Source organism: Streptomyces sp. NPDC004610 (assembly GCF_040609715.1).
In the GTDB taxonomy this organism is placed as follows: domain Bacteria; phylum Actinomycetota; class Actinomycetes; order Streptomycetales; family Streptomycetaceae; genus Streptomyces.
In genome coordinates, this window is sequence record NZ_JBEXLA010000008.1 from 208692 (window position 1) to 259097 (window position 50406).

The window sequence follows — 50406 nt, forward strand, 5'->3', positions numbered from 1 at the left end:
CATGGCATCGCCCGCCTCCTGGTCGGCGGGGTAGTAGTCCTTGCCGCCCAGGATGTAGTCGTAGATCCGCGCGGAGTGCGCGTGCTCGGTGTCGATACGGTCGGCCGGCCATCCGTTGTCAGGCAACGCGGGGGCTTCCTTTCGGGTCGGATGAGGTGACGGGTGATGAGAGGTGGGTGATGGGTGATAGTCCAGCGATTAGCGATAACAGCAGGGGAACCGGCGGTTCGCCCGGGGAACCCGCGGGTTCACAGCAGAAAGTCGGCGTCACCCGCCTTCACGGCCCATAGGAATCGGGACATCTCCCTCGGAGTGAACACCAGGGCCGGGCCGTCCGGGTCGGTCGACTGGCGTACGGCGACGCGTCCGTCGGCCAGCTTCATCACCTCGACGCAGGCGCCGCCCGCGTCGTCGCTCCAGGGCTTGGCCCAGCCGGCGGCGTCCAGCTCGCGGGCGGGCATGCCGTTGTGGACCCGGGTCCGGGGGCGGGTGAGGGGAGGTGGCTGGGGTTCTTGGCGGGGGGTCTCGCGGGGGCCGCGGTGGGGCACGTGTGACTCCTTAGAACTCCTTGCGGATCAGAACTCCTGGTGGATCAGAACTCCTGGTGGATCAGAACTCCTTGCGGATCAGTACTCCTTGCGGATCGCTCCGAGATGGGACTCGGTCCTGCTGACGGGCGCCGCCTGGGCGCCCAGCCGGTCCAGGGCCTCGCGGTACACCACGACGTCGTCCCTCTTGTCCAGATACACGGCACCCACGAGGCCGTTGAGGTAAACGATGTCGGGCAGCTCGGGGGCTTGGAACCGGAAGATGTGGTATGCGCCCGCCCGCATCGCCGGGTGCGGGCCGTTGGCGAACCGCATGACCTGGAGCGTCACATGCGGCAGCCGGTTCATCTCGATCAGATGGTCGATCTGCGCGCGCATCACCTCCGCGCCGCCGACCGGCCAGCGCAGCACGGTCTCGTCCATCACCACCCACAGCCGCGGCGGCACCGGCCGGGTCAGCAGTTCCTGGCGGCGCATCCGCAGGGCCACCCGGCGCTCGGTGGCCTCCGGGGCGGCGTGCGGGTTCCCGGCGCCGAGCAGGGCACGGGCGTAGTCCCTGGTCTGGAGAAGTCCGTGCACGAACTGGTTCTCGTAGGCGCGGATCTGGAGGGCGGCCTGTTCCAGGCTGAGATACGCGGCGAACCAGTCCGGCATGACATCGCGGTAGGTGTGCCACCAGCCGCGCTTGTTGGCCTCGCGCACCGACTTCAGAAAGGTGTCGATCTCCTGCGGGTCCGTGACCCCGTAGATCTGGAGCAGCTTCTCGGCGTCCGCGAGGCGCAGCCGGGCCACCTTGGCGGCCTCCATCCGGCGGATCGTGGAGTGGCTGACCCCGATCGCCTCACCGGCCTGCTCAAACGTCAGACCGGCCCGGACCCGCAGTTCCTCCAGCTGCCGTCCCAGGATCATGCGCAGGACGGAGGGAGCGCCGCCCCAGTCGGTCTCCGCGGTCACGCCTTACCCCCTTGAGCCTTCCGGGTTCCAGGGCCAACCGTCTCACGCGATCACCGCCACCCGTGGGGTCGATCACGTTCTGCCGTCCTCCGCCCTCAGCATGCACGTGCCCATTTGCAATTTTCAACTTGCAGGTTGCGAAAGGTCGTTGCCGGATGACACATTGGTCCTACTGTCCCGACGCGCTCAATCGGCTAGGACCACAGCTCAGTTGAGCCGGGCGGGGAAGTGACCCACTGTCGTCGGATGCGGCTGACCACCGCACCCGCGCGTGGCCGGGCCCATGGTGCGACTCCGGTAAGGCCCCGGGCACATGGCAGACGAAAGGCGTGCGGCGATGGCTTCGCCCTACCTCCCCCACCCGCCGGCACAACTGCCCCTGTCCGGCTTGCTGAGAGCGGTGCCCGCGAGCAGGCGCCCGCATGACGACGCGCACGGCGGCGCGCGTGAGCACACGCGTGCTCCAGAACCACCCGGAGGCGAGTTCGCCGGTCAACTCCCTGGGGACCCGTGCCCCGACCGCCTCGCCTCCGGGGATCACCCCTCCCCCGCGTCCCACCCCGCCGGGGAGACCGCGGCACGCTTATCGGACGCGTTCACCCTCCCGGCCGTCCCGGCGTCCGTCGGCGCGGCCCGTCGCCGTGTCCGGGCCCAGCTGGACGCCTGGCACATAGCCGACGAGATCCAGGACGACGCGATCGTCGTCACCTCGGAACTGGTGACCAACGCGGTGACCCACTCGGCGAGCGAGTACGTGGTGTACCGGCTGCGCCGGACCGCGACGACGCTGCGGATCGAGGTGGAGGACCAGAACCGCTGTGCCGCCCTGCCCACGCCCCGCTGCTCGGCGCCCGACGACCAGAGCGGACGCGGTCTGCTGCTGGTCGCCGCGGTGAGCGCGGAGTGGGGCATCGGGACCACGGCGGACGGTGGTGGTCTGATCGTGTGGGCGGAGTTGGCGACGGGCGTCGGGGTGGTCCGGGCGACCCCGGAGAGCCCCGTTCAGGTGGTCCGGACGACCCCGGAGAGGCCGGCGAGCCCGGTCCCGGCGGTCCCCGTTCCGGCGATGCCCGTTCCGGTGGTCCCGGACTCAGCCGCCCCGGCGATCCCGGCCCCGGCGGCTCCGGCGGCCCCGGTCCCCGTCCATGCGGCCCCAGTCACCCCGGTCCATGCGGCCCCGGCGATCCCCATCCCGGCGGGCCCGGCGATCCCATCGGGCCCGGCGGCTCCGACCACCCCGGTTCCAGCCGCCCCCGCCGCAGCGCCGGAGCGAATCCGGGGCACCGCCCCCGCGTCGACGACCGCCCCCGCGACCATGACCACCCCCGCATCGACGGCCCTCCCCCACGACCGCGCACCGGCCGGCAACCCCCGCGACACCGTGCGGCCCACCCCGGCCGGGGTCCCCGCGCGCAGTGCGCCGCACTCAGCGGTGCCGGACCACCTTGAGACCGCCACCGGCCCATCCCCCACCAGGCCGAAGGATGAACACCATGCTCCGACCCCAGGGCACTGAGCCCCGCCCCCACTCCGCAGTCCACTCCGCAGTCCACCGGGCAGCCCACCCCGCCGTCCACCGGGCCGACCCGTCCTGGACCCCGACCCGCCCCAGGCCGGAAGCCCGCGTGGGCCCCGGCAGCCTCGCGCACCCCCTGCACCCCGGAGCACCGGCCGACGACCGGAGCTGAGCGAGCGGGCCGGACCCCTGAAACGAACCCGGCCCGCCCGACGGCCCCCTACCTCACCTGTCCCCGGCCAGATCGAGGCCGCCCCGGGTCCCCGTACCAGGCGTACCCGGCGTCCCCGGCGTCTCCGGATCCGCACCGGCGTCCGTCGCCGTGCCCCCGGTCCCCGCCGGGGATCCGGCCCGCTCCCGCCAGGGCCGGTCGATGCGCGCGGACACCGCGCGCCACCAGCGCTCGGTGGGCAGCGCGCCCTCCGGTTCAAAAGGCCGGCCGGGCTGCGGGAACGCGGCCCGCTGACCCGCGGCCTCGGTCGCGTCGGCGGTCCACTCGGCGGGCTCCGCCCAGGGGTGCCCGGCGAGGTTGAAGGTGCCCCAGTGGATGGGCAGCAGAACACCGCCGGGGCTGCCGCCCTGGAGGTCGAGATGGGCCCGCAGTGCCTCCTCGGGCGTCATATGGATGTCGGGCCAGAACTCGCTGTAGGCACCCAGCTGGATCATCGTGGCGTCGAACGGGCCGTGGGCCGCGCCGATGTCCCGGAAGCCCTCGAAGTAGCCGGTGTCACCGCTGTGGAATATGCGGTGCCGGTCACCGGCGACGGACCAGGACGCCCAGAGGGTGTGCTGGGTGTTGCGCAGCCCGCGTCCGCAGAAGTGGCGGGCCGGAGTGGCGGTGAGGGTGAGACCGGCGATCCCGGTCGACTCGTGCCAGTCCAGCTCGCGCAGCCGGTCCGGGGCGATGCCCCAGCGTTCGAGGTGGGCGCCGACGCCGAGCGGGACGGCGAACACGGTGTCCGTGCCCGCCAGCGTCTTGATCGTGGGCAGGTCCAGATGGTCGTAGTGGTCGTGGGAGATGACGATCACATCGACCGGGCCGAGCGCGGTGAGCGGGAGCGGGGCCGGGTGCAGCCGTCTGGGTCCGGCGAACGGGAAGGGGGAGCAGCGCTCGCCCCAGACCGGGTCGAAGAGCACCCGGGCGCCGTCGATCTCGGCGAGCACGCTGGAGTGGCCCATCCAGGTCAGCCGGAGGCCGGAGGCGGGGGGCCGGGCGAGGTCGGCGAGGGTGGTGGCGTGCACCGGGATGGGGGCGGACGGGGAGCGGCGGCGCCGGGCGTCCCCGTCGAAGTACTGCTTCGCGAAGCCGAGCAGGGACGACGGGCTGGTGCGGGCCACACCGCCCGGGTTCTGGAAGACACCGTCCCTGAAGTGGGGCGATCTACGGATGCGCGCCAGACGCTCGCCGCTCGGGTCCGCGCCGAACGCCTCGGGCCGCAGTGCGCGGAGCCCCGGGTCCGGGGAACGGAAGCCGGCCACATTACCTCCAGGTGGAGTCGCTGAGACCTCCATTATGGTCGCCCCCTGTGACAACGCCGATTGACGCTGCCCGCCCCTCGCTTCGATACTGACCAGTCATTCAGTACGTCATTCAGGACGTCATTCAGTTCAACAGTTCAGTACGACAGTACGGCGGCACGGCAGCGCGCCACCGCCGAGCAGCACCGTGCGGCACACCTCGAAGGAGAGCACCCCCATGTCAGCCCCCCACGCCGGCCCTCTGCTCTCGCTCACCTGGTCCGACCATGTCACCGGCCGGGCGGGCTATCTGGTGGTCGACCGGCTGGTGCGGGGGGTGTCCAGCGGCGGGCTGCGGATGCGCGAGGGCTGCACCCTGGACGAGGTGACCGGCCTCGCCCGTGGCATGACCATGAAAGAGGCGCTGCACTACGACCCCGGGGCGCGCTATGTGCCGCTCGGCGGCGCCAAGGGCGGTATCGACTGCGATCCCCGCTCCCCGGACGCCTATGGGGTGCTGGTGCGCTATCTGCGGGCGATGCGGCCGTACATCGAGAGCTTCTGGACCACCGGGGAGGATCTGGGGCTGACCCAGGACCTGGTGGACCGGGCGGTGGCGGAGGCGGGGCTGGAGTCCTCGGTGCAGGCGGTGCACCCACTGCTGGACGACGGGCCCGCCGCGCGCCGCCGACTCTCGGACGCCTTCGCCGTGGAGGTGGACGGCATCGGGCTGGACGAGCTGGTCGGCGGCTGCGGGGTCGCCGAGGCCGCCCTCGCGGCACTGGACCGCGCCGGGGTGCCGTACGCCGGTACCCGGGTGGCGGTGCAGGGGCTCGGCACGATGGGCGGGGCCACCGCGCGGTTCCTGGCCCGCGCGGGGCTGGCCGTGACCGCCGTCGCCGATGTGTTGGGCACGGTCGCCCATCCGGCCGGGCTGGACGTGGAGGCGTTGCTCGCGGCCCGGGACGGGTACGGCACGGTGGACCGGGCGGCGCTGCGCCCCGGCGACCTTGAGCTGCCCGGGGACGCCTGGCTGGCCGCCGATGTGGACGTCCTGGTCCCCGCCGCCGTGTCCTACGCGATCGACACCACGAACCAGCACCGGATCACCGCCCGCTGGATCGTGGAGGCGGCCAACATGCCGGTGACGGCGGCGGCCGAGGAACTGCTCGCCGCGCGGGGCATCACCGTACTGCCCGATGTCGTGGTGAACTCCGGTACCAACGCCTGGTGGTGGTGGACCCTGTTCGGGGACATCGGCCCGGACGCCGAGGGGGCGCTGCGGCACACCCGGCGCTCCCTGCGCGCGCTGGTCGAGCTGATGCTGACCCGCGCGGAGCGGGACGGCACGACCCCGCGCGCCGCCGCCCACGCGATCGTCGCGGAACGGCTGCCGGTGATCGCGGAGCGGTACGGCTGGTACCGCTGACGGTTCCGGCGGGGCGGCGGCGACGGGGCCGCGCGGCCGTCGGGGCGACGGTGGCGGGCGATAGGGTGGGCCGCCATGGCGAGAGTGCGGTTGAGCGTGGCGGAGCGGCGTGAGGAGATGTTGCGGGCCGCCGTCGGACAGATCGAGGAACGCGGGGTCGCGGCGGTACGGATCGCCGATGTGGCCTCGGCGCTCGGGGTGAGCAACGCGCTCGTGCTGTACCACTTCTCCACCAAGGAGAAGCTGGTCGCCGCCGCCTTCACCCATGCCGCGCAGGACGACCTCGCCCAGCTGCGCAAGCTGCTCGGCCGCCGGACCAGCGCCCTGCGCCGGCTGCGGTCGGCGGTGCGCTGGTACGCCCCCACCGGACCGGCCAAGGGCTGGCGGCTGTGGATCGAGGGCTGGGCGGTGGCGCTGCGCGAACCGGCGCTGGCGGAGGTCACCCGTGAGCTGGACCGCCAGTGGAAGGCGGCGCTCGCCGAGGTGATCGCGGAGGGGGTGGCCGCCGGGGAGTTCCGCTGCGCCGACCCCATGTCCGCCGCGCTGCGGCTGACGGCGCTGCTCGACGGTCTCGCCGTCCAGCTCACGTCGTACGCGGGCGCGGTCCCCCGCGCCCGCGCCCAGCGGTGGGTCGACGAGGCCCTCGCCCGCGAGCTGGACCTGCCGAACCCGTAGGACCCACCCGACCTGTAGGACGGTCAGGCCACCGACGCGATGCGCGTTCTGATGTCGTCCGGGGACAGCGCGCCCTTGGCGGTGACATGGTCGCCGGAGGACTCGCCGCGCAGTCGGCGGCCGATCCAGGGCACCAGGTACTCACGGGCCCAGTGGACATCGTCGCGGCGGACGTCCAGGGTGCCGCGCGGTGGTCGCGGGGGCCAGGGCTGTTCGGGGTCGGCCGGGATGTCCACGCCGAGGGTCTGACCGGCCCGCAGGGCCACGCGGGTGTGGCCCTCGGGCGAGAGGTGCAGTCGGTCGTCGTCCCAGGCCCGGCGGTCCTGGACGGACTTCAGGGACCACAGGTCGAGCACCGGGCAGCCGTACCGGTCGGCCACCGCCCGGACATGTCCGTTGTAGGTCGCTATCTTGCCGCGCAGATGCTTGAGCAGCGGCACCCCGCGGGTGTCGAAGCCGGTGGTCACGAGGACGGTACCGGCCACCTCGGTGAGGACGGCGACCGCGCGCTCGAAACGCTCGGCCACGTCGTCCGGGTCGCTGCCCGGCCGGAGGATGTCGTTGCCGCCCGCGCAGAAGGAGATCAGGTCGGGCGCGAGAGCCGCGGCTCTCGGCACCTGGTCCGTCACGATCCGGTCGAGCAGCCTGCCCCGCACCGCGAGGTTGGTGTAGTCGAAGTCGCCTTCCGGGCGCCGGTCCGCGAGGAGTACCGCGAACCGGTCGGCCCAGCCGACGAACGCCCCGTCGGGGCCGGGATCGCCCACGCCCTCGGTGAAGCTGTCCCCCACCGCCACGTACGACCCGATCACTGATCTGGTGTCATTCTTCGAATCGTCTGCCACATCGCCCCATGATTCCCCTTCGAATGTGAGCTACGCGACCGTAATAAGGGGTTGACGGGCGGTGACAAAAGCCACGGACCAAACCTTGGTCAATTGCGGAATACCTCGATGTCCGATGGATCGTCAGATGTCGGTTCCGGGGTGGTGCCGGACACGCCGAAGGCCGGACCCGGGGGTGGGGGGTCCGGCCTTCGGAGCGGTGCGCGCGGCGGCGGGTGCCTCAGCCGAGGGAGAGGCCCTTGCCCCGCAGATAGGCGATGGGGTCGACATCGGAGCCGTAGCCCGGCCCGGTGCGGATCTCGAAGTGCAGATGCGGGCCGGTGACGTTGCCGGTCGCGCCGGAGAGGCCGATCTGCTGTCCGGCGCTCACCGACTGGCCCTGCGAGACGGACAGCGAGGAGAGGTGGGCGTACTGGGCGTAGTAGCCGTCGGCGAGCCGGATGACGACCTCGTTGCCGTACGCGCCGCCCCAGCCCGCCGAGACGACCGTGCCGGCGCCGACGGCCTTGAGCGAGGTGCCGGTCGGGACGGAGAAGTCGACACCGGTGTGGTAGCCGCTGGACCACATGCTGCCGGACTGGCGGTACGCGGTGCCCACGCCGCCGCTCGCGACCGGGAGGCTGGCGCCCGAGGACGACGCCGGGGCCTGGGCGGCGGTGTCCGAGGCCCCGGAGGACGAGGACCGGGTGCCGGTCTCGTCCGAGGCGTCCGAGGAGGAGCCGGACGGTTCCGTCGCGGGGGTCTCGTCGGTCTTCTCGGTCCGCTCGGTCTTCGCCGGCTGCTCGGTGGAGCCGCCGGACGCCTTGCCGCCGAGGGTCAGCTTGAGGCCGGGGTGGATGAGCGACGGGTCGCCGCCCACGGCCTCGCGGTTGTCGGCGTAGAGGGTCTGCCAGCCGCCGCTGACGTCCTGCTCGTCGGCGATCTTCGAGAGATAGTCGCCGACCTTGACGGAGTAGGTCCGGGTGCTGGTCTGCGGGGCCGCGGACTTCTGGTCGGCGATCCGGGTGACGGTCTGCTGCGGCACCGCGTTGGGCGCCGCGGTGACGGCTTCCACCGGCTTCTGGGGAACGGACTGGCCGGGGGCCGCGTGGGCGCCGGCGGCACCCATCAGCGGGAGGGCGAGTGCGGCGCCGCCGGTTCCGGCGACGGCGAGGGAGCGCGTAAAACGCAGGCTCCGGGGACGGCGGTGCTTACCCTTCGCGGGCATGGTGAATTCCTCTCCGGCGCCTGCGAGGTGAGCTGTCGGGTGCGAGCTGGAGATGCCCGGCCGCGTGGGGGAACGCGACTAAACCCCTAGCCGTTCCGGAGACCGGAACAGGCGTTGAGTCCTGTGGGTCCCCCGCTCCTGCCGTACACGGGTGGGTTGGGTGCGTGGTCCGGACAGCGGCAGGATTCGGCGTTCCATCCGGATGCGGTGGCGAACGTAAGCGACCAAGACGCGCAGGGACAAGCAAGGGGTTCCACCCGAAGGCCCTCTTCTTGATCCATGGTGGTATTTGCCGGTCACCCTCCGTCGCATTTCCACCTGTCGAATCACTCAAGGGCCCATGAAAACGGGACTGATTACGTGAGCATGACGGGCGACAGACGGTCACGGATATGACGCTGCTCACGTGACACCGCTCCAGCTTCCTTTATTCCCTTACGAGTTGGATTCAAGGTAATGAAGAATGTCAATTCGGACAGAAATCCCAGATACGGCACAGAAGGAGAAGTGGTGCATCGGGCGGTGAGGGGGAGGCGAGGGGGCGGACCGCCTTCTTTGCCCGCCTTTAGGCCGTTTCGTCATGTCGTATCGTCGAAGGGCAGCTGCCACCCGGCGACGGAGCCGGGCAGGCGAGCCGACTGGGAGGAGCCCCCGTGACGCAGCAGGTCCCGTCGACCGAGCCCGAACTGGCCGGAATCCGCAATTTCCGCGATGTCGGCGGACTGCCGACCGTGGACGGCCGCCGGGTGCGGTACGGGGTGCTGTTCCGCAGCGGCCATCTCGCGCACGCCACCGCCGAGGACGCCGCTTTTCTGAGCGGTCTCGGACTGCACACCATCTTCGACTTCCGCAACCTCGCCGACCGGGGCCTGGAGGGCCGGGATGTCGAGCTGCCCGGCGTGCGCAATGTGAACATGCCGCTGAGCGACCCGGCGGAGGGGGCGGAGTTCTGGGCGATGGTCCGGGACGGCGAGGTGGAGCAGCTCCGGGAGATCCTCTCCGAGGGCCGGGCGGCGGGCCGGATGATCGACTCGTACCGCAGGATCGTCGTCGAGCGCACGGGTGAGCACTCCCGGGTGCTGCACGCGCTCGCCGAGGACAGTGTCCCGGCCCTGATGCACTGCGCGGCGGGCAAGGACCGCGCGGGGCTGTCGATCGCGGTGACCCTGCTGGCGGTGGGGGTGGAGCGGGAGGCGGTCTTCGCGGACTATCTGAAGTCCAACGCCAAGCACCGCCGCTACAAGGTGCGCCGCGGCGGCGACGCCGCGACCGCCTACACCCCCGAGATCATGGAGCTGCTCAGTCCGCTCTTCGACGCGCGCGCCGAGTATCTGACGGCGGCCTTCGAGACCATCGAGGAGACCTGGGGCGGTGTCGAACCGTATCTGGAGCGGGGGCTGAAGCTCACCCCGGAGACCCGTGAGCGGCTCCGGGAGCGGTTGGTGGGCTGACACCGCCGGACGGGCAGGCGTGCGGACGGGCGGCTGAGCAGCGCCCGGCCGCCGCGGGTCCCGTCTACTTCGCGCCGACCTCGAACAGCAGATAGAGGAACGCGGCGAAGACATGCCCGACCGCGACATAGATGAACAGTCGGATCCAGATGCCGGGGTAGCTCTTCTCCTTGACCTTGGCGGGCTTGACGGGCTGGACGGGCCCGGCGGCCGGGACGGCGGGGGCGCCGGTGGCCTCACTGACTCCGCTGGTCCCACTGGTCCCGCTGATCTCGCTGGTTCCGCTGATCTCGCTCATCGCGTTTCTCCCGTGATCGGGCCGAGGCACAGCGCGGCCGTGGGGCTCTGCAAGAGGGTGTGGACGAACAGCAGCTCGACCCCCTCCGGATCGCGGGCGGCGATCCGGTGCGGGGTGAGCGAGTCGAAGTGGGCGCTGTCCCCGGGACCGAGCTGGTGCCCGGCGTCCCCGAGGCGCAGCCGCAGCCGCCCCTTGAGGACGTAGAGCCACTCCTCGCCGGGGTGCACGCGAACGATGTCGCCCTGGGAGCCATGGGGCACCCTGACCCGCAGCGCCTGCATGGCACGGCCGGGGGCGCCGGTCTGCCAGTAGGTCCAGCCGCCGGCCTCGGTCGGGTCCATATGGCCGCCGCGGACCACGGCGTCCCGGTCGGGGACCGTCTCGCCGAGCACCTCGGAGACCGTCGTACCGTAGACACGGGCCAGGGCGAGCAGCATGGGCAGGGAGGGCTGGCGTCCGCCGGTCTCCAGGCGGGAGAGATGGGCGGGGGACAGTCCGGCGGCCCGCGCCGCGGCCTCCAGGGTGAGCGAGGCCCGGCGGCGCAGGGCGCGCAGCTGCGGGGCGACGGCCGGGAGCGGCTCGGCGGTACCGGGTTCGGTACCGGGCTCCATATCGGGCTCCGGCTCGCGGTCGGTCCCGTGCTCCGGGTCGGTCTCTGGAGGGGTCATGCCCTCCATTCAGCCCGAGAATTACCTCCGAGGCAAATTGCTTGCCTCAGAGACAAGAAGCGCGACGGATGGATGCGGGGGTGCCGGGGGGGGTGATACCGGCCGTCACCGGTTGGCCACCGCCTGCTTCACCAGGGTGCGGCCGAAGTCCCAGATGAGTCCGCCGCCGTTGTGGGCGTCGTCCATGACGTCCGTGAAGGCGGCGACGAACCGGTCCACCTCCCGCTCCCCGATGGTCAGCGGCGGGATCAGCTTGATCACCTCCAGATGGTCGCCGGAGACCTGGGTGAGGATCCGGTGGCGCTGGAGCAGCGGGACCACCACCATCTGCGCGAAGAGCCCCTTGCGGGCCGCCTGGAGCATCGTCCAGCGGCTGCGCAGCCCCAGCGAGGTGGGCCGCCCGAATTCGATGCCGACCATCAGCCCCCGCCCCCGCACATCGGCGAGCAGCTCGTATCTGTCCACCAGGGCCGCGAGCCGGGTGCGCAGCAGATCGCCGGTGGCCCGCGCGTTCGCCACGATCTGCTCGTGCTCCATCACCGACAGCACGGCGAGGCCCGCCGCCATGGCCTGGGCGTTGCCGCCGAAGCTCGCCGAGTGCACCAGCACCCGATCGATGGAGGAGTAGACCTTCTTGAAGATCCAGTCCCGGCCCAGGGTCGCCCCGACCGGCACATAGCCGCCGGACAGCGCCTTGGCGACACAGACCAGGTCCGGCTCGACGCCGTCCTCGTGCTGGTGGGCGTAGAAGTCGCCGGTGCGGCCGAGGCCGGTCTGCACCTCGTCGGCGATCAGCAGCGCCTTGTGCCGGTGCAGCAGGTCCTGGGCGGCACGCAGATAGCCGGGCGGGGCCGCGTGCACGCCCTTGCCCTGGATCGGTTCGACGATCAGGGCGGCCACATCGCCCTTCCTCAGCTCGCGCGCCAGCGCGTCGAGATCGCCGAGCGGTACGGCGGTGTCGGGCAGCAGCGGGGCGAAGCCGTCCCGGAAGCCGTCCTCGCCGTTGACGGAGAGGGAGCCGGTGGTCAGCCCGTGGAAGGCGTGGTCGCAGTACAGGATCCGGCGCCGGCCGGTGGCCCGGCGGGCGAACTTCAGCGCGGTCTCCACCGCCTCGGTGCCGCTGTTGCCGAAGAAGACCCGGTCCAGGTGCGGGCTGTGCGCCAGCAGCCGTTCGGCGAGCAGTCCGGGCAGCGGGGGGCAGTCGAAGCGGGTGAGGTCGGCGAGATCGGCGTCCAGGACGGCGTGCAGCGCCTTGCGGATCACCGGGTGGTGGCGGCCGAGGCCCATCACCCCGAACCCGGCGAGCATGTCGAGGTAGTCGGCGCCCTCGGTGTCGTAGAAGTAGGCGCCCTCGGCGCGCTCGTAGACCTTGTCGAAGCCGATGGTGTGCAGCATGCGCGGGAGCTGGTGGTTGAGGTACCGGGTGTGCAGCTCGTAGCGCTCGGCCCCGCGCTCGGCCAGCAGCGCGGCGAGGTCGAACTCCCCGGCGCCGGGGGCGCGTCCGGCGGTGGTCATCGGGGGGTCTCCTCGGCGGGGGTGTTCGTACGGGTTCGGGTATGGGTGGGGGTACGGGGGGTGCCGTTCTGGGGGGTCTTCGGGGTGCGGGCGCTGTCCTCCTGCGGGGTCGGCGGGGTCGGCGCGGTCGTCGGCTTCCGGGAGCCGTCCCGCGCGGCCATTGCGGTCATCGCGGTCCCCGGCGTTCCCGGTGCGCCGGGCGTGCCCTGCGTGGCCTGCGTGCCCTGCGTGCCCTGCGTGGCCCGCGTGCCCTGCGTGGCCAGGCTCGCGCCGATTCGGACGGCGATCTCGACCGGCGTCAGACCGATGTCGGCCAGCACCTCGCCGCGTTTGGCGTGGGCGAGGAACTGCTCGGGGATGCCGAAGCGTCGGACGGGGACGTCCACGTCGGCGTCGCCGAGCGCGAGGGCGACCGCGGAGCCGACCCCGGCGGCGCGGCTGTTGTCCTCGACGACCGCGACCAGCCGGTGCCGGGCGGCGAGCGGCGCCAGCTCGGGATCGACGGGTTTGACCCAGCGCGGGTCGACCACCGTGCAGCCGATACCGCGCGCTTCGAGCAACTCGGCGGCCCGGAGGCAGACGGGGGCCATCACCCCGACCGCCACGAGCAGCACCTCGGGCCGGTCGGCGCGGTGCAGGACGTCCAGTCCGCCGATCCGGTCGACGGCCGGGACGGAGGGGCCGACGGACTCCTTGGGGAAGCGGACCAGGGTGGGCGCGTCGTCCACCTCGACCGCCTCGCGGAGCTGGGCGCGGAGCTGGTCGGCGTCGCGGGGCGCGGCGATCCGCAGACCGGGCACGACCTGGAGCACGGACAGGTCCCACATACCGTTGTGGGAGGCGCCGTCGGCGCCGGTGACCCCGGCCCGGTCCAGGACGAAGGTGACCCCGCAGCGGTGCAGGGCGACATCCATCAGCAATTGGTCGAAGGCCCGGTTGAGGAAGGTCGCGTACACGGCGACGACCGGGTGCAGTCCGCCGGTGGCCAGCCCGGCCGCGGAGACCGCCGCATGCTGCTCGGCGATCCCGACGTCCCAGACGCGGTCCGGGAAGCGTTCGGCGAACCCGGCGAGGCCGACCGGGTGGAGCATGGCCGCGGTGATCGCGACGATGTCCTCGCGCTCCTCGCCGATCGCCACGATCTCGTCGCCGAAGACGGAGGTCCAGGAGGGGCCGCCGGACGGGGTGAGGGGCTCGCAGGTGAGCGGGTCCATCGCGCCGACGGTGTGGAAGTGGTCCTCCTCGTGGGCCAGCGCCGGTTCGTAGCCGCGGCCCTTCTCGGTGATGCAGTGCACCAGGACGGGGCCGTGGAAGCGTTTCGCGCGGCGCAGCGCGGACTCGACGGCACGGATGTCATGGCCGTCGACGGGGCCGACGTACTTGAGGCCGAGGTCCTCGAACATGCCCTGCGGGGCGAAGGCGTCCTTGAAGCCCTTCTTGGCGCCGTGCAGGGCCTCGTAGACGGGGGTGCCGATGACGGGGGTGTGCTGGAGGGCGTGTTTGCCCCAGGCGAGGACGCGTTCGTAGCCGTCGGTGGTGCGCAGGGTGGCCAGATGGTCGGCGAGGCCGCCGATGGTGGGGGCGTAGGAGCGTTCGTTGTCGTTGACGACGATGATCAGGGGGCGGTCGCGGGCCGCCGCGATGTTGTTGAGCGCCTCCCAGGCCATGCCGCCGGTGAGGGCGCCGTCGCCGATGACCGCGACGACCTGGCCGGTGCCGCCCCGCACCTGGCGGGCCTTGGCGAGGCCGTCGGCCCAGCCCAGCGAGGTGGAGGCGTGGCTGTTCTCGACGATGTCGTGCTCGGACTCCTCGCGTGCGGGGTAGCCGGACAGACCGCCCTTGCCGCGCAGCTTGGAGAAGTCCTGGCGGCCGGTGAGCAGTTTGTGCACATAGCTCTGGTGGCCGGTGTCCCAGACGATCCGGTCGAGCGGTGACTCGAAGACCCGGTGCAGGGCGACGGTCAGTTCGACCACGCCCAGATTGGGCCCGAGATGCCCGCCGGTCCTGGCGACCGCCTGCACCAGGAACTCCCTGATCTCTTCCGAGAGTTGGACGAGCTGTGCCTCGGTCAGCGCCTTCAGGTCGCGTGGTCCCCGGATGCTCTCCAGAAGCGTCACGCTCGGCCCCCTTCGGTCCGTGCCGTTCCGCCTTGCTGTTCGGCTGTGCTGTCTCAGGTCACGGTGACGACCGGCCCGCCCGGCGCGGCGCCGTCCTGCTCCATCCGCTCGGCGATCTGCTGGAGCGTGGCGCCGATGTCCGAGGTGTGGGTCGTCGTCATGGACTGCGCCGACACCGGGGCCCCGCCGCCGACCGCCACCGGCCCGACCTGGATCCGCCGCGACACACGCCGCGCGGCGATCGGGCGGGCCGGTACCTCGGGGATGCCCAAGGAGATGGCGGTCATGGTGTCAGTCCCGATTCCCGCCGACCGTCTCGCGCATGGCCCGCAGCGACTCCTTGAGGGAGCCCATGGTGGCCAGGACGGCGGTGGGCTCGTAGCCGCAGTGCGCCATGCAGTTGGCGCAGCGCGGGTCCTTGCCCCGGCCGTACTTGTCCCAGTCGGTCTTCTCGATGAGTTCGCGGTACGTCGGGACGTAGCCGTCGCTCATCAGATAGCAGGGGCGCTGCCAGCCGAAGAGGGAGTAGTTGGGGATGGCCCAGGCGGTGCAGGGGAAGTCGACCTTGCCCTCCAGGAAGTCCAGGAAGAGCGGGGAGTGGTTGAGCCGCCACTTGCGCCGGTTGCCGCCGGAGAACGCCTTCTTGAACAGCTCCCGGGTCTGCTCGACGCCCAGGAAGTGCTCCTGGTCGGGCGCCTTCTCGTAGGCGTAGGCGGGGGAGATCATCATCTCGTCGACCTGGAGGTCGTCGTTGAGGAAGTTCAGCACCTCGACGATGGTCTGCGGGGTGTCGGTGTTGAAGAACGTCGAGTTGGTGGTGACCCGGAAGCCGCGCTGCTTGGCCTCCTTGATGGCGGCCACCGCCTCGTCGAAGACACCCTCCTTGGCCACCGACTCGTCGTGCCGTTCGCGCAGACCGTCGATGTGGACGGCGAACGCGAAGTAGGGCGACGGGGTGAACTTGTCCATCTTCTTGCGCAGCAGCATGGCGTTGGTGCACAGGAAGACGTACTTCCGCTTGGCCACGAGCTGACGGACGATCTCGTCGATCTGGGGGTGCATCAGCGGTTCGCCACCGGCGATGGACACCATCGGGGCGCCCGATTCGAGCACCGCGCCCACGGCCTGCGCGACCGGCATGCGCTGCTTGAGCACTCCGGCCGGGTGCTGGATCTTGCCGCAGCCCTCGCACTTCAGATTGCAGGCGAAGAGCGGCTCAAGCTCCACGATCAGCGGAAACTTGTCCCGTCGGCGCAGCTTCTGTTCGGCCAAGTATGTAGCGACCTTGATGGACTGGCGCAGCGGCATGGCCATCTGGCTCACCTCCTGGGGAGCAGCACATTACGGTGCCATTCGAAGAAAGTCGGTAGTACGGAACGCAGCACGCGGAAAGCTGATATTCCACCGCGCACCGTGCCGATCCGGACGAGTTCATGTTCTGGAGCGTCCACGACCACCCGGACGGCCGCAACCGGGCGCTCACCCGCCCGTACGGCGCTCAGAAGCGTGGCGGCGGACTCCATGTCGACCGCGATGGCGCCGGTGGCCCGCAGGGCGGACCGCTCCGGACCCCGGACCACATGGTCGGAGCCGGTCAGCGGGCCGGTGTGGACCCGGCGGCCGGGCAGTGCGCGGGTGAGTTCCCTGACGAGTGCCTCGGTGCCCGCGCAGCCGACCGTGCCGCGCGGGTCGCGGGTCTCCTCGGCGACCACCAGGTCACCGGGGTGCATGCCGGGGGCGAGTCCGGCGCAGAAGCCGGTGGCGAGGACGGCGGCGCCGGTCAGGGCCGGGTCGGCGAGGATCTGGCCGAGGGAGCGTTCGGCGGCCCTGGGCCCCATGCCGGTGCGCACCACGGTGACGGGGCCGCTCGCTCCGCCGCGGTCACCCAGACGCAGGGCGAGATGCTCGATGCCGAGCGCGCAGGCGATCAGCAGCGGGGGCCCTCCGGGCGGGTCGGCGGTGACGGCGGCGGCCCGGCCGGATCGGTGGCCCTGCCCGCCGGGCCCTTGGCCGGTCCGGCCGGGTCGGTGACTTCGTGTGCCGGGGTCGTCGTGTGATCCGCCGGGCCGGGGGGTTCCGGTGCCGTCGGCACCTGTGCCCGGCCTGCCGGACCGGCGACCGCCGATGTCGGCACCTTCACCCGACCCGCCGGGCCGGCTGTCTGCGACTCCAGCACCTTCACCCGACCCGCCGGCTCGGCGACCGCCGCTGCCGACGCCTTCACCCGACCCACCCGACCGGCGGCCTCCCGCACCGGCCCCTTCGCCCTGACCGCCGGACCCGGCGCCCGTCGCGTCGGGGCGGTGGGCAGGGCGGTGGGCAGGGCTGCGGGAGGGGTCGGCGGCACCGGAGGTGTCGGAGGGGCCGGGTGCGCCGGGGAGGCCAGACGCGCCGGAGCTGTCGGAGGGGCCGAACGCGCCGGACGCGCCAGACGCGCCGGAGGGACCGGCCCGTACGACGAGCGGCTCACCATGCCGCTCACCCGTCACCGCACCGGACCCATCGCCCCGCGCCGCGCCATGCCCCTCACCCGTCGCCGCACCCGACCCATCGCCCCTCGCCGCACCGCGCCCCTCACCCGTCACCGCACCAGCCCCGCCACCCCCCGCCCCACCGGCCCCGCCACCCCCCACCCCACCCGCCCCGTCACCCCGTTCGTCGGGCCCCTGGCCCATTCCGTCGAGGTGTGTCATCAGCCCTCCCCGGCCCCGGTGAGCTGGCCTTTCTCCACGCCGGGGGCCGTGAGCGGGGCGGGGCGCGCGGGGGTGGAGCGGGTGGCGGGGGGACGGCGGACGAGGGTGTCGAACGGGTCGCCGTGGACGTAGCGGCCCAGCGCGGTGAGCGGGAAGACCTGGCGGTAGAGGTGGTAGTTGATGGAGAAGTCCCAGGGGAAGCCGGTGCCGGTGAAGTACGGCTCGTCCCAGGAGCCGTCCTCCTTCTGGGTCTCGGCCAGCCAGCGCACCCCGGACCCGACGGCGTCGGACTCCCGCTCCCCCGCCGCGAGCAGCGCCATCAGGGCCCAGGCGGTCTGCGAGGCGGTGGAGGCGCCTTTGCCGCTCCAGCTCTTGGTGTCGCTGTAGGAGCGCAGATCCTCGCCCCAGCCGCCGTCCTCGTTCTGCGCCACCTCCAGCCAGCGCACGGCCCGGCGGATCGCGGGGTGGGTGCCGGGGATGCCGGCGGCGGTGAGGGCGGGCACCACGGAGCCGGTGCCGTAGATGTAGTTGACGCCCCAGCGGCCGAACCAGGAGCCGTCCGCCTCCTGTTCGGCGAGGAGCCAGGCGATGCCGCGCCGGGTGCGCGGATCGTGGGTGAGCCCCTCCGCGGCGAGCATCTCCACGACATGCGCGGTGACATCCGCCGAGGGGGGGTCGATGACCTCGCCGAAGTCGCAGAACGGCAGCTTGTTGGGGAACGGGCTGGTGTTGTCGACGTCGAAGGCGCCCCAGGCACCGTCCTTGGACTGCATGCCGAGCTGCCAGCGCACCCCGCGCGCGACGGCCTTGTCCACCCGCTCGGGGTCGGGGTGGCGGACCCGGCGCAGGGCGAGGACCACCTCGGCGCTGTCGTCGATGTCGGGGTAGTTGTCGTTGTGGAACTCGAACGCCCAGCCGCCGGGCGGCAGTCCGGGGCGGCGCACCGACCAGTCGCCGGGGCGGACGATCTGCTCGCTGAGCATCCAGTCGGCGGCCTTGACCAGTTGCGGATGGTCGGCGGGGACCCCGGCGTCGGCGAGCGCGATGGTGGCGAGGCAGGTGTCCCAGACCGGGGACTGGCACGCCTCGATCATCCGGGCGCCGTCCTCGCGCCACACGGCGTAGCGGTCCAGGGACTCAAGGCCCGCCCGCATCACCGGGTGTTCGAGGTCGTAGCCCAGCAGATGCAGGGCCATGATCGAGTAGACGGCGGGGGGCTGGATGCCGCCCCAGGCGCCGTCGTTCTCCTGGCGCTCGATGATCCAGCGGGCGGCGGTGTTCATGGCGGCCCGGCGCACCGCGCGCGGGGCGACCTTGCGGTAGACGTGCAGGGCCTTGTCGAGGCGCTGGAAGAAGCCGTCCCAGCTGGCCGCCGGGGCGGGGGGCCGGAGCGGGTTGGGGCGGGTGGGGTCGGTGTGCAGTTCGTCCAGCGGGAACGGCGCGGGGCGCACCGGGCGCTGGGCGCCGACGATGGTGAGGGGGACGATCGTCTGCCGGGCCCAGCAGCCGAAGTCGTAGATGTTGAGCGGGACCCACTTCGGGAAGTAGATGATCTCCGGGGGGAGTTCGGGGAGGTCGTCCCATCTCCACCAACCGAACAGGGCGAGCCAGATCCGGGTGAAGACGCGAGCCCCGGCGATGCCGCCCCGGTCGCGGATCCAGGCGGACGCCCTGGCCATGTGCGGGTCGTCGGGCCGGTCCCCGGCCAGCCGCAGGGCGACGTACGCCTCGATGGTGGTGGAGAGTTCGCCGGGTCCGCCGAGGAAGGTGGCCCAGGTGCCGTCCTCGCGCTGCTCGCCGCGGATGAAGAGGGCGGCGGCGCGGGTGGTGGCCTCGTCACGGATGCCGAGGAACTGGCGCAGCAGCAGATCCTCGGCGTCCATCGACACATTGGTCTCCAGATCGCCCTTCCACCAGCCGTTGGTGTCCTGGAGCGAGAGGAGGAAATCGGTGGCGCGCAGGGTCGCGCGCCGGGCGGCGTCCTCTACCCCGGTCGCCGCGGGGGTGGTGCTTTCGCTGGCCGCGGCAGCGCGGGGCGGCAGGGCCCCGGTGCTTCCGTCGGTCGTCGCTGTCATGGCTTCCCCTTCGTGCAGTGTGCAGTCGGTGCGTCTGCTGGGTCCGCCGTCGGCCGGTACGCTCACTCTGCTCGCTGTACCGGCCGGCGACTACGCGAGGATGGTTCGACCGATAGTGATCATCTCTTCCGTACGACGACGAAGTCGGCGAGCGCCGTGAACCGCGCCCGCACCGGGTCGGGCATGTCGATGGCGTCGAGGGCTTCGATGGCGGTGAGGTGTTGACGGCGGGCCTCTTCGGCGGTCCACTCGCGACCGCCGGCCTCTTCGATCAGGGCGGCTCGGGCGGCGAACTCCGCCTCGGAGAAGTTCTCGAAGTCGCTGCTCTTGGCGTCCGCGGCGAGGATCTCGCCGAGTCGCTCGGAGGCGGTGCCGCCGGCGGCGAGCGCGGCGACGACGGGCAGGGACTTCTTGCGCTGGCGCAGATCGCTCCACGCCTGCTTGCCGGTGGCGCCCGGGTCGCCCCAGATGCCGAGGAGGTCGTCCACGGCCTGGAACGCGAGGCCGAGGTGGTGGCCGTACTTCTCCAGGGTGTCGGCGGTGCGGTCGTCCGCGCCGCCGAGCACGGCGCCGATGGAGCTGGCGCAGGCCAGCAGGGCGCCGGTCTTGTTGCCCTCCATCTCCAGGCACTCCTCGACACTGACCCGGTCACGGTGCTCGTAGGAGATGTCCTGGGCCTGCCCGTCGATCAGGGCACGGGTGGCGGTGGTCAGCCGGCGGGTGGCGCGGCCGGCCTCGACGGTGCCGAGTTCCAGCAGTACGTCGTTGGCCAGGGCGAACAGGGCGTCGCCGACCAGGATCGCCTGGGCGGGGCCGTGCACCTTCCAGACGGTGTCGCGGTGGCGGCGCTGTTCGTCGCCGTCCATGAGGTCGTCGTGCAGCAGGGAGAAGTTGTGCACGAGTTCCACGGCGACCGCGCCGGGCACGCCGGTCTCCGGGGCGGCCCCGGTGACCTCGGCGGAGAGCACCGCGAGGGCGGGGCGCACGGCCTTGCCGCCGTCGCCGTCCGCGGGGCGGCCCTGGGCGTCGATCCAGCCGAAGTGGTAGGCGGCGACGGTGTCCATGGGCGGGGCCAGGCGGTCCACGGCCGCCCGCAGCACCGGGGTGGCCAGGGTCCGGCCGCGCTCCAGCAGCGCGGTCACGTCCACCGCTGCCGGGCGGGCGGCCGGAGCGGCCGGGGGCACAGTGGGCACAGTCTCTCCTCTTGTTGCGGTGCCGGAGGTACGGGGGCCTGCCGCGCGCGGTTCGGGGCTCATGCGGCCTCCTCGACGTCGAAGAGGTGGGCGGGGCGGGGCCGTCCCAGGGCGCGCAGCGCGGCGTCCGCCGCGGCGATGCCGCTGCGGACCGCACTCTCCATGGTCGCGGGCCACCCGGTGGCGGTCCACGCTCCGGCCAGGTACAGGCCGGGGGCTTCGGTGCGGGCGCCGGGCCTGAGCGGGCCGGTGCCGGGGGCGGGGGCGAAGGTGGCGGTGCGTTCGCGGGTGACGAAGAAGTCCCGCACCCCGGCGCCGCGGGTGTGCGGCAGCAGCCGTTCCAGTTCGGGCAGATAGCGGGCGCGCAGCTCGGCCACCGGCCGGTCGATGTCGTCCTGCGCGGCCGACTGGGACAGCGCCAGATACTGGCCGCCGTCCGTCAGCCCGGACGCGGCGGTGCGGTCGAAGACCCACTGCACGGGGCTGCCGAGGGCGGCGAAGAAGGGGGCGTCGAGGACCTTGCGGTCGTAGACCACATGGATGTTGAGGATCGGCGCGGTGCCGAGGGCGAGCAGCCGCTCGGGGTGCTCCAGCGCCCCGTCCGGGAGCAGTTCGTGCGCCTCGTGCTGGGGCACGGCGAGCACGACCGCGTCGGCTTCGACGCGCTCGCCGGGAACCTGGACGCTCCACCGGCCGTTGGCGAGGGTGGAGACGGAGGTGACGCGTGAACGGACCTCGGTACGGACGCCCGCGGAGTCGAGCGCCTTGCGGGCCAGCCGATCGTGCAGTTCTCCCAGGGGTACGTGTGCCCAGCCGATGTCGGCGGCTCCCGGGTCGGACAGCAGACCGGTCTTGAACACCATCGCGGCGAGCGACAGTGAGGCGTCGCCCGCGACCGCGTTGAGGGTGGCGACCCCGACCAGGTCCCACAGGGCCTCGATGGCGCGCGCCGACTGGCCGTGCTCGGCCAGCCAGCTGCCGAAGTCCTGCCGGTCCAGGGTCGGATCGGCGAGGTCGAGTCCCTTCAGCGCGAGTGCGGCCCGCCCGACGCGGGCCCGCTCGGCGAGCGAGAGATGCGGGTAGCTCGCGAGGCTGCGCCCCAGATGCAGGGGTACGGGCAGCGCGTCGCGCCGGATCCTGCCCAGCCGCCGTCCCTCGGGGCGGTCGGCGTCGACGACGGGTACGTCGAGGCGGTTCTGGAGCGGGGCGAGGGCGGCGCCGTCGATCCGGTCGAGGAACCAGCGGTAGGCGGTGCAGCAGCGCAGATACACATGCTGGCCGTTGTCGATGGTCAGCTCGCCGCGCTGGAAGGAGAAGGCGAGGCCGCCGAGGCGGGGCCGGCCTTCCAGGAGGGTGACCTGTACGCCGGCGTCGGCGAGGGCGAGCGCGGTGGTGACGCCCGCGAGGCCGCCGCCGACGATCACCGCGTGGCGGGCGGGCTGTGACGTGCCGTCAGGCATGACGCGCCCTCCGTGTGGGGTGGTGATGTGGTGTCGGGCGGGTGCGGGTGCGTGGCGGCCGGTCGGGCCCATGCGGCGGAGCCGTACATCGATGCGGCTCGCGCCCCCGAGTGGCCTTGCCGGACCGCCGCCGACATCGTGCGGGTCGCTCAGTCAGGGACGCGTGCCTTCGCTGCGGGGTTGCCCCGGGTTCGGCTCCCGCCATCAGGTACGCCTCCTGACGGTCCTGCGGGAGTCGAGGCCGGAGAGGCCGCGGACGGCGACGTACGCCTTCTCTCGGCCCGGCAGGGAGACCCGGCCGCGCAGTACGGCCTCGGGGTCGCGTTCGATGCGGTCGAGGAGCCTGCGGTAGATCCCGGCCATCGCGGCGACACAGGCGCCGCTGCGCCGGTCGAGCATGGGCAGCAGCCGGTAGCCCTCGGCGAACAGGGCACGGGCGCGGCGTACTTCGAAGTGCACCAGACCGGCGAAGTCGGAGCCCTCGGGCGGCAGCGGCCCGGCGAACCCGGCCGAGCAGCCGAACTTGGCGAGGTCGTCGGCCGGGAGGTAGGTACGGCCGCCCTCGGCGTCCTCGCGGACGTCCCGCAGGATGTTGGTGAGCTGGAGGGCGAGGCCGAGGGTGTCGGCGTACTCGGGGGCCCGCTCGGCGCCGCGCGCCCCCGGTTCGGTGCCGAACACGCCGAGCGAGATCCGGCCGATGGCGCCGGCCACACAGCGGCAGTAGACCTTGAGGTCGTCCCAGGTCTCATAGGTCTGCCCGCGTACGTCCATCTGGACGCCGTCGATCAGTTCGTCCAGGCCGTCGAGCGGGATGGGGAACTGCCGGGCGGCATGGGCGAGGGCGACGGCGACCGGGTCGGTGTCGTCCTCGTCGACGCCGCCGTCCCGGACCCGGGCGAGCAGGGCCCGGGTGTCGTCGAGCCGCTCGGCCTTGACCTCGTCGGCCAGCTCGCCGTCGCCGATGTCGTCGACACGGCGGGAGAACGCGTACAGCGCCGACATCGCCCGCCGCTTGGGCGTGGGCAGCAGCCGGATGCCATAGGCGAAGTTCCTGGCCTGCTGGCCGGTGACGGTCTCGCAGTAGCCGTAGGCGGCGAGTACCGGCGCGGACGGCTGTGCGGTGTGCTCCACGGTCCGGATCACCCCTCTTCTCGCAGAGTGACGCCCACCTGGCGCAGCAGCCGGAGCTTGCCGGGCTTGGGCGGGCCGGGAAGTACGTCGTATTCGGCGGCGGTGATCGCGTCGATCGCCGCCCTTCCCCCCGCCACGAACCCGGCGAGCAGCAGCCTCAGCCTGCCGTGGACGCTCCCCACCAGGGGGGCGCCCTCATCCAGCAGAACGCGGGCGCGTTGCGCTTCGTAGGCGACCAGGGCGCGCACCGAGGCGCTCGCGGTCTTCGCGGCGAGGTCGGTTTCCTGGACGTGGAAGCGTTTCATGTCCTCGGCGGGTAGGTAGACGCGGTCGCGGCCGAGGTCCTCGGCCACGTCCTGGAGGTGTTCGACGATCTGGAGGGCGGTGCAGACGGCGTCGGAGCGGCGGACGCGCTCGGGGGTCGAGGTGCCGGTGACACCGAGGACGAGACGGCCGACGGGGTTGGCGGACAGCTCGCAGTAGGCGAGCAGATCGTCGTAGGTCTCGTAGCGGGTGACGAGCTGGTCCTGGCGGTTGGCGGCGATCAGGCCGAGGAACGGCTCGGGGGGCAGCGCGCGGCGGTGCACGGTGGGGGCGAGGCGGCGCAGCAGGGGGTGGCGGGGTTCGCCGGCGTAGACCCGGCGCAGATCGGCCTCGAAGGCGTCCAGCAGGTGGAGGCGGTCATCGGCCCGGTCGGGGGTGACGCCGAGGAGGCGGGCGTCGGCGCCGCCGGGGGCGAGGTCGCCGTCGCCGATGTCGTCCACCAGACGGGCGAAGCCGTAGACCGCCATCAGGTCGGCGCGCCAGTCGCGGGGCAGGAAGAAGGGGGCGACGGGGAAGTTCTCGTCGGCCGCCTTGTCGAGTGTGTCGCGCTCGGGGTCGCGGGTGCCCGCCGCGTCCGTTGCCGTCATCGTTTGCTGCCCGGGGCGAGGACGGCACATGCTGCGAAGAGCCGGGGAGTTTCCGTAGCCATTGCCGTCACATCTCCCGTTCTACACTGCCTACCCAATACACACTATTTCGGACACGCCGCCCAATGCTCCCCGCGATGGCCCGGGGGCCGGGCGCGCGCATTATCGCCGCACTTGCCGCGATTGGGCACCCCTACAGCTTACGTTGTACAGCGCGGGACGGATCGAGCGGGTGTCCCGCGCATCACAACAACACACCGATCGGCGCCAAGATTCCTCCGGCGGGGCGGAGTTGGCATTTACTTTGCAAACGCGGGGCCCCGCCGGAAGGGTTCCGGCGGGGCCCGTGCCGAACCGGCTACCGGCCGGTGAATTTCTCGTACTCCTTGAGCACCTCGTCGGTGGGGCCGTCCATCCGCAGTTCACCGCGTTCCAGCCAGAGGACCCGGTCGCAGGTGTCCCGGATCGACTTGTTGTTGTGACTGACCAGAAAGACCGTACCGGCTTCCTTGCGGAGTTCCCGGATGCGTTCCTCGGAGCGCTTCTGGAACTTGCGGTCGCCGGTCGCCAGCGCTTCGTCGATCATCAGCACATCATGGTCCTTCGCGGCGGCGATGGAGAAACGCAGCCGCGCGGCCATGCCGGACGAATATGTCCGCATGGGCAGGGTGATGAAATCGCCCTTCTCATTGATACCGGAGAAGTCGACGATTCCCTGGTAACGCTCTCTGATCTGCTCTTGGGTCATGCCCATCGCCAGACCGCCGAGGATGACATTGCGCTCGCCGGTCAGGTCGTTCATCAGCGCCGCGTTCACCCCGAGCAGCGAAGGCTGCCCATCGGTGTAGACCTTGCCGCTCTCCGCCGGGAGCAGTCCGGCGATGGCCCGCAGCAGGGTGGACTTGCCCGAGCCGTTGGAGCCGATCAGGCCGACGGCCTCGCCCCGGTAGGAGGTGAAGGACACCCCCCGCACGGCGTGCACCTTGCGCACCCCGCGCTGCTCGCCGCCGCGCTTGAGTATCCGGCTGAGGGCGGCGGTGGCGCTGCCCTTGCCGGTCTTGGCGCCGTTGACCCGGTAGACGATGTGCAGATCGTCCGCGATGACGGTGGGGATCCGTGCCCCGGTGAACTGCTCAGCCACGGCCGTACTTCTCCTCCGCCTTCCAGAAGTACACAAAACCGCCGGCCGCGAAGAGGACCGCCCAGCCGGCCGCGATGGCCCAGACGTGCTGGGGCAGGTTCTCCGAACCGTAGCCGTCGATCAGCGCGAAGCGGATCAGGTCCATATAGACCGCGGCGGGGTTCCACTGGAGGATGTTCGCGATCCAGCTCGGCTTGTTGGCCAGCATGATCGGGATCGAGTACATCACACCGGACGCGTACATCCAGGTACGCATCACGAACGGCATCAGCTGGGCCAGGTCCGGGGTGGCCGAACCGGCCCGCGCCATGATCAGGGCGAGCCCGGTGTTGAAGAGGAACTGCAGCGCCAGCGCGGGCAGGATCAGCAGCCAGGACATCGCCGGGTAGCTGCCGAAGGCGATGGTCACCGCGAACAGCACGATCATCGAGAACAGCAGCTGCTGGAGCTGCTGGAGCGCGAACGAGATCGGCAGCGAGGCCCGCGGGAAGTGCAGCGCCCGCACCAGCCCCAGGTTCCCGGAGATGGCCCGCACCCCCGCCATCACCGAACTCTGGGTGAAGGTGAACACGAACACACCGGTGACCAGGAACGGGATGTAGACGTCCCGGCTCATCCCGCGGTCGGCCTGGAGGATCACACCGAAGATGAAGAAGTACACGGCCGCGTTGAGCAGCGGGGTGACCACCTGCCACAGCTGGCCCAGCTTGGCCTGGCTGTACTGGGCGGTGAGCTTGGCCCGGGAGAACGCCAGGATGAAATGGCGGCGGTCCCACAGCCGGCGGACGTACTCGACGAGGGAGGGCCGGGCCCCGCTGACGGCCAGGCCGTACTTCGCGGCCAGCTGGCCCGCGCTCAGCGCCTCGTCGGGCGACACGGGCGCGCTCACCGCGACCGTGGCGTCGTGCGTTGTCTCACTCACAAGGGGAAACTTTCGTCTTCGATGTGCGCGGCCCACCACGGGCCCGGCACGGTCCGGCGGCCCCCGGGCCATCGCCCCGGAAACCCGTCAGGGACGAGCTTGTCAGATCACCGGGGGACGGCCCAGTCGGGTCAGCCGCCACACCGTACGCCACTTCATCGGGCGGCGCGGGCCGCACGGGCTGGTCCAGCCCTCGCGGAAGCCGCCGAACCAGGCGCGCAGCGCCGAGCGGGAGGGGCGGCGGGCCAGGGTCAGCAGCAGCCAGACGCCGAGATAGACGGGGACCAGGGGCGCGGGCAGATTGCGCCGGGCCAGCCAGACCCGGTTGCGGGCCACCATGCGGTGGTAGACCGCGTGCCGGGAGGGCGCCGTCGTCGGGTGGTGCAGCAGCATGTCGGAGCGGTAGTCGATCATCCAGCCGGCGTCCAGCGCCCGCCAGGCGAGGTCGGTCTCCTCATGGGCGTAGAAGAAGGCGTCGGGCAGCGCGCCGACCTCGGCGAGCACCTGGGTGCGCACCGCGTTGGCGCCGCCGAGGAAGGTGGTGACCCGGGAGGAGCGCATCGGGTCGGAGGCGCGCAGCCGGGGGACGTGGCGGCGCTGGGTCCGCCCGGTGTCGGGGTCGGCTATGCGGAAGCTGATGATGCCCAGGCGCGGGTCGCCGGCGAAGGCGGTGCGGCACAGCTCGGCGGTGTCGTGATGGGCGAGCAGTCCGTCGTCGTCGAGGAAGAGCAGGACGTCGACGTCCCGGCCGCTGGGGCCGAACGCCTCGATGCCGACATTGCGGCCACCGGGTATGCCGAGGTTCTCCGGCAGCTCGATGGTGCGCACCCCGGCGGGGACGTCGGGGACGGGCGAGCCGTTGCCGACCACGACCACCTCGACCCGGTCGCCGTCCTGCTTGGCTATCGAGTCCAGCAGGGCGCGCAGTTCCTCGGGGCGGTTGCCCATGGTGATGACGACGGCGCCGACGCTGACCGATCCCGTGGGCAGAGCGCCGGACTCGCCCCGGGGGGCGGGTATCCGGGGGGCGGAGCCGGCGTCGTCCCCGCCGCCCGGTGCCGTCTCGGCGCGGTCCGCGCCGCCGGGCCCGCTCATCGGAGCCTGCTCGACACCAGGATGGACACCAGGTGCAGCAGCGTCTGGAGCAGCGCGATCCCGGCCAGTACGGCGACGCCCAGGCGGGTGAAGAACAGATCGCCGCGGCTCGCGTCGAGGATCGCGAGGAGCAGGATCAGCAGGGACGCCTCGATGCCCAGGATGAGCCGGTGGAACTTCAGGGCGGCGGCGGCCCTGCGGGCCAGGGCCATGCCGGAGGAGCGGGGCTCGGCGGCGGACTCCTGCACCGGGGGCAGCCCGCCCTGGTGCCGGGCGACGCCGACGAGGTCGGTCTCGGCCTTGATCAGGATGGCGCCGAGGGCGGCGAGGGTGCCCAGGAAGGCCCACAGCCAGTCGATCCGGCCCTCGCCCCAGACATCGGCGGCGCGCAGTCCGAGGCCGACCAGGACGGCCGCGTCGGTGAGATAGGCGCCGACCCGGTCCAGATAGACGCCGCCCAGCGAGTACTGCTTCTTCCAGCGGGCGATCTCGCCGTCGACGCAGTCCAGCAGCAGATACAGCTGGACCATGACGACGCCGAGCACCGCGCCGGTGATGCCGGGCACCAGCAGGGCCGGGAGCGCGAGCACCCCGCACACCGTCATCAGATACGTGAGCTGGTTGGGCGTGACCCTGGTGTTCACCAGATAGCGGTCGATGCGCAGGGACACCTCGCGCATGTAGAGGCGTCCCGCCCAGTGCTCACCGCTGCGCCGGTCCTTGACCCCGGCGGGGTGGACGACGGGCCTGAGTTCAGCTACCGATGGCCTTGACATAGTCGGCGTAGATGTCCTTGATCTGGTGGGTGTTCAGGTCGAGGTGTTCGAGGATCGTGTAGCGGCCGGGGCGGGTCCGCGGGGCGAACTCCACGACCCGGACGAATTCCTCCTCCGTGAAGCCGATCTCCTGGGGCAGCACCGGCAGTCCGTGCCGGCGCAGCACCGCGGCCATGTAGACGGCCTCCTCATGGGCGCCGCGCAGATACATCGCGAAGGCCGCGCCGAGTCCGCACTGCTCGCCATGGGCGGCGGCCCGCCTCGGGTGGAGCAGGTCGAAGGCGTGGTTGATCTCGTGGCAGGCGCCGGAGGAGGGCCGGGAGTCGCCGGAGACGGACATGGCGATCCCGCTGAGCACCAGGGCCTCGGCGAGCACCTGGAGGAAGGCGTTGTCGCCGACGCCGCCGGGGTGGCGCAGCACGGCCTCACCGGCCTGGCGGGCCATGGCGGCGGCGAGGCCGTCGATCTTCTCGCCCTTGACCCGGTGGGCCAGCTCCCAGTCCCGGATCGCGGAGATGTTGGAGACGGCGTCGCCGATGCCGGCCCGGACGAAGCGGACCGGGGCCTCGCGGATCACATCGAGGTCGATGAGCACCGCGATGGGGTTGGGCACTCCGTAGGAGCCGCGTCCGGCGTCGTTGTCGAGGGTGGCGACGGGCGAGCACAGTCCGTCGTGGGCGAGATTGGTCGGTACGGCGACCAGGGGCAGCCCGACCCGGGCGGCGGCGAACTTGGCGCAGTCGATGATCTTGCCGCCGCCGAGGCCGACGAGGGCGTCGAAGTGCCCGGCCCGTATCTCGGCGGCGAGGCGCACGGCGTCGTCCAGGGTGCCGCCGCCGACCTCGAACCAGGTGGCGCCGGGCAGCGAGGGCGCGACCCGCTCGCGCAGCCGGGCACCGGAGCCGCCGCTGACGGCGACGGCCAGCTTGCCGGAGTGGGATATCCGCTCGTCGGCGAGGACGGCGCCCAGGTCGTCCAGGGCGCCCGGCCGGATGTCGACGACGACCGGGGAGGGGATGAGCCTGGTCAGTACCGGCACGCGATCTCCCGCCCCCGGGCCAGATCGTCGTGGTTGTCGATCTCGACCCAGTCGACGTCGCCGATGGGCGCCACGTCGATGCGGAAGCCGCGGTTCACCAGCTCCTGGTAGCCGTGCTCGTAGAACTGCTGGGGGTCGGTCTCCCAGACCGTGCGCAGCGCGTCGCCGAGTTCGGGGGCCGCGTCGCCCTCGATGAGGGTCACGCCTATGTACTCGCCGGTGGCCTCGGCCGGGTCCATCAGCTTCGTGATCCGCGTCATGCCGCCGTCCGGGCCGACGACGACCTTCATCTCCTCCTCGGCGAGGGACTTGACGGTGTCCAGCGCCAGGATGATCTTCCTGCCGTCGCCGCGCGCGGCCAGCAGGGTCCGCTCGACGGAGACCGGGTGGACGGTGTCGCCGTTGGCGAGGATCACCCCGTCCTTGAGCGCGTCCCGGCCGCACCACAGGGAGTAGGCGTTGTTCCAGTCCTCGGCCCGGTCGTTGTCGATCAGCGTGAGCTTCAGGCCGTACGTCCGCTCCAGGGCGGCCCTGCGGGCGTAGACGGCCTCCTTGCGGTAGCCGACGATGACGGCGGCCTCGGTGAGGCCGATCTCGGCGAAGTTGCCGAGGGTGAGGTCCAGCACGGTCGGTTCGCCCTCGACGCCCTCGGGCCCGACCGGCACCAGCGCCTTGGGCAGGGTGTCGGTGTAGGGGCGCAGACGCCGGCCGGCGCCGGCCGCCAGCACGAGGCCGATCATGCGGGTTCTCCTTCGTCGTGTACGGCGGGCGCTCCGGCCCGGTGCGAGGCCACCCAGAAACGGACGCTCTCGGCGACCACGAGCAGGGCCAGCGCCACCGCGAGGACGGTGAGCGCGAGGGCGAACGCCTCCCCGGTGAGCAGGGCGGCCAGCACGGCGACGAGCAGGACGCGTCCTTCCTGCCCCCCCGCGGCCCGCACCAGCCAGACCGGCGGCGCCCCGGCGTTCCCGCGGATGCGGTACACCGTGTCGTAGTGATGGTAGGCGACGGCCGCAACCAGCCCGAAAGCCGCTGGAAGGGCTCCGTTCACCTCCGCGTGGGCGGCGAGGACCAGTACGGTGCCGTACTCGGCGACCCGGAACAGCGGCGGGACGAGCCAGTCCAGGGCGCCCTTGAGCGGCCGGGCGAGGGCCTGACCGGCGGTGATGGCATAGACCAGGGCACCGGCGACCGGGGCCCAGGTGATGCCGGAGAACAGCGAGACGGCGAGGACGGCGGTGCCGGCGGCGGCGATCAGGGGCGGGGCGCCGGGGCGGAGGCGGGTGACGCGTGCCACGGCCTGGGCGAGGGGCCCGTTGTCGGCGAGGTCGGCGAGTGCCTGGGCGGCCCGGTCGGTGCGGTGGGCCTTGCGGGTCAGGGAGCGCAGGACCCGCCCGGCGGTGGTGTAGGTGGCGGCGAGGGCGCAGCCGACGAGCAGGGCGTAGAAGGTGACGCGCGGGGTGGTGAGGGCGGTGAGCACGGCGATCATGGCCCAGCGCTCGCCGATCGGCAGCACGATCATCCGGCGCAGCCAGACCGTCCAGCCGACGCTGTCGAGGCGGTCGGAGAGGGCGGCGGTGGGGCTGGTGTTGGCGGTGGCGTCGTGGTTGGCCTCGTTGAAGGAGAAGTCCACGACATGGCGGCCGGTCTGGAGGACCATCGCGGCCAGCGCCAGCGCCCATACGTCGTCGCCGCCGCGGGCCGCGCCGAGGGCGAGTCCGGCGTAGTAGGCGTACTCCTTGGCGCGGTCGAAGGTGGCGTCGAGCCAGGCGCCGAGGGTGGAGTACTGGAGCGAGTAGCGGGCGAGCTGGCCGTCGGTGCAGTCCAGGACGAAGGACGCGATCAGCAGCACCCCGGCGGCGACGAAGCCGCCCCGGGTGCCGGTGGCCGCGCAGCCGGCCGCGATCAGCGCGGTGAGCAGGGAGGCGGTGGTGACCTGGTTGGGGGTCAGTCCGCGCCGGGCGCACCAGCGGGCGAGATAGCGGGAGTAGGGGCTGATGCAGAAGGTGGTGAAGAAGCCGTCCCGGGCCTTCACCGCGGACTTCAGGCGGACGGCCTCGTCGTCGACGGCGGCGACGGCCTGGCGGGCCTCGTTGCGGGCCTGGGGGTCGGCGGGGACCTCGGCGACCAGGGTGCCCAGCTCGGGGCGGTGCGGGGCGGCGCCGTCGGCGGTGAGGGCGGCGGTCACCCGGTCCGGGAGGCTGTCGAGCAGGACGGCGCCCTCGGAGGAGCGCTCCCGGGCCAGCGCCCGGGTCAGTTCCTGGCGTCCGTCGGCCTGGGCGGTGACGGCGCCGGGGACGGCGGCGAGCGGGAAGCGCGGGTCGGTCAGTCCGAGGCGCAGTGCGTGCGGGTGGCCGACGAAACGGGCGTCGACCAGGGCGACCCGGTCGGCGCCGGGGACCTGGGCGAGCAGTGTCTCGGCGTCGGCGGTGCCGGAGGCGATGCACACCTCGAAGCCGAGCGACCGCAGATCGCCCTCGATGGACGATCCCGGGACCGGCTGGCCGGTGAGGATGGCGGTCGGCAACCGAACTCACTCCCTGGGTGCCGACGCGTCCGCGCCGGTCATGTGCATGGTGGGGGCGCCCTCTTGGCGCCTGTGGGGGCACCGGACGGACGGCATCCGGCAGAGGCTATCGGATGATCGGAAGACCGCGTTCACCGGCCGTTCACGGTCCGGACGGCGCGGTTTGCCCTGCCTGTGCTGTCGATCATCATGAAGGATGCCTGGCCCCCCGTACAAAATCGCACGGCAGAGCGGGCCATCGCGGGGCATTGGGGCCAACCCGCCGGTAACCGGGTCCATAGGGACCCGCTTAAGGTGGGCGACCATGACGTGGCTGATCACCGGCGGTGCCGGTTACATCGGGGCCCATGTGGTGCGTGCCATGACCGGGGCCGGGGAACGGGTGGTCGTCCTGGACGATCTCTCGTCCGGGATACGGCGGCGGCTCCCGGCCGGGGTGCCGCTGGTCGGCGGGTCGTATCTGGACGGGCCGCTGGTGCGGCGGCTCCTCGCCGAGCACGGGGTGAGCGGGGTGGTGCACCTCGCGGCCCGCAAGCGCGTCCCGGAGTCCCTGGAGCGGCCCACGGAGTACTACCGGGACAACGTCGGCGGGCTCGCCACCCTGCTGGAGGCGGTGGCCGACGCCGGGGTGGGACGGTTCCTGTTCTCCTCCTCCGCGGCCGTCTACGGCGCCCCCGACGCCGAGCTGATCACCGAGGACACCCCGTGCGCCCCGCTGAACCCGTACGGCGAGACCAAGCTGGCCGGTGAGTGGCTGGTCCGGGCGGCGGGGTCGGCCCACGGCATCGCGACGGCGTGTCTGCGGTACTTCAACGTGGCGGGCGCCGCCGCCCCCGAGCTGGCCGACACCGGGGTCTTCAATGTCGTCCCGATGGTCTTCGACCGCCTCACCCGCGACGAGGCCCCGCGTATCTTCGGCGACCGCCACCCGACCCCGGACGGCACCTGTGTACGGGACTACATCCATGTCGCCGATCTGGCCGAGGCGCATCTCGCGGCGGCCCGGCGGCTGTCGGCCGGGGGCGCGGGCGGCGATCTGACCGTGAACATCGGGCGCGGCGAGGGCGTCTCGGTGCGGGAGCTGGTGACGCTGATCGGCGAGGTGACGGGCGATCGCCGGCCGGCGCTGGTCGAGGGCCCGCGCGCGGGTGACCCGCCCAGGGCGGTCGCCTCGGCCTCCCTGGCCGCGAAGGAACTGGGCTGGACGGCCCGGCACGGGCTCGGCGAGATGGTGGGGTCGGCGTGGCGCGGCTGGCTGCTCCAGCACCCCGGATGATCACCCACCTGGTCTGACCTGCGGTTCATTTCCGCAGGTCAGGGCACATGACAACGGTGTTCAGTGCCGCGTTGCCCGATACCCCCCACCCGTAGTTCACTGTGAGCGCGGACCGATCACAGGAGGCGGTTTTTCATGGGCGCTGGGCACGATCACGGGCATTCCCACGGCCCGCCGGCGGGCAGCGGCACGGCGGCTGCCGCGTACCGGGGCCGGCTGCGGATCGCGCTGGGCATCACCCTCAGCGTGATGGTCGTGGAGATCATCGGCGGGGTGATGGCCGACTCGCTCGCCCTGATCGCCGACTCGGCGCACATGGCGACCGACGCCGTGGGGCTCGGCATGGCGCTGCTCGCGATCCACTTCGCGAACCGCCCGGCCAGCGGGCGGCGCACCTTCGGGCTGGCCCGCGCCGAGATCCTCGCCGCCCTGGCCAACTGTCTGCTGCTGCTCGGCGTCGGCGGCTATGTGCTCGTCGAGGCGGTCCAGCGGTTCATCACCCCGGCGGAGACGGCGGGCGGCACGACCATCGTGTTCGGTCTGATCGGCCTGGTCGCCAACATCGTCTCGCTGTCGCTGCTGATGCGCGGCCAGAAGGAGAGCCTGAACGTCCGTGGCGCCTTCCTGGAGGTGCTGGCGGACGCGCTGGGCTCGCTCGCGGTGATCGTCGCGGCGGTGCTGATCCTGACCACCGGCTGGCAGGCCGCCGACCCCGTGGCCTCGCTGGTGATCGGCCTGATGATCGTGCCGCGCACCCTCAGGCTGCTGCGCGAGACGCTGGACGTGCTGCTGGAGTCGGCCCCCAAGGGCGTCGACATGACGGAGGTGCGGTCGCACATCCTGGCCCTGGAGGGCGTGCAGGACGTGCACGATCTGCACGCCTGGACCATCACCTCGGGCATGCCGGTGCTCTCCGCGCATGTGGTGGTGCGCCCGGACGTCCTGAGCGCCATAGGGAACGAGAAGATGCTGCACGAGTTGCAGGGCTGCCTGGGGGACCACTTCGACGTGGAGCACTGCACCTTCCAGCTGGAGCCGAGCGGGCACGCGGAGCACGAGGCGGGGCTGTGCCACTGAGGGGGTAGGGCGGGGGCCCACCGTGCCCCCCGGCGGGAGGCGCGAAGGCACGGAGGCACGGAGGCGAGGGCGCGCGGCTGCGTGGGCGCGGGCGCGCAGGGGGTGGGGGCGCAGGCGCCGGAGTGCGCCCCCTGGGCCGTCGTTCACGCCCCCACCTCGGGCGATTCCCCTCCCGGCGGGCCGGGCACGATCACCTTCCGTGCCCGAGAAGGGCGCCCGCGCCGGGCGGGGGACATGCCGGGTGTGCCCGGGAAGTGCCGGGCGCCGCCCGATTCGTGCGGCAGACTGGGGCGAGGACCGAGGCGAAGGATGGGTATGCCGATCACACCTGCCACCGCGACGCAGAGCTCGTCGGACGGCACCGCGGAAGCGATCATGCTCGAACTGGTCGACGAGAGCGGTGTGACCATCGGCACCGCGGAGAAGCTCGCCGCGCATCAGCCGCCCGGACAGCTGCACCGGGCGTTCTCGGTGTTCCTGTTCGACGAACGCGGACGGCTGCTGCTCCAGCAGCGGTCACTCGGCAAGTACCACTCCCCCGGCGTCTGGTCGAACACCTGCTGCGGCCACCCCTACCCCGGTGAGGCGCCCTTCGCGGCGGCGGCCCGGCGCACCTTCGAGGAGCTGGGGGTGTCGCCGTCGCTGATGGCCGAGGCGGGCACGGTCCGCTACAACCACCCGGACCCGAAGTCGGGCCTGGTGGAGCAGGAGTACAACCACCTCTTCGTCGGCATGGTCCAGTCGCCGCCGCGGCCCGATCCGGAGGAGGTCGGCGAGACCGCGTTCGTGACGCCCGCGGAGCTGGCCGAGCGGCACGCGCAGGACCCGTTCTCGTCCTGGTTCATGACCGTGCTGGACGCCGCCCGGCCCGCCATCCGGGAGCTGACCGACCCGTCGACGGGCTGGTGACGGAGTCGGCGCAGCGACCGTGCGCGGGCCCGCCGGAACGTTTCCGGCGGGCCTTCGCGCGGGAAGTCCAGGAGGTCAGAGGCCCGGCTTGAGCGGGAGGGCCGACCAGATCACCTTGCCGCCGCTCGCCGTGTGCTCCACATCGCACACCCCGCCCGCCTCCCGGGTGATCTCGCTCACCAGCAGCAGCCCCCGGCCACCGGTACGGCCGTGGTCGGTCTCCAGCGCGGTCGGCCGGTAGGGATGGTTGTCCTCCACGGACACCCGGACCCACTCCGTGCCCACCGCCACCTCCACGGCCAGCACCGGCGACAGCAGCGCCGCGTGCCGCACCGCGTTCGTGACCAGCTCCGAGACGATCAGCAGCAGCCCGTGGCCCACGTCCTCGGCGATCGGCACCCCCTGACGCAGCAGCAGGTCCCGCACCGCGTGCCGGGCCTGCGGGACCGAGGCGTCCACCGCGGGGGCGGTGAACCGCCAGACCCCCTCGTAGGGCAGCGGCGGCGGGGCGCTCGTCTGCTGCGGGGCACCGGTCTTCAGGGGTCTGTGCGCGTCGCCCTCAGGGCGCGGACCGGGGCCGGCACCTAGGTCGTCCATCGTCCGGTCGCCACCCTTGCGCTCGATTGTCACCACACGTCGAGTGTTGAGAACCCACCGCACCGGCCCGCCGGGCTGAACTGAAGTCAGCGACTATCGAACGCTTCTGATCGTTGGCGTATGACGCGGTCGGCTCAGGGACTGCTCCTGACACCTCATGCCGACTTCGGGAACTCTTCGGGTTGTACGGGTAGGGCCCCGGCGCCGTCCGCTCACTCCCTGGGGCCGTCGCCGGAGCGGCGCCCGGACACCCCGCCGGTGATCCGCGGGAAGCCGAAACCGGAGGCGATCAGGGCGAGGCCGTCGAGGAGCAGCGCGAGCGAGAGGAATGTACCGATCGCGTAGCGGCTGTCGCTCGGCCAGGAGCCCAGCACCAGGACGCCGAGCAGCAGGTCGAGGGCGCCCAGCAGCAGGGTCCAGCCGAACAGCGGGCCGCGCACCACCAAGGCGCCCACCAGCCGGTACAGCCCGGCGGACAGGAACAGCAGCGCGGCGAAGAGGGTGAGCGCGGCGGCGGAGGCGTCCGGATCGCGCAGGAGCACCACCCCGGCGGCCAGGTCCAGCGCCGCGACGGTCACCCCGGGCCAGAAGAAGCCGGTGCCGCGCGCCTGCACCGAGTGCAGCAGCCCGGCCAGCCCGCCGATCAGCAGCAGCCAGCCGAACAGCAGCATCGAGGTGAGGGTGACGAACGCGGCACAGCCGAGACCGGTCAGCCCGGCCACGAGCAGCAGCACGCCCAGCATCCCGAGCCGCCCGACGCCGCGGTGCGGCTCCGCCCGCTCGCCCCTCGCCGCTGCGGCCATCGGACCTCCGTGGCCGGCGGGACCGCCGCCGGCCCATGACAGGGCCCCGTACAGGGCTCCATGTCGAGCGTACGTTCGCGTGGGACGGTCGGCATCCGGCGCGCGTCCGTCCCGCCGGGTCGGCAACCGGCGTGGGGCGGCGAGCGGCGTGGGTCCGCGCCCGCGCGGATAGCATCCGGCCCATGGAGCCGCAGCTGCTGCACACCGTCGCCGACTCGGTCGCCACCGTCGTCGTCCACCATCCGGCCCGGCGCAACGCCATGACCGCGGCGATGTGGCGGGCGCTGCCGCCGCTGCTGGAGCGGCTCGCCGCCGATCCCGGGGTGCGGGTGCTGGTGCTGACCGGGGAGGGCGGGACCTTCTGCGCCGGGGCCGACATCACCGGGCTGCTGGACGCGCCCGACGAGGCGCGGGAACTGGCGGTGGCCGCGGAGGAGGCGCTCGCCGCGTTCCCCAAGCCGACGCTGGCCGCGATCCGCGGGTACTGCGTCGGCGGCGGGGCGCAGCTCGCCGCGGCCTGCGATCTGCGGTTCGCGGCGGAGGGCGCGCTGTTCGGGGTGACCCCGGCGAAGCTGGGGATCGTGTACCGGGCCTCCTCGACCCGGCGGCTGGTGGCGCTGGTGGGCCCGGCGACCGCCAAGTACCTGCTCTTCTCCGGCGAGTTGATCGACAGCGCGCGGGCGCTGCGCACCGGGCTGGTGGACGAGGTGCTGCCCGAGGGCGACCTCGGCAAGCGGGTCGCCGAGTTCACCCGGATCCTGGCCTCGCGCTCCCTGCTGACCCAGGCCGCGGCGAAGGAGTTCGCGGACGGCCGCACCGACCGTGACGAGCACTGGGAGGCGCAGGGGCGCGGCAGCGGCGACCGGGCCGAGGGGGTCACGGCTTTCCTGGAGCGCCGTACGCCGCGCTTCGGGTGGACCGGCCCCGGGCCGGAATGACCGGCCCGGGACGACCAGGTCGGGAGGGCGGTGGCGCGGGCCGCGCGCCCCGCCGGATGCCGCCCTGATCCCCGGTTGTCGGTGCCACCTGCCACAATTGCCGCGCAACCCGAAGTGGAGAAGGCGGTACGGCTCGTGACGACACCCGGGGCCCTGGCATTGGGGTCCATCGAAGGCAGGATCGCCGAGGAGCTCGGCGTACGGGAGCGGCAGGTCAAGGCCGCCGTGGAACTGCTCGACGGCGGTTCGACGGTGCCCTTCATCGCCCGCTACCGCAAGGAAGCGACGGAGATGCTCGACGACGCGCAGCTGCGCACGCTGGAGGAGCGGCTGCGCTATCTGCGGGAGCTGGAGGAGCGCCGGGCGGCGATCCTGGAGTCGGTGCGTGAGCAGGGCAAGCTCACCGAGGAGCTTCAGGCGCGGATCCGGGGCGCCGAGACCAAGGCGCGGCTGGAGGACATCTATCTGCCGTACAAGCCCAAGCGGCGCACCAAGGCGCAGATCGCCCGGGAGGCGGGGCTCGAACCGCTGGCGGAGGGGCTGCTGACCGATCCTTCGGTGGAGCCGCAGGCAGCCGCCGCCGCGTTCGTGGACGCGGACAAGGGCGTCGCCGATCCGGGGGCCGCGCTGGAGGGCGCCCGCGCGATCCTCACCGAGCGGTTCTCGGAGGACGCGGACCTCATCGGTGAACTGCGCGAGCGGATGTGGACGCGCGGGCGGCTGGCCGCCAAGGTGCGCGAGGGCAAGGAGGAGGCCGGGGCGAAGTTCGCCGACTACTTCGAGTTCGCCGAGCCCTTCACCGCGCTGCCCTCGCACCGGATCCTGGCCATGCTGCGCGGCGAGAAGGAGGAGGTCCTCGACCTCACCCTGGAGCCGGAGGAGGCGACCGAGGGCCCGTCGTCGTACGAGGGGACCATCGCCCACCGGTTCGGTATCGCCGAGCGCGGGCGCCCCGCCGACAAGTGGCTGACCGACACGGTGCGCTGGGCCTGGCGGACACGGGTGCTGGTGCACCTCGGCATCGATCTGCGGCTGCGGCTGCGGACGGCCGCCGAGGACGAGGCGGTCGGGGTGTTCGCGGCGAATCTGCGCGATCTGCTGCTCGCCGCACCGGCCGGTACCCGCGCGACGCTGGGCCTGGACCCGGGTTTCCGCACCGGGGTGAAGGTGGCCGTGGTGGACGCGACCGGCAAGGTGGTGGCGACGGATGTCATCCATCCGCATGTCCCGGCCAACCGGTGGGACGAGGCCATCGCCAAGCTCGCCCGGCTCGCCCGGGAGCACGCGGTCGAACTGGTCGCGATCGGCAACGGCACGGCGTCCCGTGAGACGGACAAGCTGGCCGGTGAGCTGATCACCAAGCACCCGGAGCTGAACCTCACCAAGGTGATGGTGTCGGAGGCGGGCGCGTCGGTGTACTCGGCGTCGGCGTTCGCCTCGCAGGAGCTGCCGGACATGGATGTGTCGCTGCGCGGCGCGGTCTCCATCGCCCGGCGCCTCCAGGACCCGCTGGCCGAGCTGGTGAAGATCGACCCCAAGTCGATCGGGGTGGGCCAGTACCAGCACGATCTGTCCGAGGTGAAGCTGTCGCGCTCACTGGACGCGGTCGTGGAGGACTGTGTGAACGGCGTGGGGGTGGATGTGAACACCGCCTCCGCCCCGCTGCTCTCCCGGGTCTCCGGCATCACCTCGGGCCTGGCGGAGAACATCGTGGCGCACCGCGACGCCAACGGCCCCTTCACCTCCCGGGGCCAGCTGAAGAACGTGACCCGGCTGGGCCCCAAGGCGTACGAGCAGTGCGCGGGGTTCCTCCGGATCCGCGGCGGCGACGATCCGCTGGACTCCTCCAGCGTGCACCCCGAGGCGTATCCGGTGGTCCGGCGGATGGTGAAGACCGCCGGTCAGGAGGTCGCGGCGCTGATCGGCAACTCGTCGGTGCTGCGCTCGCTGAAGCCGGGGGACTTCGTGGACGAGACGTTCGGTCTGCCGACCGTCTCCGACATCCTGAAGGAGCTGGAGAAGCCGGGCCGGGATCCGCGTCCCGCGTTCAAGACGGCCACGTTCAAGGAGGGCGTCGAGAAGCTCGGGGACCTCTCGTCCGGGATGGTGCTGGAGGGCGTGGTCACCAATGTGGCGGCGTTCGGGGCGTTCGTGGATGTGGGGGTGCATCAGGACGGTCTGGTGCATGTGTCGGCGATGTCGAAGACGTTCGTGAAGGATCCACGGGATGTCGTCAAGCCCGGGGACATCGTGAAGGTGAAGGTGCTGGATGTCGACATTCCGCGGAAGCGGATCTCGCTGACGCTGCGGCTGGATGACGAGGCGGGTGCGGTCGCTCCGCGCGAGCGGGGTGCGGGCGGGGGTCGGCCGCAGCCGCAGCGGGGTGGGGGTGGCGGTGGCGGGCGTGCGCGTGCGCCGCAGCAGCGGCAGGTGGCTGCGCCTGCCAACAGTGCGATGGCCGATGCTCTGCGCCGGGCGGGGTTGGTGAACCCCAAGGACGGGAAGCGGCGGTGAGGTAGGGGGGCGGGTCGGGTGCGTGGTCGCTTTTCGCGCAGTTCCCCGCGCCCCTGAAGGGCGGGGGGGTTGTGGTCGGGTGCGGGCCTGTGGTCGCTTTTTGCGCAGTTCCCCGCGCCCCTAAAAGCAGGGCGTGGGCGCCGAGGTTCTCCAGGGGCGCGACCAGCTACAGACGACCCGCACCCGCAAACGGCCCCGCCTCCCAGGGGCGCGGGGAACTGCGCAAAAAGCGACCACGGCTCCGCACCCGAAAAACGACGCCCGCCCCCAGGGGCGCGGGGAACTGCGCGATCAGCCCCCACGCACCCGCACCCGCACCCGGAGGCGCAACCCGCTCAGTGTTCGTTCACCTTGCCCGCCGCTACCTCCAGGCGGCGGGTGACGTGGACCGCGTCCAGCATGCGGCGGTCGTGGGTGACCAGCAGCAGCGTGCCCGTGTAGGCGTCCAGCGCGGATTCCAGTTGCTCGATGGCCGGCAGGTCCAGGTGGTTGGTGGGCTCGTCCAGGACCAGGAGGTTGACGCCCCGGCCCTGGAGGAGCGCGAGCGCCGCGCGGGTGCGTTCGCCGGGGGACAGGGTGTCGGCGGGGCGCAGCACATGGTCCGCCTTCAGGCCGAACTTGGCGAGCAGGGTGCGGACCTCCGCCGGTTCCACCTCGGGGACGGCCGCGGTGAACGCGTCCAGCAGGCGGTGCGGGCCGTGGAACAGCCCCCGCGCCTGGTCGACCTCGCCGATCAGCACCCCGGAGCCGACCGTGGCATGCCCGGCGTCCAGCGGGATCCGGCCGAGCAGCGCGCCGAGCAGCGTGGACTTGCCGGAGCCGTTGGCGCCGGTGACGGCGACCCGGTCGGCCCAGTCGATCTGGAGGGTGACCGGCCCCAGGGCGAAGCCGCCCCGGCGGACCTCGGCGTCGCGCAGCGCGGCCACGATGGCGCCGGAGCGCGGGGCGGCGGCGATCTCCATCCGCAGCTCCCACTCCTTGCGGGGTTCCTCGACCACCTCCAGCCGCTCGATCATGCGCTGGGTCTGCCGGGCCTTGGCGGCCTGCTTCTCGCTGGCGTCGCTGCGGAATTTCCGGCCGAGCTTGTCGTTGTCACCGTTCCCGGCCTTGCGGCGGGCGTTCTTGACGCCCTTGTCCATCCAGGTGCGCTGCATCTGGGCGCGGTCCTGGAGGGCGGAGCGCTTGTCGGCGTACTCCTCGTAGTCGTCGCGGGCGTGGCGGCGGGCGATCTCGCGTTCCTCCAGATAGGCCGCGTAGCCGCCGCCGTAGAGGTTGATCCGCTGCTGGGCGAGGTCGAGTTCGAGGACCTTGGTGACCGTGCGGGTGAGGAACTCGCGGTCGTGGCTGACGACGACCGTGCCGGCCCGCAGCCCGGAGACAAAGCGTTCGAGGCGTTCGAGGCCGTCGAGATCGAGGTCGTTGGTGGGCTCGTCCAGCAGGAAGACGTCGTAGCGGGAGAGCAGCAGGGAGGCGAGGCCGGCGCGGGCGGCCTGGCCGCCGGAGAGGGCGGTCATCGGCAGGTCGAGGCCGATGGTGAGGCCGAGGGCGTCGGCGGTCTCCTCGGCGCGTTCGTCGAGGTCGGCGCCGCCGAGGGCGAGCCAGCGCTCCAGGCTCGCCGCGTAGGCGTCGTCGGCGCCGGGCGCTCCGTCGACCAAGCCCTGGGTTGCCTCGTCCATGGCCCGCTGGGCTGCGGCCACGCCGGTACGGCGGGCCAGGAAATCCCGCACGCTCTCCCCCGGGCGGCGCTCCGGCTCCTGGGGGAGGTGGCCGACGGTCGCGGTGGGCGGGGAGAGCCGCAGTTCGCCCTCCTCCGGCGCGGTCAGCCCGGCGAGGAGGCGCAGCAGGGTGGATTTGCCGGCTCCATTGGCGCCGACCAGCCCGATCACGTCTCCGGGTGCGACGACGAGGTCGAGCCCGGAGAAGAGGGAGCGGTCGGCGTGCCCGGCGGCGAGATTCTTGGCGACGAGAGTGGCAGTCATGAGGGTTCCGATGCTATCCGGCGGGTCTGCGGCGACCGTCGTCAGCGGGTCATCGGCTCCACCAGGACCCCGCCCGTGGTGCGGGCCACCACGAACGCCTCCCCCTTCACCGCCCTGGCGTCCAGCGCGATGCGGTGCAGACCGGGTTCGAGGACTCCGTCGAAGACCTGGTGGGTGTGGGTGCGGTAGAGCCGGTCGAGCCGGTACGCGGTGAGCTGGACCCGGCACGGGGAGCTGACCTCGATGCCCGCCTCGCCGCGCGCGGTGGTGAGCCGGGTCAGCCGGCGCCGCTCGGCGGGGCCCGGGTCGAGGGCGTGCTCTATCTGGGCGACCAGCAGCGGGATGATCGGGGCGAGTCCGTCGACATAGGCCACCTCCGCTCCGGCGCGGGTGAACGCCTCGCGGACCGCGGCGCGTTCCCGCTCCCCCACCGCGCGGCCGAAGGCGACGGCGCCGTAGCCGCGCAGTTCGTCGGGGGAGACGTCCTGGGCGTCGCGGGTGATGTCGGCGCCGATGCCGATGGTGCGCAGGGCCGCGGCGAGCCTGGCGAGCACGGCGACCCGGGCGCCGATCAGCAGGACCCGGCGGCGGGGGGCGCCGGGTTCGGCGGTGTCCAGGAGGGCGTGCAGGGCGGCCCGGTACTCGGCGCCGCGGAAGCGGAACGGCCCTATCCCGTGGTAGCCGTTGCGTTCCAGGTCGGCCTCGGGCGTGGTCTGCCAGGCGAAGTCCCGCCAGACGACATCGTCGCCGTCGCGCCGGATCACCGCGGTGACCGCGCCGCACGCGAGGTCCTCGCACTCGGGGCAGCCGTAGATGACATGGCGGTCGCCCGGCAGCGGGGCGTCCGCCTCCAGCAGCAGTCCGCGCACCTGCTCGGTGAAGATCGCGGGCGGGACGTCGGAGGCGAGCGGGGAGACGGCGTCGAGGTCGGAGAGCCGGTGGAGCAGCGGGTGGCCGTCGACGAGGAAGTCGACGAAGTCCCGGTGGATCTGGTAGCCCCCGTCCGACAGCACACCTCCGGCACGTATCGCAGGGACCAGGCCGAAAGTCGCGTACGCGGCAGACATGGTGTGAGTATCCCCAGTCGGACACCGCCCTGAGCGCGGCATGACACATTCCGCTACGGTCGCGGTGTGACGGTCGGACAACAGGACGATGTGATCGTCGTCGGCGGCGGGGTGATCGGGCTGACGACGGCCGTGGTGCTGGCCGAGCGGGGCCGGGGCGTACGGCTGTGGACGCGGGACGCGGCCGAGCGGACCACCTCGGCGGTCGCGGGCGCGCTCTGGTGGCCGTACCGGATCGAACCGGCCGACGCCGTGCACGGGTGGGCGCTGCGCTCGCTGACGGTGTTCGAGGAACTGGCGGCGGGCGGCGCGGAGAGCGGCGTACGGATGGTCGAAGGGGTACTGGGGGCGACCGACCCTGACGAGGTGCGCGGGTGGGCCGGGGACCGGCTGGCGGTGCGCCCGTACGAGGGCGGGGGTACCTGGGCGCGGCTGCCGCTGATCGATATGCGGGCGCATCTGGGGTGGCTGGGGCGGCGGCTGGTCGCGGCGGGCGGCACGGTCGAGGAGCGGTCGGTGTCCCCGGGGTTCCCGGAGGCGGACGCGCGGGTCGTCGTCAACTGCACGGGGCTGGCCGCCCGTGAGCTGGTGCCGGATCCGGCGGTGCGGCCGGTGCGCGGGCAACTGGTGGTCGTCGCGAATCCGGGGCTGGAGACATGGATGGTGGCCGCCGACGACGGGGGCGCGGCCAAGACGTACTTCTTTCCGCACGGCGATCGGCTGCTGCTGGGCGGCACGGCCGAGGACGACGTCTGGTCCACGGCCCCCGATCCGGCGGTCGCGGCGGCGATCGTGCGGCGGTGCGCGGCGCTGCGGCCGGAGATCGCCGGGGCGCGGGTGCTGGAGCACCGGGTGGGGCTGCGCCCGGCGCGGGACGCGGTCCGGCTGGGCCCTCAGCGGCTGCCGGACGGGCGGCTGCTGGTGCACAACTACGGGCACGGGGGCGCGGGGGTGACGGTGGCGTGGGGGTGCGCGGAGGAGGCGGCGCGGTGGTGTGAGGGGTGAGGGGTGAGGGCTGGCGCAGTGCCTTGACTACCGCCGAGGACCGTCACGGTTGCGTGCCGCCCGCCCGGTCGCCGTCCCCGCCCGGCCCCTTCCCCAGTCCCTTCCCCGGTCCCTGCCCCTGGCCCTCCCCCGGTCCCTCCCCCGGCCCGATCCGCAGGGCGAAGTCGCCGTCGTAGCGGTGGTGGCCGGCGATCACCGCCGCGTCGACCGCCTCCGAGCCCAGTTCCTCGCGCACGATCAGCGGGTCCCGGCGCAGATCGCGCATCAGGGCCACGCACATGAAGAGCATCACCAGCACGAAGGGCGCGGCGGCGAGGATGGTGAGGTTCTGGAGGCCGGTGAGGGCGTCGCCCTGGCCGCTGCCGACCAGCAGCATGACCGCGGCGACCGCGCCGGTGACCACGCCCCAGAACACCACGACGAGCCGGGCGGGTTCGAGGACGCCCCGCTGGGACAGTGAGCCCATGACCAGCGAGGCGGCGTCGGCGCCGGACACGAAGAAGATGCCGACCAGGATCATCACCAGCAGGCTGGACGCGGTGGCGAGCGGGAACTCGCGCAGCACCGCGAAGAGCTGGCCCTCGGGGGTGGACTCGTCGCCGAGGCGTCCCTGTTCCTGCATCTTCATCGCCGCGCCGCCGAAGACCGCGAACCAGACCAGGCTGACCGTGCTGGGGACCAGGATGACGCCGCCGATGAACTGACGGATCGTGCGGCCCCGGCTGATCCGGGCGATGAACATGCCGACGAACGGCGTCCAGGAGATCCACCAGGCCCAGTAGAAGACGGTCCAGCTGCCCAGCCAGTCGGCGACGCCCGCACCGCCGCTGGCCTCGGTGCGCCCGGCCAGTTCGGGCAGATCGCCGAGGTAGGCGAAGACCGAGGTGGGCAGCAGATCGAGCACGATGACCGTGGGCCCGGCGATGAACACGAACAGGGCGAGGACCAGGGCGAGCACCATATTGATGTTGGACAGCCACTGGATGCCGCGCTCGACCCCGGACACCGCCGAGGCGACGAAGGCGAGGGTGAGGACGGCGATGACGGCGACGAGGAGTCCGGTGCCCGCCTCGTCCAGCCAGTTCAGCACCTGCATGCCGGAGCCGATCTGGAGGGCGCCGAGACCGAGCGAGGCGGCCGAGCCGAAGACCGTGGCGACGATGGCGAGCATGTCGATGATCCGGCCGCCGACCCCGTTCGCGTTCCGCTCCCCGATGAGCGGGGTGAACACGGCGCTGATGGTCTGGCGGCGGCCCCGGCGGAAGGTGCTGTAGGCGATGGCGAGGCCGACGACGGCGTAGATCGCCCAGGGGTGCAGGGTCCAGTGGAAGAGGGTGGTGGCCATGGCCGTCTCCATGCGGGCGCCGGAGTCGGCCGGTTCGGTGCCGGGCGGGGGTGCGAGGTAGTGGGCGAGGGGTTCGCTGACGCCGTAGAACATCAGGCCGATGCCCATGCCCGCGCTGAACATCATGGCGACCCAGGAGACCGTGTGGAACTCGGGTTTCTCGCCCTCGGCGCCCAGCCGGATCCGGCCGTAGCGGCTGATGGCCAGCCACAGGGCGAAGACCACGAAGCCGGAGGCGGCCAGCATGAACGCCCAGCCGCCGTTGTGCATCAGTCCGTCGAGCAGGGTGCTGGAGACGTTCTCCAGGGACTCGGTGGCGACCGCGCCCCACACGACGAAGGCGAGGGTGAGCGCGGCGGTCACCCCGAAGACGACCCGGTCGGTCACCGGCCGCCGGTGGGCCGGGGCGGGCTCGGGCTGCCGGTCGGGCTGCCGGTCGGCCGGGCTGTCGGCTGCGGTCACGGGGGCACCTTCCTGAGCGGGCGGCAGGGCGGGGGCACCCCTCCTCGGGGAGAGGTGCCCCCGCCCTACGCGCCTTCCACGGATCGGGTGCTTCTCACCCGGTCACCGGCCGGTTCTCACCTGCTCAGCAGTCCCGGTCGGGTGTACCGGCCGTCAGGTGGTAGGTGGCCCGCCCGTCCAGCAGCAACGGCACCAGCGCCCGCAGCGACTGCCGCAGCGGTACGTGGGCGCCCTCGCGGTCATGGCGGACGTGGACGCCGTGCAGGGCGAGTTCGTCCCCGACCTCCGCGTACTGGGCGTCGGTGAGCCGGTAGGCGCAGGGCGGGTCCTGGATCACCTCGGCGGGTTCGGGCGGGTCGTTGTCGGCGCCGCCGAGATAGACCGGGCCGGAGTCCCGGTACCCGGCGTACCGGGCGGCGGTGGTCGCCGACTCGATCCGGCCGCGCCGCTCCCCGGTGTAACCGAACAGACCGTCGAGCGCGGCGAGCTGGGAGGTCACCCGGCGCCGGTTGTTGAGGGCCTCGTCAGCCTGCTCGGCCTCGGTGAGCGGGTCGACCCGGCTCTCGATGAGCAGACCGATGGCGTGTTTGGCGCCGGACATGTTCCGCAGGATGCGTTCCTGGCCGTCCCCGGCGACCTGGCGGACCGGTTCACCGGTCTCGGGGTCGGTCCAGATGCCGTAGGTGCCGGTGGAGTGCCCGGCGGCCTGGGCGGCGGGGCGGACATAGGACTCGGAGAGGGTGCGGGCCTCGTCGTGGACGGCGTCGGCGGTGTTGAGGTTGCGGGGCCACAGATCGAACAGGTCCTTGTCGTAGTAGCGCGGGGTGGACCCGTATTCGTGCAGGTCGTAGATGAGGTCGGGGCGCTGGTCGCGGATCACTGCGGCGAGGGCGCGGCCCTCGTTCGTGGCGAGGGCGACATGGTCGCGGTTGATGTCGACGCCGTCGGCGTTGCCCCGGGTGTCGGCGGCGCGGCCGTCGGGGTTGGCGGTGGGCACGACGAGGACGGTGGTGCGTTCCAGGAAGCGCCGGGTGGCGCGGTCCCGGGCGTGGGCCAGGTCCCGGATCGTGCTGAGGCAGGCTTCGCGGCCGGAGGGCTCGTCGCCGTGCTGGCTGCACACCAGCAGGACGGTGGTGGCGGCGGACCGGGCGCCGACCCGGACGAGCCGGAGCGGCCGGTCCTGCTCGGTCGTGCCGATGCGGGTGACGGAGACCTGCTCGCTCGCGCGGTCGACGGCGGCGAGGAAGGACCGCTCCTCGGGCTCGGTGGTCCAGCGGGCGCCGCCGCTCTGTTCGAAGCCGGTGCGCGGGGGTGTGGCGGAGGAGGACTCGGCGGCCTGCGCCGGGACAGCAGTCAGAGTGGCCGTGACGGCGGCGGTGGTCAGGGCCAGGGTGCGGACGGCGTGGTTCACCGGCCTCCCTCCGGGACGCGATGGACGGTGGCGGGCGGCTCGACGCCGCTCAGTCCGGCGGCGGGCGCGGTCGCCGGGGAGCCGGCGGTGGCGCGGGCGAAGGCGCCGGTGCCGCCGACGACGGGGACGCTCGCCGTGGTGCGGGCGAGGTCGAGGGTGAGGGTGGGGGTGTCGGCGGGCGGCTCGATCAGTCCGTTGTCGGTGCCCGCGACGATCAGGGCGAGCCGGTGCCCGGCCGGGACGACATGGTCGGTGGCGGCCAGATCGAGGGTGATCGAGTACCGCTTGCCCGGGGTGAGCGGGGTGCCCCGGCCGTCACCGGCGTGATGGCCGAGGTCGGCCCAGCCGCGGCTGAGGACGGTGTGCTCGACCTCGGCGGTGCGCGCGGCGGTCTCGCGGTAGCAGGCGCTGTCGCCGGTGGTGCTCGCACCCCAGCAGGTGCGCTGCGGGAGGGTGGTGATGCCTTCGCCGGGGGCCGCGTAGTCGCGGATGGTGGCGGGGCCGAGATCGACCAGGACGGCGCTGAGATGGGCCGTCGCGGTGGTGGCGGAGGCGGTGACGGTCACCTGGGAGGAGCCGGACAGCCGCAGGTCGCGAGTGAGCGGCCCGGTGACGAACCCGGCCTTGTCGGGGGTGGACACGCCGATGTCGGTGGCCCAGTCGCCCTCGTCGCGCGCGGGGTCGTCGGTGAAGGTCTCGGTGCCCCGGGCGGTGCGCGTGCCGAGGGTGCCGACGCCGGGTGCGGTGCCGGTCGCGGGCTTCAGGCGGACGGTGCCGGTGGAGCGGGGCGGCCAGGTGGTGGACGTCTCCCACTGGTCGGGGGCGCGTTCCAGGTCGGCCATCGGCTCGTCGGCGATGCCGTTGTCGTAGCCGAGCAGCTCATGGTCGAACCAGCGGTGCAGGGTGGTCACCCATTCGGCGCGGCGGAAGTCGAAGGGGTCGACATGCCCGGCCTGGGTGAGCCAGATCTTGCGGTCGACGCCGTTCCTGGCGAGCGCGTCCCACCACTGGCCGAAGTGCTTGGCGCGGACATTGAGGTCCTGGGTGCCGTGCACGACGAAGACGCTGGCCTCGACCTCGTCCGCGTCCGGGACGTAGTTCCGTTCGCTCCACAGGCCGGTCCAGTCGCCGGAACGCGGGGCGCCCTCGACGATGGCGTCCTGGACGGCGCCGCAGCGGGCGCGGGCGGCGGGGCTCTCCACATAGTTCGACAGCCAGTCGGGGCCGGAACCGAAGAGCGGGGCACCCTGGGCGAAGTAGTAGTCGTACCAGGAGGAGATGGCGCCGATCGGGACGATGGTCTCCAGGCCCTCGACCCCGGTGGCGGCGACCCCGTTGGCGATGGTGCCGTCGTAACTCTTGCCGATCATGCCGGTGCGGCCGTTGCTCCAGTCGGCCTTGGTGCGGGTGGTGCCGGTGGGGGTGGTGTAGGCGGTGCCGCGGCCGTTGAGCCAGTCGATGACGGCCTTCGCGGACCGGATGTCGGAGCGCCCGCCGACATCCACACAGCCGTCGGAGCGGTTGGTGCCGGCCAGATCGACACCGATCACGGCGTAGCCGCGCGGCACGAAGTAGTTGTCGTAGTAGAGCGGCATCTGGACGACGTTCCCGGCCGCGTCGTAGGTCTTGCGCTGGCTCTCGTTGCCGCGCCCGCAGCAGGAGTAGTACGGGCTGGCGTCCATGATGACCGGGATCCGGCGGCCCTGTTGGGCAGGTTCGGAGGGGCGGACGATGTCGACGGCGACCCGGTCGGTGCGGCCGTCGCCGTCCCCGTCGAGGCGGGTGTCGACCCAGACGGCCTCGCGGACGGCGTTCTCATAGGAGTGGACGGGCTGGCTGGTGCGCGGGGTGTGCGGGGCCTGGGCCTGTGCCGGTGCGGTGAGGACGGTGGCCATCAGGGCGGCCGTGGCCGCCGTCGCGAGCGGTCTCCAGATCGTGAAGCGCGTGCGTGTCGGCATGAGGCGGACGGTACCCCCGTCAATTCCCGTGCAGAAGACGGCGTTTGTGCGATGCCTGTGAAGGAACGTGGCCGGATGTCGCCGGTGGGGCGGGCGGGGACGGCGGCGGGGGTGCCCGGCACTGGGCCGAACGGGGCGGCGTTGGAGTGGCGCCGGGCGAACGCGCCGGGACGCGCGCGGGCGCCGACGCGCCTGCGCGCCCCCGTCGGTCTACGGTGGCCCTGTGCGCCGGACGGCCCGTACGCACCGGCCGTCGTCGTGCGCGCAGGTCGGCCGGGCGCCCGCCGGGCGGGCCCTCGGACCCGAACGAAGGAGCCGACGCGTGCGGGACGTCGCGATCATCGAGGCACCGTCCGTGCTGGGACTGCGGCCTACGGGGGTCGAGGAACTGCCCGAGGCACTGCTGGGCGCGGGGCTCGCCGAAGGGCTGCGGGCGGTCCGCGCGGGGCGCGTCGAACCGCCGCCCTATCTGCCGGACCGGGACCCGGAGACCGGGGTGATCAATCCGGACGGCATCGCCGACTACTCCGTACGGCTCGCGGACGCGGTGGGCGCGGTGCTGGACGACGGACTGTTCCCGCTGGTCCTGGGCGGCGATTGCAGCATCCTGCTCGGCAATCTGCTGGCGCTGCGCCGCCGGGGCCGCCATGGGCTCCTCTTTCTCGACGGCCACACCGACTTCTATCAGCCGGAGGCGGAGCCGGTGGGCGAGGTGTCCTCCATGGAACTCGCCCTCGCGACGGGGCGCGGGCCGCGGGTCCTGACCGATCTGGAGGGTCGGCGTCCACTGGTGGCGGACGGGGACGTGGTCGCGCTCGGCTTCCGGGACGAGGCGGAGACGGCGGTGTTCGGGATGCAGCCGCTGCCGGACGAACTGCTCGCGCTGGATCTGCACACCGTGCGGGAGATCGGCGCGGCGGGCGCCGCCCGGGAGGCGCTGGGCGCGCTGACCGGGGACGGGGGGAGCGAGGGGTTCTGGGTGCATCTGGACGCCGATGTCCTGGACGACGCGGTGATGCCGGCCGTCGATTACCGGCTGTCGGGCGGACTGGCGTGGCAGGAGCTGGACTCCGTCCTGGGCGCGGCGGTGGCCGATCCCGGCGCGCGGGGGATGTCGGTGACGATCTTCAATCCCCGACTGGATCCGGACGGGTCGATCGCTCTGCGGTTGGTGGAGTGTGTGGTGGGGGCGTTTGAGGGGCGGGGGGATTGAGGGGGGTTCGCGGGTGCGGGTGAGTGGGGGCTGGTCGCGCAGTTCCTCCCCCAGAGGGGGTACCCCCAGCGCCCCTAAGGGCCTTGGCCCTCAGCGGCGCTGGGGAGCGGGACCGGTCAGGGGGCGTGGGACGGTGCGGGTGAGTGGGGGACCGCACACTTGACTTAATGACACAATTATCGTGTCATTAAGTCATGCTGTACGCCACTCC

42 protein-coding genes, 1 pseudogene and 1 riboswitch (1 of these 44 cut by a window edge) are annotated in these 50406 nt (G+C 72.5%); of the genes and pseudogenes, 11 read left to right on the forward strand and 32 right to left on the reverse strand.

Annotated elements, in window-relative coordinates; genetic code table 11:
• From ABZX40_RS11570 to ABZX40_RS11580, 3 genes are all read right to left on the reverse strand, one after another.
• Positions 1-126: the 5' portion of an SAM-dependent methyltransferase gene (locus ABZX40_RS11570; RefSeq protein WP_355741257.1), read on the reverse strand. Its footprint begins 690 nt before the window's first position; only the first 126 of its 816 coding nucleotides appear in the window; its start codon is at positions 124-126; the stop codon falls past the left edge of the window.
• 122 nt (positions 127-248) lie between these two features.
• Entirely contained in the window at positions 249-461 is a 213-nt protein-coding gene (locus tag ABZX40_RS11575; protein ID WP_355741444.1) for a DUF397 domain-containing protein, read from the reverse strand.
• Positions 462-626: 165 nt separating this feature from the next.
• Entirely contained in the window at positions 627-1502 is an 876-nt protein-coding gene (locus tag ABZX40_RS11580; RefSeq protein WP_355741256.1) for a helix-turn-helix transcriptional regulator, read from the reverse strand.
• A gap of 337 nt (positions 1503-1839) precedes the next feature.
• Between ABZX40_RS11580 and ABZX40_RS11585 the strand changes: the two genes are divergently transcribed.
• On the forward strand, positions 1840-3018 hold the full coding sequence (locus tag ABZX40_RS11585) for an ATP-binding protein (RefSeq protein WP_355741254.1): 1179 nt from the start codon (positions 1840-1842) through the stop codon (positions 3016-3018).
• A gap of 225 nt (positions 3019-3243) precedes the next feature.
• Here the strand turns inward: ABZX40_RS11585 and ABZX40_RS11590 are convergent, their stop codons facing one another.
• A complete protein-coding gene (locus ABZX40_RS11590) occupies positions 3244-4497 on the reverse strand; it encodes an MBL fold metallo-hydrolase (protein WP_355741252.1) in 1254 nt (417 codons plus the stop codon).
• Between the two features lie 217 nt (positions 4498-4714).
• Between ABZX40_RS11590 and ABZX40_RS11595 the strand changes: the two genes are divergently transcribed.
• Together ABZX40_RS11595 and ABZX40_RS11600 are read left to right on the forward strand one after the other, a co-directional pair.
• On the forward strand, positions 4715-5905 hold the full coding sequence (locus ABZX40_RS11595; RefSeq protein ID WP_355741250.1) for a Glu/Leu/Phe/Val dehydrogenase dimerization domain-containing protein: 1191 nt from the start codon (positions 4715-4717) through the stop codon (positions 5903-5905).
• A gap of 75 nt (positions 5906-5980) precedes the next feature.
• Positions 5981-6580, forward strand: coding sequence for a TetR/AcrR family transcriptional regulator (locus ABZX40_RS11600; protein ID WP_355741248.1), 600 nt, complete (start codon positions 5981-5983; stop codon positions 6578-6580).
• Between the two features lie 23 nt (positions 6581-6603).
• Here the strand turns inward: ABZX40_RS11600 and ABZX40_RS11605 are convergent, their stop codons facing one another.
• Together ABZX40_RS11605 and ABZX40_RS11610 are read right to left on the reverse strand one after the other, a co-directional pair.
• Positions 6604-7389, reverse strand: coding sequence for an SGNH/GDSL hydrolase family protein (locus tag ABZX40_RS11605; RefSeq protein ID WP_355741442.1), 786 nt, complete (start codon positions 7387-7389; stop codon positions 6604-6606).
• Between the two features lie 253 nt (positions 7390-7642).
• On the reverse strand, positions 7643-8629 hold the full coding sequence (locus ABZX40_RS11610; RefSeq protein ID WP_355741246.1) for a LysM peptidoglycan-binding domain-containing M23 family metallopeptidase: 987 nt from the start codon (positions 8627-8629) through the stop codon (positions 7643-7645).
• Between the two features lie 4 nt (positions 8630-8633).
• A riboswitch (cyclic di-AMP (ydaO/yuaA leader) is annotated at positions 8634-8831 on the reverse strand.
• 451 nt (positions 8832-9282) lie between these two features.
• On the opposite strand from ABZX40_RS11610, the gene ABZX40_RS11615 reads away from it, so the two are divergent.
• Positions 9283-10080: a tyrosine-protein phosphatase gene (locus ABZX40_RS11615; RefSeq protein ID WP_355741244.1), complete on the forward strand. Its 798-nt coding sequence runs from the start codon at positions 9283-9285 to the stop codon at positions 10078-10080.
• 64 nt (positions 10081-10144) lie between these two features.
• On the opposite strand, the gene ABZX40_RS11620 is transcribed toward ABZX40_RS11615, so the two are convergent.
• From ABZX40_RS11620 to ABZX40_RS11710, 19 genes and pseudogenes are all read right to left on the reverse strand, one after another.
• Entirely contained in the window at positions 10145-10378 is a 234-nt protein-coding gene (locus tag ABZX40_RS11620) for a DUF6126 family protein (RefSeq protein ID WP_355741242.1), read from the reverse strand.
• A complete protein-coding gene (locus ABZX40_RS11625; RefSeq protein WP_355741441.1) occupies positions 10375-10989 on the reverse strand; it encodes an XRE family transcriptional regulator in 615 nt (204 codons plus the stop codon). Before ABZX40_RS11625 ends, ABZX40_RS11620 begins: the two co-directional genes overlap by 4 nt.
• 162 nt (positions 10990-11151) lie before the next feature.
• Entirely contained in the window at positions 11152-12561 is a 1410-nt protein-coding gene (locus ABZX40_RS11630) for an aspartate aminotransferase family protein (protein WP_355741240.1), read from the reverse strand.
• Between the two features lie 257 nt (positions 12562-12818).
• A pseudogene (gene dxs, locus ABZX40_RS11635) lies at positions 12819-14678 on the reverse strand (1-deoxy-D-xylulose-5-phosphate synthase); the annotation flags it as partial.
• Positions 14679-14731: 53 nt separating this feature from the next.
• Positions 14732-14965, reverse strand: coding sequence for a flavodoxin-dependent (E)-4-hydroxy-3-methylbut-2-enyl-diphosphate synthase (locus ABZX40_RS11640; protein WP_355741238.1), 234 nt, complete (start codon positions 14963-14965; stop codon positions 14732-14734).
• Between the two features lie 4 nt (positions 14966-14969).
• Positions 14970-15992 carry an adenosyl-hopene transferase HpnH gene (gene hpnH, locus ABZX40_RS11645; protein WP_355741236.1) on the reverse strand — a complete coding sequence of 341 codons (1023 nt, stop codon included), beginning with the start codon at positions 15990-15992 and terminating at the stop codon, positions 14970-14972.
• Positions 15993-15997: 5 nt separating this feature from the next.
• The gene (locus tag ABZX40_RS11650; RefSeq protein ID WP_355741439.1) at positions 15998-16612 is read right to left on the reverse strand and encodes a 1-hydroxy-2-methyl-2-butenyl 4-diphosphate reductase; all 615 of its coding nucleotides are present in this window, start codon (positions 16610-16612) and stop codon (positions 15998-16000) included.
• 758 nt (positions 16613-17370) lie between these two features.
• Positions 17371-19446 (reverse strand): squalene--hopene cyclase, encoded by a 2076-nt coding sequence (shc, locus tag ABZX40_RS11655; RefSeq protein WP_355741234.1) that lies wholly within the window; start codon positions 19444-19446, stop codon positions 17371-17373.
• A 119-nt stretch (positions 19447-19565) separates the two neighbouring features.
• Entirely contained in the window at positions 19566-20702 is a 1137-nt protein-coding gene (locus ABZX40_RS11660; protein ID WP_355741232.1) for a polyprenyl synthetase family protein, read from the reverse strand.
• Positions 20699-22099 (reverse strand): hydroxysqualene dehydroxylase HpnE, encoded by a 1401-nt coding sequence (gene hpnE, locus ABZX40_RS11665; protein WP_355741230.1) that lies wholly within the window; start codon positions 22097-22099, stop codon positions 20699-20701. Before hpnE ends, ABZX40_RS11660 begins: the two co-directional genes overlap by 4 nt.
• A 204-nt stretch (positions 22100-22303) precedes the next feature.
• On the reverse strand, positions 22304-23242 hold the full coding sequence (gene hpnD / locus ABZX40_RS11670; protein ID WP_355741228.1) for a presqualene diphosphate synthase HpnD: 939 nt from the start codon (positions 23240-23242) through the stop codon (positions 22304-22306).
• Positions 23239-24141 (reverse strand): squalene synthase HpnC, encoded by a 903-nt coding sequence (hpnC, locus tag ABZX40_RS11675; protein ID WP_355741226.1) that lies wholly within the window; start codon positions 24139-24141, stop codon positions 23239-23241. The genes hpnD and hpnC overlap by 4 nt, the downstream gene beginning before the upstream one ends.
• 358 nt (positions 24142-24499) lie before the next feature.
• A complete protein-coding gene (locus ABZX40_RS11680) occupies positions 24500-25282 on the reverse strand; it encodes an ABC transporter ATP-binding protein (RefSeq protein ID WP_355741224.1) in 783 nt (260 codons plus the stop codon).
• A complete protein-coding gene (locus ABZX40_RS11685) occupies positions 25275-26204 on the reverse strand; it encodes an ABC transporter permease (RefSeq protein WP_355741222.1) in 930 nt (309 codons plus the stop codon). Before ABZX40_RS11685 ends, ABZX40_RS11680 begins: the two co-directional genes overlap by 8 nt.
• A gap of 102 nt (positions 26205-26306) precedes the next feature.
• Positions 26307-27299, reverse strand: a complete 993-nt coding sequence (locus ABZX40_RS11690) for a glycosyltransferase (RefSeq protein ID WP_355741220.1) — start codon at positions 27297-27299, stop codon at positions 26307-26309.
• Positions 27296-28075 carry a CDP-alcohol phosphatidyltransferase family protein gene (locus ABZX40_RS11695; protein WP_355741218.1) on the reverse strand — a complete coding sequence of 260 codons (780 nt, stop codon included), beginning with the start codon at positions 28073-28075 and terminating at the stop codon, positions 27296-27298. Before ABZX40_RS11695 ends, ABZX40_RS11690 begins: the two co-directional genes overlap by 4 nt.
• Positions 28053-29114 (reverse strand): iron-containing alcohol dehydrogenase family protein, encoded by a 1062-nt coding sequence (locus ABZX40_RS11700; RefSeq protein ID WP_355741216.1) that lies wholly within the window; start codon positions 29112-29114, stop codon positions 28053-28055. Before ABZX40_RS11700 ends, ABZX40_RS11695 begins: the two co-directional genes overlap by 23 nt.
• Entirely contained in the window at positions 29102-29854 is a 753-nt protein-coding gene (locus ABZX40_RS11705) for a phosphocholine cytidylyltransferase family protein (protein ID WP_355741215.1), read from the reverse strand. The genes ABZX40_RS11700 and ABZX40_RS11705 overlap by 13 nt, the downstream gene beginning before the upstream one ends.
• Positions 29851-31641: a DUF5941 domain-containing protein gene (locus ABZX40_RS11710; protein ID WP_355741213.1), complete on the reverse strand. Its 1791-nt coding sequence runs from the start codon at positions 31639-31641 to the stop codon at positions 29851-29853. The genes ABZX40_RS11705 and ABZX40_RS11710 overlap by 4 nt, the downstream gene beginning before the upstream one ends.
• 304 nt (positions 31642-31945) lie before the next feature.
• On the opposite strand from ABZX40_RS11710, the gene galE reads away from it, so the two are divergent.
• From galE to idi, 3 genes are all read left to right on the forward strand, one after another.
• Positions 31946-32917 (forward strand): UDP-glucose 4-epimerase GalE, encoded by a 972-nt coding sequence (gene galE, locus ABZX40_RS11715; protein ID WP_355741212.1) that lies wholly within the window; start codon positions 31946-31948, stop codon positions 32915-32917.
• A 135-nt stretch (positions 32918-33052) separates the two neighbouring features.
• The gene (locus tag ABZX40_RS11720) at positions 33053-33994 is read left to right on the forward strand and encodes a cation diffusion facilitator family transporter (RefSeq protein WP_355741210.1); all 942 of its coding nucleotides are present in this window, start codon (positions 33053-33055) and stop codon (positions 33992-33994) included.
• A gap of 315 nt (positions 33995-34309) precedes the next feature.
• On the forward strand, positions 34310-34903 hold the full coding sequence (gene idi / locus ABZX40_RS11725; protein ID WP_355741209.1) for an isopentenyl-diphosphate Delta-isomerase: 594 nt from the start codon (positions 34310-34312) through the stop codon (positions 34901-34903).
• A 75-nt stretch (positions 34904-34978) separates the two neighbouring features.
• On the opposite strand, the gene ABZX40_RS11730 is transcribed toward idi, so the two are convergent.
• Together ABZX40_RS11730 and ABZX40_RS11735 are read right to left on the reverse strand one after the other, a co-directional pair.
• The gene (locus ABZX40_RS11730) at positions 34979-35500 is read right to left on the reverse strand and encodes an ATP-binding protein (protein WP_355741437.1); all 522 of its coding nucleotides are present in this window, start codon (positions 35498-35500) and stop codon (positions 34979-34981) included.
• Positions 35501-35712: 212 nt separating this feature from the next.
• Positions 35713-36303, reverse strand: coding sequence for a DUF308 domain-containing protein (locus ABZX40_RS11735; RefSeq protein WP_355741207.1), 591 nt, complete (start codon positions 36301-36303; stop codon positions 35713-35715).
• 182 nt (positions 36304-36485) lie between these two features.
• Here ABZX40_RS11735 and ABZX40_RS11740 point away from each other — a divergent pair, with 182 nt between their 5' ends.
• Positions 36486-37241 carry an enoyl-CoA hydratase-related protein gene (locus tag ABZX40_RS11740; protein WP_355741205.1) on the forward strand — a complete coding sequence of 252 codons (756 nt, stop codon included), beginning with the start codon at positions 36486-36488 and terminating at the stop codon, positions 37239-37241.
• 135 nt (positions 37242-37376) lie between these two features.
• Positions 37377-39755 (forward strand): Tex family protein, encoded by a 2379-nt coding sequence (locus tag ABZX40_RS11745; protein WP_355741203.1) that lies wholly within the window; start codon positions 37377-37379, stop codon positions 39753-39755.
• A 335-nt stretch (positions 39756-40090) separates the two neighbouring features.
• On the opposite strand, the gene ABZX40_RS11750 is transcribed toward ABZX40_RS11745, so the two are convergent.
• Positions 40091-41734 carry an ABC-F family ATP-binding cassette domain-containing protein gene (locus ABZX40_RS11750; protein ID WP_355741201.1) on the reverse strand — a complete coding sequence of 548 codons (1644 nt, stop codon included), beginning with the start codon at positions 41732-41734 and terminating at the stop codon, positions 40091-40093.
• A 41-nt stretch (positions 41735-41775) separates the two neighbouring features.
• Positions 41776-42801 (reverse strand): oxidoreductase, encoded by a 1026-nt coding sequence (locus ABZX40_RS11755; protein ID WP_355741199.1) that lies wholly within the window; start codon positions 42799-42801, stop codon positions 41776-41778.
• Positions 42802-42867: 66 nt separating this feature from the next.
• Between ABZX40_RS11755 and ABZX40_RS11760 the strand changes: the two genes are divergently transcribed.
• Positions 42868-43806: an FAD-dependent oxidoreductase gene (locus ABZX40_RS11760; protein WP_355741198.1), complete on the forward strand. Its 939-nt coding sequence runs from the start codon at positions 42868-42870 to the stop codon at positions 43804-43806.
• A gap of 43 nt (positions 43807-43849) precedes the next feature.
• Here ABZX40_RS11760 and ABZX40_RS11765 read toward each other — a convergent pair whose 3' ends face one another.
• The 3 genes from ABZX40_RS11765 to ABZX40_RS11775 all read right to left on the reverse strand — a co-directional run bounded on the left by ABZX40_RS11765 (position 43850) and on the right by ABZX40_RS11775 (position 48982).
• Positions 43850-45538, reverse strand: coding sequence for a BCCT family transporter (locus ABZX40_RS11765; RefSeq protein WP_355741435.1), 1689 nt, complete (start codon positions 45536-45538; stop codon positions 43850-43852).
• A 199-nt stretch (positions 45539-45737) separates the two neighbouring features.
• The gene (locus tag ABZX40_RS11770; RefSeq protein WP_355741196.1) at positions 45738-47024 is read right to left on the reverse strand and encodes a M14 family metallocarboxypeptidase; all 1287 of its coding nucleotides are present in this window, start codon (positions 47022-47024) and stop codon (positions 45738-45740) included.
• Positions 47021-48982: a Xaa-Pro dipeptidyl-peptidase gene (locus ABZX40_RS11775; protein ID WP_355741194.1), complete on the reverse strand. Its 1962-nt coding sequence runs from the start codon at positions 48980-48982 to the stop codon at positions 47021-47023. The genes ABZX40_RS11770 and ABZX40_RS11775 overlap by 4 nt, the downstream gene beginning before the upstream one ends.
• 322 nt (positions 48983-49304) lie before the next feature.
• On the opposite strand from ABZX40_RS11775, the gene ABZX40_RS11780 reads away from it, so the two are divergent.
• The gene (locus tag ABZX40_RS11780; protein WP_355741193.1) at positions 49305-50195 is read left to right on the forward strand and encodes an arginase family protein; all 891 of its coding nucleotides are present in this window, start codon (positions 49305-49307) and stop codon (positions 50193-50195) included.
• Positions 50196-50406: the final 211 nt, after the last annotated feature.

Coding starts and splice junctions, on each gene's coding strand:
- ABZX40_RS11575 (WP_355741444.1), bottom strand. CDS start 461: ATGCCCGCCCGCGAGCTGGACGCCGCCGGCTGGGCCAAGCCCTGGAGC.
- ABZX40_RS11585 (WP_355741254.1), top strand. CDS start 1,840: ATGGCTTCGCCCTACCTCCCCCACCCGCCGGCACAACTGCCCCTGTCC.
- ABZX40_RS11595 (WP_355741250.1), top strand. CDS start 4,715: ATGTCAGCCCCCCACGCCGGCCCTCTGCTCTCGCTCACCTGGTCCGAC.
- ABZX40_RS11600 (WP_355741248.1), top strand. CDS start 5,981: ATGGCGAGAGTGCGGTTGAGCGTGGCGGAGCGGCGTGAGGAGATGTTG.
- ABZX40_RS11610 (WP_355741246.1), bottom strand. CDS start 8,629: ATGCCCGCGAAGGGTAAGCACCGCCGTCCCCGGAGCCTGCGTTTTACG.
- ABZX40_RS11620 (WP_355741242.1), bottom strand. CDS start 10,378: ATGAGCGAGATCAGCGGAACCAGCGAGATCAGCGGGACCAGTGGGACC.
- ABZX40_RS11625 (WP_355741441.1), bottom strand. CDS start 10,989: ATGGAGCCCGGTACCGAACCCGGTACCGCCGAGCCGCTCCCGGCCGTC.
- ABZX40_RS11630 (WP_355741240.1), bottom strand. CDS start 12,561: ATGACCACCGCCGGACGCGCCCCCGGCGCCGGGGAGTTCGACCTCGCC.
- ABZX40_RS11640 (WP_355741238.1), bottom strand. CDS start 14,965: ATGACCGCCATCTCCTTGGGCATCCCCGAGGTACCGGCCCGCCCGATC.
- hpnH (WP_355741236.1), bottom strand. CDS start 15,992: ATGGCCATGCCGCTGCGCCAGTCCATCAAGGTCGCTACATACTTGGCC.
- shc (WP_355741234.1), bottom strand. CDS start 19,446: ATGACAGCGACGACCGACGGAAGCACCGGGGCCCTGCCGCCCCGCGCT.
- ABZX40_RS11660 (WP_355741232.1), bottom strand. CDS start 20,702: ATGAGCCCCGAACCGCGCGCGGCAGGCCCCCGTACCTCCGGCACCGCA.
- hpnE (WP_355741230.1), bottom strand. CDS start 22,099: ATGCCTGACGGCACGTCACAGCCCGCCCGCCACGCGGTGATCGTCGGC.
- hpnC (WP_355741226.1), bottom strand. CDS start 24,141: ATGACGGCAACGGACGCGGCGGGCACCCGCGACCCCGAGCGCGACACA.
- ABZX40_RS11690 (WP_355741220.1), bottom strand. CDS start 27,299: ATGAGCGGGCCCGGCGGCGCGGACCGCGCCGAGACGGCACCGGGCGGC.
- ABZX40_RS11695 (WP_355741218.1), bottom strand. CDS start 28,075: ATGTCAAGGCCATCGGTAGCTGAACTCAGGCCCGTCGTCCACCCCGCC.
- ABZX40_RS11705 (WP_355741215.1), bottom strand. CDS start 29,854: ATGATCGGCCTCGTGCTGGCGGCCGGCGCCGGCCGGCGTCTGCGCCCC.
- galE (WP_355741212.1), top strand. CDS start 31,946: ATGACGTGGCTGATCACCGGCGGTGCCGGTTACATCGGGGCCCATGTG.
- ABZX40_RS11720 (WP_355741210.1), top strand. CDS start 33,053: ATGGGCGCTGGGCACGATCACGGGCATTCCCACGGCCCGCCGGCGGGC.
- idi (WP_355741209.1), top strand. CDS start 34,310: ATGCCGATCACACCTGCCACCGCGACGCAGAGCTCGTCGGACGGCACC.
- ABZX40_RS11730 (WP_355741437.1), bottom strand. CDS start 35,500: ATGGACGACCTAGGTGCCGGCCCCGGTCCGCGCCCTGAGGGCGACGCG.
- ABZX40_RS11735 (WP_355741207.1), bottom strand. CDS start 36,303: ATGGCCGCAGCGGCGAGGGGCGAGCGGGCGGAGCCGCACCGCGGCGTC.
- ABZX40_RS11740 (WP_355741205.1), top strand. CDS start 36,486: ATGGAGCCGCAGCTGCTGCACACCGTCGCCGACTCGGTCGCCACCGTC.
- ABZX40_RS11750 (WP_355741201.1), bottom strand. CDS start 41,734: ATGACTGCCACTCTCGTCGCCAAGAATCTCGCCGCCGGGCACGCCGAC.
- ABZX40_RS11755 (WP_355741199.1), bottom strand. CDS start 42,801: ATGTCTGCCGCGTACGCGACTTTCGGCCTGGTCCCTGCGATACGTGCC.
- ABZX40_RS11775 (WP_355741194.1), bottom strand. CDS start 48,982: ATGCCGACACGCACGCGCTTCACGATCTGGAGACCGCTCGCGACGGCG.